General features: G+C 55.6%; 46 protein-coding genes and 1 tRNA gene (2 of these 47 running past the window's edge). 26 read left to right on the top strand and 21 right to left on the bottom strand.

Features of this window, described 5'->3' with window-relative positions:
• Positions 1–843, top strand: the final stretch of a protein-coding gene (locus ACOTXL_RS04890) for a ligand-gated channel protein (protein ID WP_045350243.1). Its footprint begins 1,143 nt before the window's first position; 843 of the gene's 1,986 nt are visible here — the last part of the coding sequence; the start codon falls outside the window, past its left edge; the stop codon is at positions 841–843.
• Between the two features lie 56 nt (positions 844–899).
• Here ACOTXL_RS04890 and ACOTXL_RS04885 read toward each other — a convergent pair whose 3' ends face one another.
• Complete coding sequence (locus tag ACOTXL_RS04885) at positions 900–2,366, bottom strand: amino acid permease (protein ID WP_045350242.1); 1,467 nt, start codon at positions 2,364–2,366, stop codon at positions 900–902.
• A gap of 170 nt (positions 2,367–2,536) precedes the next feature.
• Positions 2,537–3,403 (bottom strand): DNA-binding transcriptional regulator YeiE, encoded by an 867-nt coding sequence (yieE, locus tag ACOTXL_RS04880; RefSeq protein WP_003859337.1) that lies wholly within the window; start codon positions 3,401–3,403, stop codon positions 2,537–2,539.
• Positions 3,404–3,500: 97 nt separating this feature from the next.
• Here yieE and ACOTXL_RS04875 point away from each other — a divergent pair, with 97 nt between their 5' ends.
• Both ACOTXL_RS04875 and nfo read left to right on the top strand, forming a co-directional pair.
• Entirely contained in the window at positions 3,501–4,547 is a 1,047-nt protein-coding gene (locus tag ACOTXL_RS04875; RefSeq protein ID WP_003859339.1) for a YeiH family protein, read from the top strand.
• A gap of 64 nt (positions 4,548–4,611) precedes the next feature.
• Complete coding sequence (nfo, locus tag ACOTXL_RS04870; protein WP_003859342.1) at positions 4,612–5,469, top strand: deoxyribonuclease IV; 858 nt, start codon at positions 4,612–4,614, stop codon at positions 5,467–5,469.
• Positions 5,470–5,515: 46 nt separating this feature from the next.
• On the opposite strand, the gene fruA is transcribed toward nfo, so the two are convergent.
• From fruA to fruB, 3 genes are read right to left on the bottom strand one after another with little or no spacing between them, the layout of a single operon-like run.
• Positions 5,516–7,201 (bottom strand): PTS fructose transporter subunit IIBC, encoded by a 1,686-nt coding sequence (fruA, locus tag ACOTXL_RS04865; RefSeq protein ID WP_023314547.1) that lies wholly within the window; start codon positions 7,199–7,201, stop codon positions 5,516–5,518.
• Between the two features lie 16 nt (positions 7,202–7,217).
• A complete protein-coding gene (gene fruK / locus ACOTXL_RS04860; protein ID WP_006811313.1) occupies positions 7,218–8,156 on the bottom strand; it encodes a 1-phosphofructokinase in 939 nt (312 codons plus the stop codon).
• Entirely contained in the window at positions 8,156–9,286 is a 1,131-nt protein-coding gene (gene fruB / locus ACOTXL_RS04855; protein ID WP_003859349.1) for a fused PTS fructose transporter subunit IIA/HPr protein, read from the bottom strand. The genes fruK and fruB overlap by 1 nt, the downstream gene beginning before the upstream one ends.
• Positions 9,287–9,361: 75 nt before the next feature.
• On the opposite strand from fruB, the gene ACOTXL_RS04850 reads away from it, so the two are divergent.
• Together ACOTXL_RS04850 and setB are read left to right on the top strand one after the other, a co-directional pair.
• Complete coding sequence (locus ACOTXL_RS04850) at positions 9,362–9,541, top strand: hypothetical protein (protein WP_136129487.1); 180 nt, start codon at positions 9,362–9,364, stop codon at positions 9,539–9,541.
• Positions 9,542–9,644: 103 nt separating this feature from the next.
• Positions 9,645–10,826 carry a sugar efflux transporter SetB gene (gene setB, locus ACOTXL_RS04845; RefSeq protein WP_032609703.1) on the top strand — a complete coding sequence of 394 codons (1,182 nt, stop codon included), beginning with the start codon at positions 9,645–9,647 and terminating at the stop codon, positions 10,824–10,826.
• On the opposite strand, the gene ACOTXL_RS04840 is transcribed toward setB, so the two are convergent.
• On the bottom strand, positions 10,823–11,077 hold the full coding sequence (locus ACOTXL_RS04840) for a YkgJ family cysteine cluster protein (protein WP_003859353.1): 255 nt from the start codon (positions 11,075–11,077) through the stop codon (positions 10,823–10,825). The genes setB and ACOTXL_RS04840 overlap by 4 nt on opposite strands.
• A 164-nt stretch (positions 11,078–11,241) precedes the next feature.
• Between ACOTXL_RS04840 and yeiP the strand changes: the two genes are divergently transcribed.
• Positions 11,242–11,814 carry an elongation factor P-like protein YeiP gene (gene yeiP, locus ACOTXL_RS04835; RefSeq protein WP_003859355.1) on the top strand — a complete coding sequence of 191 codons (573 nt, stop codon included), beginning with the start codon at positions 11,242–11,244 and terminating at the stop codon, positions 11,812–11,814.
• 116 nt (positions 11,815–11,930) lie between these two features.
• Here yeiP and uxuA read toward each other — a convergent pair whose 3' ends face one another.
• On the bottom strand, positions 11,931–13,121 hold the full coding sequence (uxuA, locus tag ACOTXL_RS04830; RefSeq protein ID WP_003859357.1) for a mannonate dehydratase: 1,191 nt from the start codon (positions 13,119–13,121) through the stop codon (positions 11,931–11,933).
• A 205-nt stretch (positions 13,122–13,326) separates the two neighbouring features.
• Here uxuA and ACOTXL_RS04825 point away from each other — a divergent pair, with 205 nt between their 5' ends.
• From ACOTXL_RS04825 to yejF, 9 genes are all read left to right on the top strand, one after another.
• Positions 13,327–14,793, top strand: coding sequence for a mannitol dehydrogenase family protein (locus ACOTXL_RS04825; protein ID WP_045350241.1), 1,467 nt, complete (start codon positions 13,327–13,329; stop codon positions 14,791–14,793).
• Positions 14,794–14,916: 123 nt separating this feature from the next.
• Positions 14,917–15,903, top strand: coding sequence for a CobW family GTP-binding protein (locus tag ACOTXL_RS04820; RefSeq protein WP_003859361.1), 987 nt, complete (start codon positions 14,917–14,919; stop codon positions 15,901–15,903).
• Positions 15,904–15,936: 33 nt separating this feature from the next.
• Complete coding sequence (locus tag ACOTXL_RS04815) at positions 15,937–16,650, top strand: phosphatase PAP2 family protein (RefSeq protein WP_003859363.1); 714 nt, start codon at positions 15,937–15,939, stop codon at positions 16,648–16,650.
• Positions 16,651–17,065: 415 nt separating this feature from the next.
• Entirely contained in the window at positions 17,066–17,635 is a 570-nt protein-coding gene (gene mepS, locus ACOTXL_RS04810) for a bifunctional murein DD-endopeptidase/murein LD-carboxypeptidase (RefSeq protein WP_003859364.1), read from the top strand.
• A gap of 127 nt (positions 17,636–17,762) precedes the next feature.
• Positions 17,763–19,331 (top strand): cyclic di-GMP phosphodiesterase, encoded by a 1,569-nt coding sequence (locus ACOTXL_RS04805; RefSeq protein WP_045350240.1) that lies wholly within the window; start codon positions 17,763–17,765, stop codon positions 19,329–19,331.
• 75 nt (positions 19,332–19,406) lie between these two features.
• Positions 19,407–21,212 (top strand): extracellular solute-binding protein, encoded by a 1,806-nt coding sequence (locus tag ACOTXL_RS04800; RefSeq protein ID WP_045350239.1) that lies wholly within the window; start codon positions 19,407–19,409, stop codon positions 21,210–21,212.
• 9 nt (positions 21,213–21,221) lie between these two features.
• Complete coding sequence (locus ACOTXL_RS04795) at positions 21,222–22,316, top strand: microcin C ABC transporter permease YejB (protein WP_003859369.1); 1,095 nt, start codon at positions 21,222–21,224, stop codon at positions 22,314–22,316.
• Positions 22,316–23,341 carry an ABC transporter permease gene (locus ACOTXL_RS04790; RefSeq protein ID WP_023314555.1) on the top strand — a complete coding sequence of 342 codons (1,026 nt, stop codon included), beginning with the start codon at positions 22,316–22,318 and terminating at the stop codon, positions 23,339–23,341. The genes ACOTXL_RS04795 and ACOTXL_RS04790 overlap by 1 nt, the downstream gene beginning before the upstream one ends.
• A 1-nt stretch (position 23,342) precedes the next feature.
• On the top strand, positions 23,343–24,932 hold the full coding sequence (yejF, locus tag ACOTXL_RS04785; RefSeq protein WP_045350238.1) for a microcin C ABC transporter ATP-binding protein YejF: 1,590 nt from the start codon (positions 23,343–23,345) through the stop codon (positions 24,930–24,932).
• Between the two features lie 3 nt (positions 24,933–24,935).
• On the opposite strand, the gene ACOTXL_RS04780 is transcribed toward yejF, so the two are convergent.
• The 3 genes from ACOTXL_RS04780 to rsuA all read right to left on the bottom strand — a co-directional run bounded on the left by ACOTXL_RS04780 (position 24,936) and on the right by rsuA (position 27,479).
• The gene (locus ACOTXL_RS04780) at positions 24,936–25,280 is read right to left on the bottom strand and encodes a YejG family protein (RefSeq protein ID WP_003859372.1); all 345 of its coding nucleotides are present in this window, start codon (positions 25,278–25,280) and stop codon (positions 24,936–24,938) included.
• A gap of 276 nt (positions 25,281–25,556) precedes the next feature.
• Entirely contained in the window at positions 25,557–26,756 is a 1,200-nt protein-coding gene (locus ACOTXL_RS04775) for a Bcr/CflA family multidrug efflux MFS transporter (protein ID WP_003859373.1), read from the bottom strand.
• 15 nt (positions 26,757–26,771) lie between these two features.
• Positions 26,772–27,479: a 16S rRNA pseudouridine(516) synthase RsuA gene (gene rsuA / locus ACOTXL_RS04770; RefSeq protein ID WP_003859374.1), complete on the bottom strand. Its 708-nt coding sequence runs from the start codon at positions 27,477–27,479 to the stop codon at positions 26,772–26,774.
• A 151-nt stretch (positions 27,480–27,630) separates the two neighbouring features.
• On the opposite strand from rsuA, the gene ACOTXL_RS04765 reads away from it, so the two are divergent.
• On the top strand, positions 27,631–29,391 hold the full coding sequence (locus tag ACOTXL_RS04765) for a DEAD/DEAH box helicase (RefSeq protein WP_045350237.1): 1,761 nt from the start codon (positions 27,631–27,633) through the stop codon (positions 29,389–29,391).
• 125 nt (positions 29,392–29,516) lie between these two features.
• Complete coding sequence (gene rplY, locus ACOTXL_RS04760; RefSeq protein ID WP_003859376.1) at positions 29,517–29,801, top strand: 50S ribosomal protein L25; 285 nt, start codon at positions 29,517–29,519, stop codon at positions 29,799–29,801.
• A gap of 51 nt (positions 29,802–29,852) precedes the next feature.
• On the opposite strand, the gene yejK is transcribed toward rplY, so the two are convergent.
• Positions 29,853–30,860, bottom strand: coding sequence for a nucleoid-associated protein YejK (gene yejK, locus ACOTXL_RS04755; RefSeq protein ID WP_017383403.1), 1,008 nt, complete (start codon positions 30,858–30,860; stop codon positions 29,853–29,855).
• A gap of 134 nt (positions 30,861–30,994) precedes the next feature.
• Here yejK and ACOTXL_RS04750 point away from each other — a divergent pair, with 134 nt between their 5' ends.
• The 3 genes from ACOTXL_RS04750 (at position 30,995) to ACOTXL_RS04740 (ending at position 33,152) form a co-directional block, all read left to right on the top strand.
• The gene (locus ACOTXL_RS04750; protein ID WP_001135586.1) at positions 30,995–31,222 is read left to right on the top strand and encodes a YejL family protein; all 228 of its coding nucleotides are present in this window, start codon (positions 30,995–30,997) and stop codon (positions 31,220–31,222) included.
• 19 nt (positions 31,223–31,241) lie between these two features.
• The gene (yejM, locus tag ACOTXL_RS04745) at positions 31,242–33,002 is read left to right on the top strand and encodes an LPS biosynthesis-modulating metalloenzyme YejM (RefSeq protein WP_045350236.1); all 1,761 of its coding nucleotides are present in this window, start codon (positions 31,242–31,244) and stop codon (positions 33,000–33,002) included.
• Between the two features lie 73 nt (positions 33,003–33,075).
• Positions 33,076–33,152: transfer RNA gene (locus ACOTXL_RS04740), tRNA-Pro, on the top strand.
• 66 nt (positions 33,153–33,218) lie between these two features.
• Here the strand turns inward: ACOTXL_RS04740 and ACOTXL_RS04735 are convergent.
• Complete coding sequence (locus tag ACOTXL_RS04735; RefSeq protein ID WP_045350235.1) at positions 33,219–33,479, bottom strand: DUF2534 family protein; 261 nt, start codon at positions 33,477–33,479, stop codon at positions 33,219–33,221.
• Between the two features lie 202 nt (positions 33,480–33,681).
• Between ACOTXL_RS04735 and eco the strand changes: the two genes are divergently transcribed.
• Complete coding sequence (gene eco, locus ACOTXL_RS04730; RefSeq protein WP_045350234.1) at positions 33,682–34,191, top strand: serine protease inhibitor ecotin; 510 nt, start codon at positions 33,682–33,684, stop codon at positions 34,189–34,191.
• A 134-nt stretch (positions 34,192–34,325) separates the two neighbouring features.
• Here eco and mqo read toward each other — a convergent pair whose 3' ends face one another.
• Positions 34,326–35,975 (bottom strand): malate dehydrogenase (quinone), encoded by a 1,650-nt coding sequence (gene mqo, locus ACOTXL_RS04725; protein ID WP_032634212.1) that lies wholly within the window; start codon positions 35,973–35,975, stop codon positions 34,326–34,328.
• Positions 35,976–36,216: 241 nt separating this feature from the next.
• Between mqo and ACOTXL_RS04720 the strand changes: the two genes are divergently transcribed.
• Complete coding sequence (locus ACOTXL_RS04720) at positions 36,217–37,458, top strand: SulP family inorganic anion transporter (protein WP_045617163.1); 1,242 nt, start codon at positions 36,217–36,219, stop codon at positions 37,456–37,458.
• Here the strand turns inward: ACOTXL_RS04720 and mgtE are convergent.
• The 6 genes from mgtE to ACOTXL_RS04690 form a co-directional block, all read right to left on the bottom strand.
• Complete coding sequence (mgtE, locus tag ACOTXL_RS04715; protein WP_006811337.1) at positions 37,421–38,857, bottom strand: magnesium transporter; 1,437 nt, start codon at positions 38,855–38,857, stop codon at positions 37,421–37,423. The genes ACOTXL_RS04720 and mgtE overlap by 38 nt on opposite strands.
• Before the next feature lie 140 nt (positions 38,858–38,997).
• Entirely contained in the window at positions 38,998–40,641 is a 1,644-nt protein-coding gene (locus ACOTXL_RS04710; protein ID WP_003859392.1) for a multidrug ABC transporter permease/ATP-binding protein, read from the bottom strand.
• A 76-nt stretch (positions 40,642–40,717) separates the two neighbouring features.
• Positions 40,718–41,368, bottom strand: coding sequence for a DNA oxidative demethylase AlkB (gene alkB, locus ACOTXL_RS04705; RefSeq protein WP_032609716.1), 651 nt, complete (start codon positions 41,366–41,368; stop codon positions 40,718–40,720).
• The gene (gene ada / locus ACOTXL_RS04700; protein WP_032659603.1) at positions 41,368–42,426 is read right to left on the bottom strand and encodes a bifunctional DNA-binding transcriptional regulator/O6-methylguanine-DNA methyltransferase Ada; all 1,059 of its coding nucleotides are present in this window, start codon (positions 42,424–42,426) and stop codon (positions 41,368–41,370) included. Before ada ends, alkB begins: the two co-directional genes overlap by 1 nt.
• 72 nt (positions 42,427–42,498) lie before the next feature.
• Positions 42,499–43,554 (bottom strand): FAD:protein FMN transferase ApbE, encoded by a 1,056-nt coding sequence (apbE, locus tag ACOTXL_RS04695; RefSeq protein ID WP_023300605.1) that lies wholly within the window; start codon positions 43,552–43,554, stop codon positions 42,499–42,501.
• 114 nt (positions 43,555–43,668) lie between these two features.
• Positions 43,669–44,763 (bottom strand): porin OmpC, encoded by a 1,095-nt coding sequence (locus ACOTXL_RS04690; protein WP_003859401.1) that lies wholly within the window; start codon positions 44,761–44,763, stop codon positions 43,669–43,671.
• Between the two features lie 743 nt (positions 44,764–45,506).
• Between ACOTXL_RS04690 and rcsD the strand changes: the two genes are divergently transcribed.
• On the top strand, positions 45,507–48,179 hold the full coding sequence (gene rcsD / locus ACOTXL_RS04685) for a phosphotransferase RcsD (RefSeq protein WP_003859403.1): 2,673 nt from the start codon (positions 45,507–45,509) through the stop codon (positions 48,177–48,179).
• 16 nt (positions 48,180–48,195) lie between these two features.
• On the top strand, positions 48,196–48,846 hold the full coding sequence (rcsB, locus tag ACOTXL_RS04680) for a response regulator transcription factor RcsB (protein WP_003859405.1): 651 nt from the start codon (positions 48,196–48,198) through the stop codon (positions 48,844–48,846).
• A gap of 111 nt (positions 48,847–48,957) precedes the next feature.
• Here rcsB and rcsC read toward each other — a convergent pair whose 3' ends face one another.
• Both rcsC and gyrA read right to left on the bottom strand, forming a co-directional pair.
• Positions 48,958–51,804, bottom strand: coding sequence for a two-component system sensor histidine kinase RcsC (gene rcsC / locus ACOTXL_RS04675; RefSeq protein WP_045350232.1), 2,847 nt, complete (start codon positions 51,802–51,804; stop codon positions 48,958–48,960).
• 135 nt (positions 51,805–51,939) lie between these two features.
• Positions 51,940–54,576 (bottom strand): DNA topoisomerase (ATP-hydrolyzing) subunit A, encoded by a 2,637-nt coding sequence (gene gyrA, locus ACOTXL_RS04670; protein WP_045345847.1) that lies wholly within the window; start codon positions 54,574–54,576, stop codon positions 51,940–51,942.
• Positions 54,577–54,722: 146 nt separating this feature from the next.
• Here gyrA and ubiG point away from each other — a divergent pair, with 146 nt between their 5' ends.
• Together ubiG and nrdA are read left to right on the top strand one after the other, a co-directional pair.
• Positions 54,723–55,451 carry a bifunctional 2-polyprenyl-6-hydroxyphenol methylase/3-demethylubiquinol 3-O-methyltransferase UbiG gene (ubiG, locus tag ACOTXL_RS04665; RefSeq protein WP_003859413.1) on the top strand — a complete coding sequence of 243 codons (729 nt, stop codon included), beginning with the start codon at positions 54,723–54,725 and terminating at the stop codon, positions 55,449–55,451.
• Between the two features lie 348 nt (positions 55,452–55,799).
• Positions 55,800–57,671 carry the 5' portion of a class 1a ribonucleoside-diphosphate reductase subunit alpha gene (gene nrdA / locus ACOTXL_RS04660; RefSeq protein WP_003859415.1) on the top strand. 414 nt of this gene lie beyond the right edge of the window, so only the first 1,872 of its 2,286 coding nucleotides appear in the window; the start codon lies at positions 55,800–55,802; its stop codon lies off the right edge, out of view.

Genomic DNA, 57,671 nt, shown 5'->3' with positions numbered 1-57,671 from the left:
ACGTTGACCGGCGGCCTGCGTATGGACAAAGACCAAAACTACGGTACTAACTGGACGCCGCGCGGTTACGGCGTATGGCACCTGGCCGATCAGTGGACGTTGAAAGGCGGGGTTTCTGCTGGCTATCGTGCGCCGGATCTGCGTCAGTCGTCTGCCAGCTGGGGCCAGGTGACAGGTGGCGGCCGTCTTGACGGTATCATCGTCGGCAACCCGGATCTGAAACCAGAGAAGAGCCTGAGCGAAGAGCTCGCCCTGCTCTGGGATAACAACGATAACCTGAATGCCGGCGTAACGCTGTTTAATACCGACTTCAAGGACAAAATTACGGAAGTTCGCCGCTGTAACAGCAGCGCCGATCCCGCCTGTACGATTGGCGGTCACAGCTATGATTTCGTCAGCGATCGCGTCAACGTGGACAAAGCCAACATGCGCGGTGTGGAGTCCTCCTTCGGGTGGAAGATCACGCGTGATGTGAACTGGACTGCAAACTACACCTATACAGAGTCCGAGCAGAAGAGCGGCCAGTTCTCCGGCAAGCCGCTGAACAAAATGCCGAAACACATGTTCAACACCACCCTGGACTGGCAGGCGACGCCAGACGTCGGGTTCTGGAGCCGTCTGAACCTGCGCGGTAAAACGTCTGAGTACCTGAGCCGCACGTCAATGTCCCAGGGTACGCCGTCCTACACTCAGGTTGATGTCGGTATGCGCTACAACGCCAACAAAAACCTGCTGGTTACTGCCGGTGTGTATAACGTGCTCGATAAGCAGATTGATTACGATACGTATGACACCGTGCTGGATGGCCGCCGCTATACCGTTGGCATGACCTACAGCTTCTGATCTGCCATAAAAAAGCCCGCTCAACTGAGCGGGCTAAAAGAGAGGAAGTGCGGTTATTATTTAAATCGTTCCGGGAAATCCATTTCACTGTAGCGAACGAAGCGTGTTCCTTTCGTCAGTTTGTAGCCAAACCAGATGATCAGGAACAGCGGAATGCCAATATAGGTGGCCGTGACGGCGCCCCAGTCAATGGTGTCCGCAAGGAAGGCCTCATAGTTCTGACCCAGGGTAATAATCAGGCACAGAACGAAGGCGAAGATCGGCCCCAGCGGGAAGAATCCTGACCGGTACGGCAGGTTATTCAGATCATGCCCCTGCTTGACGTACCCGCGACGGAAACGGTAGTGGCTGATGGCAATGCCCAGCCAGGCAATGAAGCCCGTCATACCAGAGGTGTTCAGCAGCCACAGGTAGACCGTCTGGTTGCCGAACATGGAGGTCAGGAAACAGAGACCCGCAATCACCGTGGTCGCATACAGCGCGTTGCGTGGCACGCCACCGCGAGACAGTTTCGAGAAAATACGCGGTGCTTTACCGTCGCAGGCCAGGGTGTAGAGCATGCGGGTGGAGGCGTACATCCCGGAGTTACCCGCAGACAGTACCGCCGTCAGGATCACCGCGTTCATCACCGCCGCCGCTGAGAGCAGACCCGCGTGCTGGAAGACCAGCGTGAACGGGCTGACGCTGATGTCTTTTACGTCGTTACGCAGCAGGCTTGGGTCGGTATACGGAATGATCAGGCTGATAATCAGGATCGCGAACACATAGAACAGCAGGATACGCCAGAACACCTGACGCACCGCGCGCGGAATATTCTTCTCCGGGTTTTCGGATTCACCGGCCGCAATGCCAATCAACTCGGTACCCTGGAAGGAGAAGCCGACAATCATCGCCACGCCAATCATCGCCGAGAAGCCCCCGGCAAACGGCGCATCGCCTATTGTCCAGTTACTCCAGCCCGCCGGTTCACCCCCTTTGAAAATACCAACGATCATCGCCACACCGACGACGATAAAGATGATGACGGTTGCCACTTTAATCAAAGAGAACCAGTATTCCGCTTCGCCGAAACCGCGCACGGAGATGTAGTTCAGCAGGAAGATGACCGCCAGGAACAGGGCGCTCCAGATCCAGCCGGGCGTGTCCGGGAACCACCAGGTCATCACCAGCTGTGCCGCGACGAGGTCAACGGCGATGGTCACCGCCCAGTTGTACCAGTAGTTCCAGCCCAGCGCGAAGCCGAAGCCTTCCTCAACGTATTTTTGTCCGTAGGTCGAAAACGAACCAGACACCGGCATGTATGCCGCCAGTTCGCCCAGGCTGGTCATCAGGAAGTAGACCATCAGGCCAATCAGGATATAAGAGAATAATGCCCCACCCGGGCCGGCTGCCGAAATTGTTGCGCCAGAGGCAACGAAAAGACCCGTACCGATGGAGCCGCCAATGGCGATCATCGTCAGGTGACGCGCCTTAAGTGCGCGACGTAGCGCGGGCGCTTGTGTGGTTTTAGTTTCTGAAACCATGTGAAAATGCTGTCCATTCAATAAATGAGGCGCGATTGTAGCAGACGATCTGCGTTGCTTCCGGCAGAAATACTCAGTTATAAGAGAGCTTCATGACTCGGCCAGGATTATAAGTAAAGCATAATTTTTCCCTCTCCCCTTTGGGGAGAGGGCCAGGGTGAGGTGCGCTTTTACATCTCGCAGTAGCGCAGAAAACGCTGGAGCGAGCTGGAAAGGTGTTTCTGACGATGATGGATGCACCACAGCGTGCGCACCAGCTTCGGCAGCGGAACGGGGATCTCAACCAGTGAGCCGGTTTCCAGCTGTTCGGCAATCACCCGTCGGGAAAGACAGCTAATGCCCAGACCATGGCGTACGGCATGCTTAATGGCCTCGGAGTTACCTAATTCCATCCCTAACTGGAACTGCGGTAGATGGGACAGCAGCAGATAATCGACAATCTCACGCGTGCCGGAGCCCTGCTCTCGCAGGATCCACTGCGCTTGCGCCAGCCGCTCCAGCGTGACCTCGCCCTGGAGTAAAGAAGAGGCCGGGGAGGCAAACACCACCAGCTCATCCTCCAGCCAGGGCTCCGCAATGATATCCACGTTGTGGCACGGCCCTTCGATAAGCCCGATGTCCACGCGGAAATCAATCACCGCGTTGATCACGTCCTGGCTGTTGCCGACGCTCATCTCCAGCGGCAGGGTCGGAAAATCCCGGCGGTAGCGGGCAATCACTTCCGGCAGGATGTAGTTACCGATCGTGCTGCTGGCGTAGACGCGAATAGCGCCGTTGTCCTCGCGGAACAGCTGTTCGATCTCCGTCGCCTGCTCCAGTAAAGCCAGGGCACGCGGATACAGCAGGCGGCCATGTTCGTTCACCACCAGCCGCTTCCCTACCCTATCGAAAAGCTGGACGCCCAGTTGCCCTTCAAGATCGGTCAAGGCCGCGCTAACGGCGGACTGCGAGAGCGCCAGCATTTGTGACGCCTGGGTTGTCGAGCCGCTTTTCAGCACCTCGGCAAAAACTTCCAGCTGACGCAATGTAATGTGCATGGTTGCTTACCACTTATAAAGATTGATTATAAATATATAATCAATTTTATTTTTAAGCCAGAGCGCCGTAACCTTTAGCCAGACAAAGGAGAAGGTTATGTCAGAAATCACCTTACAACATCATCGTACAGTGTGGCACTTCGTGCCGGGTCTCGCGCTCAGCGCCGTGGTTACCGGCGTGGCCTTATGGGGCGGCAGTATACCGGCGGTTGCCGGTGCAGGGTTCAGCGCCCTGACGCTGGCCATTCTGCTCGGCATGGTGGTCGGGAACACCGTTTACCCGCACATCTGGAAATCCTGCGACGGCGGCGTGATTTTCGCCAAGCAGCATTTATTACGTCTCGGGATCATCCTTTATGGCTTCCGTCTCACCTTTTCGCAGATTGCGGATGTGGGTGTCAGCGGGATTGCCATTGACGTCCTGACCCTTTCGAGCACCTTTTTACTGGCGTGCTTTATCGGCCAGAAGATCTTTGGGCTGGACAAACAGACCAGCTGGCTGATCGGTGCGGGTAGCAGCATCTGCGGCGCGGCGGCGGTACTGGCAACAGAACCCGTCGTTAAAGCCGAAGCCAGTAAAGTCACGGTTGCCGTCGCGACGGTAGTTATCTTCGGTACGCTGGCGATCTTCCTGTATCCGGCCATGTATCCGCTGGTGGCGCACTGGTTTAGTCCGGAAACCTACGGCATTTATATCGGCTCAACCATGCACGAAGTGGCGCAGGTGGTGGCGGCAGGTCACGCCATTAACCCGGAAGCGGAAAACGCGGCGGTCATCGCCAAAATGCTGCGCGTGATGATGCTGGCCCCGTTCCTGATTTTCCTCGCGGCGCGGGTTAAACAGCTTGCTCCGGCAGGCGGCAGCGAGAAAAGCAAAATCACCATTCCGTGGTTTGCGATCCTGTTCATCGTGGTCGCTGTCTTCAACTCTTTCCACCTGCTGCCAAAAGCGATGGTGGATATGCTGGTCACGCTGGATACGGTCCTGCTGGCGATGGCAATGGCGGCGCTGGGCATCACCACGCACGTCAGCGCGCTGAAAAAAGCTGGGGCGAAACCGCTGCTGATGGCGCTGGTGCTGTTCATCTGGCTGATAGTTGGCGGCGGTGCGATTAACCTTGCGGTACACAGCCTGTTGGCATAAACCATCTCGTCCTTCTCCTGTTAACCCGTTATCATAGGCATTTCGGGTTAACAGGAGTCTTTTTATGAAATATGTTGGAGCGCACGTCAGCGCTGCTGGTGGCCTTGCGAATGCCGCCATTCGCGCCGCCGAAATCGAGGCGACCGCTTTCGCCCTGTTCACCAAAAACCAGCGCCAGTGGCGCGCAGCTCCCCTCACCGCGGAAGTGATTGATGACTTTAAAGCCGCCTGCGAGAAATACGGCTACGGGCCTGGCCAGATCCTTCCCCATGACAGCTACCTCATTAACCTCGGTCACCCGGTTGCCGAGGCGCTGGAAAAATCCCGCGAAGCGTTCCTGGATGAGGTTCAGCGCTGTGAGCAACTGGGGCTAACGCTGCTGAATTTCCATCCCGGCAGCCATCTGATGCAAATCGACGAAGACGCCTGTCTGGCGCGCATCGCCGAGTCAATTAACATGACGCTGGATAAAACCCAGGGCGTGACGGCAGTGATTGAGAATACCGCCGGTCAGGGCAGCAACCTCGGCTTTAAGTTTGAGCATCTGGCGGCGATCATCGACGGCGTGGAAGACAAATCCCGCGTGGGCGTGTGCATTGATACCTGCCACGCGTTTGCGGCCGGTTATGACCTGCGCACAACTGAGGCCACAAAAAATACCTTCGAGGAGTTCGAGCGTATTGTTGGTTTTAAATATCTTCGCGGTATGCACTTAAACGATGCGAAAAGCGCCTTTGGTAGTCGCGTTGACCGCCATCACAGCCTGGGCGAAGGCAACATCGGCCACGATGCGTTCCGCTTTATCATGCAGGACGCTCGCTTCGACGGTATTCCGATGGTGCTGGAAACCATCAATCCGGACATCTGGGCAGAAGAGATTGCCTGGCTGAAGGCACAGCAAACCGCTGAACAGGCGGCATAAAAAAAGCCGGGTTGCATTAGCACCCGGCTTTTTTATTGCTTACCGCTTACGCTGCTTTCGCCACAACTTCCGCTTCCGGACGTTTCAGCACCGCGTAAGAGAGGCCCGCCACCAGCGTACCGGCAACAATCGCCAGCAGATAACCCAGCACCGGCGTGATGGCGCCAGGGATCAGCAGGACAAACAGACCGCCGTGCGGCGCCATCAGTTTCGCACCTACGGCCATGGAGATAGCCCCCGTCACCGCACCACCCACGATACAGCACGGCAGAACACGCATTGGATCGCGCGCCGCAAACGGAATTGCGCCTTCGGTGATGAAGCACAGGCCCAGCACCAGCGCAGCTTTACCGCCTTCCTGCTGCGTTTTATCGAACTTACGACGGGCAATGATCGTCGCCAGGCCAAGCGCCAGCGGTGGCACCATACCTGCCGCCATGATCGCCGCCATCGGCGCGTAGGTCTGGGTACTCAGCAGGCCAACGCCAAACGCATATGCCGCTTTGTTCACCGGACCACCCATGTCGGTACACATCATACCGCCGAGGATTGCGCCCAGCAGCACCGCGTTCGCCGTCCCCATGGTTTGCAGCCAGTGGGTCAGACCTTCCAGAATGCCCGCGACCGGCTTACCGATCAGGTAAATCATCGCCAGACCGACCACCAGGCTGGAAATCAGCGGGATGATCAGGATAGGCTTCAGCGCTTCCATGCTCTGCGGCAGCTTCAGCTTCGAGCTGATCAGCTTCGCCACATAACCGGCGAGGAAACCGGCAATGATACCGCCGATAAAGCCAGAACCGGTGCTCACGGCCAGCATACCGCCGATAAGACCCGGCGTCAGACCCGGACGGTCAGCAATGGAGAAGGCGATAAAGCCCGCCAGCACTGGCACCATCAGCGCAAACGCGGAGCCGCCGCCAATCTGCATCAACGCGGCCGCCAGCGTGCCCGGCTCTTTAAACGCCTCGATACCAAAGGCGAAGGAGAGCGCAATACACAGGCCGCCCGCCACCACCATCGGCAGCATGTAGGACACGCCGGTCAGCAGGTGACGATACGCACCCGCAGACTCTTTTTTCCCTTCAGTCGCAGTTTTAGCCGCACCGGTTGCCTGATACGGTTTGGCTTCTGCCAGCGCCTTATCAAACTCCTGCGCGGTCTTCTTCAGCGCCAGGCCGGTAGAGGTACGGTACATCGGCTTGCCGGCAAACTTCGCCAGATCCACTTCGATATCCGCCGCCACAATCACCAGATCGGCTTCCGCCACCTCTTCAGGCGTGATGGCATTGCCCGCGCCAACAGAGCCGCGAGTTTCAACCTTCACCCACCAGCCACGTTTTTTCGCTTCGGTTTCAATGGCTTCAGCCGCCATAAAGGTGTGCGCCACACCTGTCGGGCAGGCCGTTACCGCAACAATGCGTTTCGGCCCAACGGCGGCAACCGGCGCCGCCTCAACAGGTGCGCTGTAAACCGTCGCATGACCTTTTGCTTCGCTCAGAAACAGTTCAGGATGTGCCACCGCGCGATTAATATCACCCAGCCACACTTTTTTGCCGTTCAGGGCGCTGTCAGCGGGGATTTTGTCGCCCAGAACAATCGCCATTTCAGCATCACCCGGGTTATCAATGATATCCAGGTGCGCTTTTTGTGCCGCCGCGCCCAGCAGGGTCTTCGCCATATAGGCACGAGCCTGTCCGAGACCGGAGTCAATGATCAGCAGCGTTTTCATTATTCCTCTCCTGCTGTTAGTTAAAAGGTTTTAAGTCAACGCGCGCCATCATCGCGGCTAACTGGGTACGATCGGTAATACCGACATTGCTCTGGCTCACGGCCAGGGCCGCAACGGCGGTAGCAAGACGTAAGGTATGTTCACTGGATTCGCGCATCAGCAGACCGTAGATCAGACCGCCAACCATCGAATCCCCGGCACCCACGGTGCTGACCACCTCCATTGAAGGCGGTTTGGCAATCCATTCCCCGGAGGCGTTAACCCACAGGGCACCTTCTGCACCCAGCGAAATCACCACGTGAGCGATACCCTGCTCGCGCAGCGCATGGGCAGCGTCAATCACATCCTTTAATTCTGGCAGCTTACGGCCCGCCCAGATCTCCAGTTCGCGGCGATTAGGCTTAACCAGCCACGGAGAGGCTTTCAGACCGGCGACCAGCGCGTCGCGGCTGCTGTCGAAAATAATGCACGGGCACTGGCTGCGCAGGCGCGTCATCCAGTCGGTGAACGCTTCCGGGCTGACGCCGGAGGGCAGACTGCCGCTGACGCACACCATGTCAAACTGGCCCAGCCAGCTCAGGGAATCGGCAACAAAGCGCTCCCAGTCAGCCGGGGTCACTTCGAAGCCGGAGAAGTTCAGATCGGTCACTTCACCGTCTTTCTCGGTCAGCTTAACGTTAATGCGGGTACGGCCCTGCACAACCTGAAAACGGTTGGCGATGCCCAACTCGCTGAACAGCTGCTGAAAACCGTCCTGGTTGTCTTTACCGAGGAAGCCGCCAACGGTGACGTCGATGCCGAGATCTTTCAGCACTTTCGCCACGTTAATGCCTTTCCCTGCGGCATGCAGGCCGGTCGTCCGCACCAGGTTAACTTCGCCACGCTCAATTTCCGGGCAGAACCCCACCAGATCGTAAGCCGGGTTCAGCGTAATGGTCGCAACACGTCTGCTCATTATGCGCCCTCCCCCAGACCAGCCGCGATGGCGTCGCCAATCGCTTTCAGCGCCTGTTCAGCATCCGCACCCTGCGCGGTAAAGCGCAGACGATGGCCTTTCTTCACGCCCAGCGCGACAACTTTCATCAGGCTACGCCCGTTGGCTGGTTTACCCGAACCGTCCAGATTGGTCACGGTGATCTCACTTTCAAATTGTTTAATGGTATTCACCAGCATGGTGCCCGGACGGGCATGCAGGCCATGTTCGTTACGCACCACGTACTCTGCGCTCAGCAGGTCATCCGTCAGCGCATCGTCGCTGGTCAGCAGAGCCAGCACCGTCGCCGCGTCTGCGTTCAGCAGTTTTTCAGCTTTATTGTTCAGCAGCAGATCGCCCAGACGCTTCAGCACGGAAACCGGCTGATCGTCAGTCATGGCAACCGTTACCAGCATCGCGGCGCGTTCGCCGTCGGTCTCAAAGGCAACCGCAGCACGGCTGACCGCGATAGCGCTGCGCAGGTTACCTTCAGCGCTGTCGTTCAGCCAGATGCCCTGCCCCAGGTTTAATGGCTTATCATTGATTGCGCGCGTCACAAAAGCGGTATCCGCCGCACCGACCTCTTTCAGGCGAGCCGCATTCAGCGCCTGGAGCGTTACCAGATCGGACGCAACGACGTCCAGCGTCAGGGTTTCATTATCCAGCTTCAGCGCTTCGCTCTGTTTTTCGCCCATCAGTAGGGCACGCAGTTCTTCAGCAGTGGTGGCGGATTTAAGCTGTTCCGCGACGGCATCATCACTCAGCACGTGCGTCAGCTGACGCAGCAGGCCCAGGTGTTCGTCACCGCTGGCCGCGATGCCGATCGCCACATAAGCCACCTGACCCTCGCCCCACAGCACGCCCTGCGGGAACTGGAAGACCTGCACACCGGTTTTCAGCACCTGATCGCGGGTGTCCGTGGTGCCGTGCGGAATTGCAATACCGTTACCGAGGAAGGTGGAGGTCTGCTGTTCACGCGCCAGCATGCCGTTGACGTAGCCGTCAGCCACGTTGCCAGCCTGCACGAGCGCAGCGGCGACCTGGCGAATAGCCTCTTCTTTATTCCCGGCCTGTTCGCCCGGGTGAATATCCTGAACAGATAACTGGAACATGATTCTCCTCTCCTGCTGAAATTGAATCGTTTCAGCTTAACTGAGAAAATAGGCGCTAACCTGCTTCTTCAGGACATGCAAGATAGCGCTGAAACGTTTCAAGAAGTCTTGTCTTTTCTACAAAAGGTTGCAAGAAAAGTTACATTTCTTGTTGCAGAATTTAGAAGTGCAGCACATTTCTTCTTCAGTTCAGGGGATTTTGTTGATGTTCAGCAAACAGGTTCAGCACGCTTCAGCGAGGCGGCGCGAAAGTGAAATGCCATTTTGATTTTTTGTAGCAATCTTGACTTTACCCTCTGTTTATTTAATGACGGGCGGCGTAAACTCCGCCTCTCTCTGTTACTCGCAAAGACTGAACATGCATAACACCCCCGCTGCCGCCTCACCAAAGCCCTTTGATTTGACGTCAACGGCGTTTTTGATCGTTGCTTTCCTCACCGGTATTGCCGGTGCGTTACAAACGCCTACGCTGAGCCTCTTTCTGACCAACGAAGTCCACGCCCGCCCGGCGATGGTTGGCTTCTTCTTTACCGGGAGCGCCATCATTGGCATTTTTGTCAGCCAGTTTCTTGCCGGTCGTTCAGACCGCAAAGGCGATCGCAAAAGCCTGATCGTTTTTTGCTGCCTGCTCGGGGTATTTGCCTGCCTGCTGTTTGCCTGGAACCGTAACTACTTCATTCTGCTGTTCGTGGGCGTCTTCCTGAGCAGCTTCGGCTCGACCGCCAACCCGCAGATGTTCGCCCTTGCCCGCGAGCATGCCGACCACACCGGGCGGGAAGCGGTGATGTTCAGCTCGATACTGCGCGCGCAGGTGTCGCTGGCGTGGGTGATTGGCCCCCCGCTTGCCTACGCGCTGGCGATGGGTTTTGGCTTTACGGTGATGTACCTCAGCGCAGCCGTGGCCTTCGTGGTATGCGGCGCGATGGTCTGGTTCTTCCTGCCCTCCATGCGTAAAGAGCCGAAAGTGGCGACTGGTACGCTGGAAGCTCCGCGACGCAACCGCCGCGACGCGCTGCTGTTATTCATTATCTGTACGCTGATGTGGGGAACGAACAGCCTCTATATCATTAATATGCCGCTGTTTATTATTGATGAGCTGCATCTGCCGGAGAAGCTGGCCGGGATCATGATGGGAACCGCCGCGGGGCTTGAGATCCCCACCATGCTGATTGCGGGCTATTACGCGAAGCGCTTCGGCAAGCGCTTTTTGATGCGCGTCGCCGCCGTAGCCGGGCTGCTGTTTTATGTCGGTATGCTGACGGTTCATACGCCAGCCCTGCTTCTGGCTTTACAGCTGCTGAACGCCATTTACATCGGTATTCTGGCCGGTATCGGCATGCTCTACTTTCAGGACCTGATGCCGGGTCAGGCAGGCTCTGCCACCACCCTTTATACGAATACCACCCGCGTGGGCTGGATTATTGCAGGCTCACTGGCGGGCGTTGTGGCTGAAATCTGGAACTATCATACGGTGTTCTGGATTGCGCTGGTGATGTGCGTCATGACGCTGAGCTGCCTGACGCGGATCAAAGACGTTTAAGGCGCGGTGAGCGCTTCCAGCTCAAGCAGATAAGTGATGGCCTGCTGCCGCGTACTGCCGCACATTTCGGCGGTTGGCTGGAGCCCGGAGCACACCTTCGGGCGCAGGGGCGAGCCAAAGATCATGCACAGGTTAGTGTCAGAGAGCTGAACGCAGCGGGTATTGGCAGGCTTGCCCTCCGGCATGCCTGGAATGGGGCTTGAGATGGACGGTGCGGTACAGCACGCGCCACAGTCGGAACGACAATCCATACATGCTCTCTTTTGGTGGCAGATGCCCGCGCAGTCGGGCATTGCGCGCACAGTAACACCTTTTATGTATTGATAGCAAAACCCACGAATTCCGCTTGCCTGAAAGGCCGCGCGCGAGTAATTTGGCGCGATATTTTTTACCTCCCGTAAACAGGATTACTGCAATGCCAAGAGCGAACGAAATTAAGAAAGGTATGGTACTGAATTACAACGGCAAACTGCTGATTGTGAAAGATATCGACATTCAGGCACCCAGCGCCCGTGGCGCAGCAACGCTGTACAAAATGCGTTTCTCCGATGTCCGCACCGGCCTGAAAGTGGAAGAACGTTTTAAAGGCGACGATATCGTCGATACCGTAACCCTGACCCGTCGCTACGTTGATTTTTCCTACATTGACGGCAACGAATACGTGTTCATGGATAAAGAAGATTACACCCCGTATATCTTCACCAAAGATCAGATCGAAGAAGAGCTGCTGTTTATTCCTGAAGGTGGAATGCCGGACATGCAGGTGCTGACCTGGGATGGCGTGCTGCTGGCGCTGGAGCTGCCGCAGACAGTTGATCTGGAAATCGTTGAAACGGCACCGGGCATCAAAGGCGCGTCTGCAAGTGCGCGTAACAAACCGGCTACCCTGACTACCGGTCTGGTCGTACAGGTGCCAGAGTACCTGTCGGCGGGCGAGAAAATCCGTATCCATATCGAAGAAAAACGCTATATGGGTCGTGCTGACTGATTGTGGCATTTGCCGGGTGGCGGCTACGCCTTACCCGGCCTACAAAAACACAAAAACCGGCCTCAGAGCCGGTTTTTCGTAGGCCCGGTAAGCGTAGCGCCACCGGGCAATGAGACTTAAAGAAGTTCAGGATACTTCGTCATTTTCAGCGCCAGCTCTATACCGCGCACTTCCGCCATCCCTTTCAGACGGCCAATCGCCGAATACCCTGGATTCGTTTTCTTGCGCAGATCGTCCAGCATCTGGTGCCCGTGATCCGGACGGAACGGGATAGGACGAACATCTCCCGCCTGCTTACGACGAACCTCTTCAGAGAGAATGGCATCCACCACCGCAACCATGTTCACGTCGCCGCCAAGATGGGCTGCTTCGTGGAAGGTTTTTGGATTCTCTTCACGGCAGGTTGCACGCAGGTGGGTGAAATGAATGCGATCGCCGAAGGTTTCGATCATCCGCACCAGATCGTTATCCGCCCGCACCCCATACGAGCCCGTACACATGGTAAAGCCGTTGTAGATGCTATCCACCGTCTCTTTCAGCCACTGCATATCTTCAATCGTAGACACAATACGCGGCAGGCCGAGGATAGGACGCGGTGGATCGTCCGGATGAACCGCCAGCCGCAAGCCGACTTCTTCTGCCACCGGCACGATAGCGCGCAGGAAGTGCGCCATGTTTTCACGCAGCTGGTTTTTATCGATATCGCCATATTCCGCCAGGCGCGCGCGGAACTGATCGAGGGTATAGCCCTCTTCCGCCCCCGGCAGGCCCGCGATGATATTGCGAACCAGCTTCTCAATGTCCGCTTCACTGGCGGCATTGAACCACGCCAGCGCCTGCTGCTGCTCTTCGGCGGTGTAGTCTGCTTCCGCACCCGGACGCTTCAGAATGTGCAGCTCGAAAGCCGCAAAAGCGATTTGATCGAAACGCAGCGCCTTCGAACCATCGGCCATTACATATTCCAGGTCGGTACGCGTCCAGTCCAGAATCGGCATAAAGTTGTAGCAGACGGTATCAATACCGCAGGCTGCCAGGTTACGAATGCTCTGCTGATAATTCGCAATCCAGGTATCACACTCACCGGAGTGGGTTTTGATATCTTCGTGAACCGGAATACTTTCCACAACAGACCAGGTTAACCCCTTCTCTGCCAGTTGAGCCTGACGCTTTTGGATTTCCTCCACCGGCCACACCTGACCGTTCGGAATATGATGCAGCGCCGTGACCACACCCGTTGCGCCAGCCTGACGCACATCATCAAGAGAAACCGGATCGTTCGGCCCGTACCAACGCCAGGTTTGTTCCATTGCCCCACCCTCTCAAGTTGTTATACCAATATGTGTTACCTCAATGACGACTACCATACATGTTTAATCGAAGTGGTCAATACAGCGCGTGACATTGATTGATCAAACTCACATAACAGGGATATTTACGGCTTACCAATTTAATTTGTTGTCATATAACTTTACACTGGCATTGTTAATTAATGGTTAATCAGGTGTGTACTACATGAAGACTATTGCCTCCACCGCGCTTCCTGCTCATGTCCAGCAGCCCCGCTACGATCGCGAGCAGTTACGCTCCCGCATCGTCCATTTCGGTTTTGGCGCGTTCCACCGGGCGCATCAGGCGTTGTTAACAAACCGGGTACTGAATGCCAGAGGAGGCGACTGGGGAATTTGTGAGATTAGCCTCTTTAGCGGCGATGTCCTTATGGGCCAGCTCCGGGCGCAGGATCATCTGTTTACCGTGCTGGAGAAAGGTGCCGAAGGCAATCAGCCCATTATTATCGGTGCGGTAAAAGAGTGCCTTAACGCCAAACTCGACTCGCTGGCAGCCATTATTGAGAAATTCTGCGAACCGCAGGTGGCAATTGTCTCCCTCACCATTACCGAAAAAGGCTACTGCATCGATCCGGCGACGGGAAAACTGGATATGCAGAACAGCCGTATCCTGCACGATCTCGAGCATCCGTCTGAACCACATTCCGCACCGGGTATTCTGGTCGAAGCGCTTCATCGCCGCCGCGAGCGTGGCCTGCCGGCGTTTACCGTGCTCTCCTGCGACAATATTCCCGACAACGGCCACGTGGTGAAAAATGCCGTTCTCGGCATGGCCGGAAAGCGTTCCGCAGAGCTGGCCGCATGGATCGAGGCGCACGTGAGCTTCCCTGGTACCATGGTCGACCGAATCGTGCCCGCCGCCACCGACGCCTCACTCGCGGAAATCACCCAGGAACTTGGCGTTGAAGATCCCTGCGCCATCAGCTGTGAACCGTTCATTCAGTGGGTAGTGGAAGATAACTTTGTCGCCGGGCGTCCGGAATGGGAGGTTGCAGGCGTACAGATGGTTGAGGATGTCCTGCCCTGGGAGCAGATGAAGCTGCGGATGCTGAACGGCAGCCACTCCTTCCTGGCGTATCTGGGCTACCTTGCCGGCTACGCGCACATAAATGAATGTATGCAGGACGACAGCTTCCGCGAGGCTGCCCGCAGGCTGATGCTGAATGAGCAGGCCCCTACGCTGCGCATCACCAACGTTGATCTGACAGCCTATGCTGACAGCCTGCTTGACCGCTTCGCCAATCCGGCCCTACAGCATCGTACATGGCAAATCGCCATGGACGGCAGCCAGAAGCTGCCTCAGCGCATGCTGGATGGGATCCGCATGCATCTTGAGCGTAACACCGCCTGGCCATTACTGGCGCTGGGGGTGGCGGGCTGGATGCGCTACGTCAGCGGTACGGACGAACAGGGCAACGCCATTGACGTCCGCGATCCGCTGAGCGACAAGTTTCAGGCCATTGTCGCCACCAGCAGCGACGCAGAACGCGTTAGCGCCCTGCTGACGTTAAATGAAATCTTTGGCGACAACCTGCCGCAAAACCCTGTCTTTGTCGAGGCAATTACCGGCGCGTACCAGCGCCTCGTCCGGCTCGGCGCGCACCAGGCCGTTATCGAAACGTTAAAAATTTAGCGATTATTGCGTTTAAGGCGAACGGTTTTACGCTCCGTTCGCCCTCCCTCTTCTCAATGCCCGATTTTTTCGTCAGGATGATAGGTAGTTGTTACTACATCACAATTATTTATCGGAGCGCACGTGACCAAAACCAACCTGATCACCGGTTTTCTCGGCAGCGGTAAAACTACGTCCATTCTGCATTTGCTGGCCAATAAAGATCCGGCGGAAAAGTGGGCCGTGCTGGTCAACGAATTTGGCGAAGTCGGCATCGACGGCGCGTTGCTCGCCGACAGCGGCGCGATGGTGAAAGAGATCCCGGGCGGGTGTATGTGCTGCGTGAATGGTCTGCCGATGCAGGTCGGGCTGAATACGCTGCTGCGTCAGGGCAAGCCGGACCGGTTGCTGATTGAGCCTACCGGGCTGGGTCATCCTAAGCAAATCCTTGATTTACTGACCGCCCCGGTCTACGAGCCGTGGCTTGAGCTGCGTGCGACGCTTTGCCTGCTCGACCCCCGCCAGCTGCTGGATGAAAAAACGATCAACAACGACAATTTCCGCGACCAGCTCGCCTCGGCAGATATTATCGTGGCGAATAAATCCGATCGCGCGACGGCTGAGAGTCAGGCCGCGTTCGAGTCCTGGTGGCAGCAGGCTGGCGGTGGACGTCAATACGTGCAGACCACCCAGGGCAACATTGATGGCGCCCTGCTCGATCTTCCCCGCCTCAACCAGACGCAACTGCCTGCCAGCGCAGAGCATTCGCATAGCCACGGCGCGAAGCAAGGCCTGGCTGCACTGAGCCTGCCGGAACATCAGCGCTGGCGTCGAAATTTGAACAGCGGTCAGGGGCACCAGGCCTGCGGGTGGATCTTCGATGCCGATACGGTTTTCGACACCATTGGTATACTGGAATGGGCGAGACTGGCGCCGGTTGAGCGGGTAAAAGGGATCATGCGCACTCCGGATGGTCTGGTGCGCATTAACCGTCAGGGCGAGGATTTCTTTATTGAAACCCAGAATGTCGCGCCACCCGACAGCCGGATAGAGTTAATTAGTGCGGTTAATACCGACTGGAATGCTCTCCAGTCAAGCCTGTTGAAGCTTCGTTTAAGTTTGGGCGGCTAACGTTGCCCCTGATTTCACACATTGCTGAAGACTATGACGACTCGACTTCCTGCTATTTTATTGCTCAACGCTGCCGGTCTGGCGCTCTTTTTCTCCTGGTATATCCCGGCGGATCACGGTTTCTGGTTCCCGCTGGATTCCGGGCTGTTCCACTTCTTTAACCAGGCGCTGGCGAAGAGTGAAGCCTTCCTGTGGCTGGTGGCGATCACCAACAACCGCGCGTTTGACGGCTGTTCGCTGCTGGCAATGGGCTGTCTGATGCTCTCCTTCTGGCTGAAGGAAGACAAAACGGGTCGTCGCCGTATTCTGATTATCGGCCTGGTGATGCTGCTGACGGCCGTGATTATCAACCAGCTGGCGCAGCATCTGATGCCGGTTAAACGCGCCAGTCCGTCGCTCTTTTTCCCGAATATTAACCGCGTCAGCGAGCTGCTTCATATTCCAACCAAAGATGCCTCGAAGGACAGTTTCCCGGGCGACCACGGTATGATGCTGCTGATTTTTGCAGGCTTCATGCTGCGCTATTTTGGTAAAAAAGCCTTCGCCATCGCCCTGGTTATTGTGGTGGTATTTGCATTCCCGCGGGTGATGATTGGTGCTCACTGGCTGACAGATATCGCCGTAGGCTCCCTCACAGCGGTGTTAATTGGTTTACCGTGGGTGCTGATGACCCCACTGAGCGATCGCGTAATAGGTATTTTTGATCGCTATCTTCCCGGTAAATTTAAACAAGTCAGAAACAAATAAATAACGCAAATTAACACCATTCATCAGGGATCGTTTTCGGTCCCTGAGTCTCTTCTTTCGGGCGTCATTCAACGCTGTCATCATCCTGTCATACAATTCGTGATAAAAATGAAGCAATTGCAGGGATTATCTGTATGAATGGCGGCATTTTGAGCAATTCCGCGCTGTAACTTTGTGTATCACATTTTCTTATAAAAAATCGGACTTTTTTGCTCGCAATACCCCGTGCAATCGGTTAACCTCAAACTCGTTTTGCCCCACTGAGATAATTATTATCATGGTGAATAATTTTGTGCGTTGAGCCACAGTTTTCACCATAAAGAATTGTCTCATTGTGAACAGATAATTAGTCTCGTCACGGTTGGCATTTTTATAACGATATTTTCGTTAAGGACTTCAAGGGAAAACAAACAAAATGGTCAAATCTCAACCAATCTTGAGATATATCTTGCGGGGGATCCCGGCGATTGCAGTGGCGGTTCTGCTTTCGGCATGTAGTACGACGAATACCGCGAAGAATATGCATCCTGAGACGCGTGTTGTGGGAATGGAAGATTCCTCTTCACTGCAAGCCTCTCAGGATGAATTTGAAAATATGGTACGTAATCTCGACGTTAAGTCGCGTATTATGGATCAGTATGCTGACTGGAAAGGCGTGCGTTACCGTCTGGGCGGCAGCACCAAGAAAGGCATCGATTGTTCCGCTTTCGTACAGCGTACGTTCCGTGAGCAGTTTGGGTTAGATCTTCCGCGTTCTACCTATGAACAGCAGGAGATGGGCAAATCCATTTCGCGCACTAAACTACGCACGGGCGATTTAGTCCTGTTCAGAGCAGGTTCAACCGGTCGACACGTTGGCATCTATATCGGTAACGATCAGTTTGTCCATGCTTCCACCAGCAGTGGTGTGACGATTTCCAGCATGAACGAACCTTACTGGAAGAAACGCTACAACGAAGCTCGCCGCGTTCTGAGCCGTAGTTAATATTGTTGTCGTATCGTTGGTTATCCCTTGGCTGGCGATACGATAAAAAAAGCACTGCTCCGGCAGTGTTTTTTTTTGCCCGTTACACTGATAACTATCCAGCGGCATTTCAGGAATCACGACATCTATGTTTACCCGCTACTTCTCCAGCAACCGCAAGATACTGTTTATCAGTTTCCTGACGGGGTTATTCACTGCCCTGCTTCTGGGAGCATTACAGTTTTACTGGAGTTATCACAAGCGAGAAGTCAGATTCGATACTCTCATTACCGATTTAAGCGTCTACATGGAGAGCTATTTCGATGAGCTCAAAATGTCGATTGATACGCTCCAGCCACTCACGCTGAACAGCTGCGAGGAAGTGAGTGCCGCCCTGACATCCCGGGCGGCCTTTAGCATCAACGTGCGCGCCTTTTTGCTGGTCAGGGATAAACAGGCCTTCTGCTCCTCGGCAACAGGCCCGATGAATACCCCGATGGAAAAGCTTATCCCTCAGCTACATATCAGCAAACCTGTTGATATCGCGCTCCTGCCGGGCACGCCAATGCTGCCGGATAAGCCCGCGATCGCCATCTGGTATCGCAATCCGCTGGTGAAAGACGGCGGCGTGTTTACGTCCGTCAACCTCAACCTGTCGCCTTATCTTCTCTATACGTCACGTCAGGATGAATTTGCCGGGATATCGATCGTCATTGGCGATTCCGCGTTATCTACACAGTCCGGAATGCTGATCCAGGCGCGGGATTTGCCTGACGTCCCTGCCCGTAGCGCCACGCTGAAAAATATTCCATTGACCGTTAACGTTTATGCGCAAGCCTGGACAACCGATGAACTGCTCTACGCGGTGTTTTTCGGCCTGGTCTGCGGTATCGCGGCGGGCCTGTTGAATTTCTATATTCTTACTATCCGTCTCAATCCGGGAAAAGAGATCCTCACGGCCATCAAGCACGACCAGTTTTACGTGGTCTATCAACCCGTCGTGGATGCGCAGTCGCTCAGAATGACCGGGCTGGAAGTCCTGATGCGCTGGAAGCATCCGGTGATGGGCGAAATTCCACCGGATGCCTTTATTAACTTCGCTGAAGCGCAGAAGCTGATTGTCCCGCTGACGCTGCATCTTTTTGACCTGATTATCCGCGATGCCCCTGTTCTGCAAACGGTGCTCCCGCCTGGGGCCAAGTTTGGGATCAACATCGCGCCCGGGCATCTGCATGCGGGGCATCTGCATGCGGAAAGCTTTAAAGGTGATATGCGCGCGTTTCTCGCCGCCCTTCCGCCCGATCACTTCCAGATTGTGCTGGAAATAACCGAGCGCGACATGATTAACCACCGCGAGGCAAATCAGCTGTTCGAATGGCTGCACAATGAAGGTTTTGAAATCGCTATCGATGATTTTGGCACTGGCCACAGCGCGCTGATCTATCTGGAACGCTTCACGATGGATTACCTGAAAATTGACCGTGGCTTCGTGAATGCCATCGGGACTGAAACCGTCACCTCGCCAGTGCTTGACGCGGTGCTGACGCTGGCAGAACGTCTGAATATGATAACCGTCGCCGAGGGTGTTGAAACGCCCGAGCAGGCGGCGTGGCTGCGCGAGCATGGCGTAAACTATCTTCAGGGCTACTGGATTGGCCGCCCGATGCCGCTGGAGCAGTTCAGGACGTGGCAACCCGATATCACGCTCGGGGAATAATTTCACAATCACGGCGCTGTCCCTTATTATTCTGTTCAACCGAGCCTGTCTGTGAACAAAGGGATCCGCCGCACTATGATTATGCGCGTTGTGTTGACGCTGTTGGCGCTGGTGAGCCTGTCGAGCCAGGCGCAGACCATCAAAGAGAGCACGGCCTTTGCCGTCATTGGCGAGCCGAAGTACGCAGTTAACTTTAACCACTACGATTATGTCAACCCAGCCGCCCCGAAAGGCGGAAACGTGACGCTTTCCGCCACGGGAACATTTGACAACTTTAACCGCTTTGCCCTGCGCGGCGTAGCGGCAGCGCGTACCGAATCCCTCTATGACACGCTGTTCGTCACCTCCGACGACGAGCCCGGCAGCTATTATCCCCTGGTCGCTGAGAACGTACGTTACGCCGAAGATTTCAGCTGGGCAGAAATCGCGATTAATCCGCGGGCGCGTTTTCACGACGGTACGCCGGTTAGCGCCCGCGACGTGGCGTTCACCTTTCATAAATTTATGACCGAAGGCGTGCCACAGTTTCGTCTGGTGTACAAGGGCACCACGGTGAAAGCCATCGCCCCGCTGACCGTGCGAATCGAACTCCCTGAGGCGAACAAAGAGAATATGCTGAGCCTGTTCTCCCTGCCCGTCATGCCCGAATCCTTCTGGAAAAACCATAAGCTGAGCGATCCCCTCTCTACCCCGCCGCTGGCCGGAGGGCCGTATCGCATTACCGACTGGCGAATGGGCCAGTATGTGATCTATTCCCGTGTGAAAGATTACTGGGCAGCCACGCTGCCGGTAAACCGGGGCCGCTGGAACTTCGATACAATCCGCTACGACTACTACCTGGATGATAACGTGGCCTTCGAGGCATTTAAGGCAGGCGCATTTGATTTACGTGTCGAGAACAGCGCCAAAAACTGGGCGACCCGCTATATCGGAAAAAATTTCGCGAAAGGCTATATCGTTAAAGACGAACACAAAAACGAATCTGCGCAGGACACGCGCTGGCTGGCGTTTAATATTCAGCGCCCGGTTTTTTCCGATCGTCGGGTGCGTGAAGCCATTACCCTGGCGTTTGATTTCGAATGGATGAACAAAGCGCTGTTTTACGGAGCCTACAGCCGGGCGAACAGCTATTTCCAGAATACTGAATATGCCGCCCGTGATTATCCCCACGCGGACGAGCTGGTTTTGCTGGCGCCAATGAAAGCGGAGCTACCGCCGGAGGTGTTCACCCGCATATTTGAACCGCCCAAATCCGACGGAAACGGGTTCGACCGGGACAACCTGCTGAAAGCCAGCAACCTGCTGGATGACGCTGGCTGGGTGCTGAAAAATCGGCAACGGGTTAATGCGCAAACCGGTAAACCGCTCAGCTTCGAACTGCTGATTGCCTCTGGCGCAAACGATCAGTGGGTGCTGCCGTTTAAGAAGAACCTTGCCCGGCTTGGCGTCACTATGAATATCCGCCAGGTCGATATGGCCCAGTTGACTAACCGCAAGCGCAGTCGCGATTACGATATGATGCAGACCCTGTGGGCCGCCCAGCCGTGGCCGAGTTCAGATCTGCAAATCTCCTGGGCATCGGGGTATATCGACTCCTCCTACAACGCCCCGGGCGTAAAGAGCCCGGTGATTGATGCGCTGATTGCAAAAATTGTGGCCGCTCAGGGCGATAAGAACAAGCTTCTGCCGCTTGGCCGCGCGCTCGATCGGGTATTAACCTGGAACTATTACATGCTGCCGATGTGGTATATGGGCGAAGATCGCGTGGCCCGCTGGGATAAATTCTCCCTGCCTGCCGTTCGCCCGGTTTACACCCTCGGCTTTGACACCTGGTGGTATGACGTGAATAAAGCCGTAAAATTGCCCGCAGAGCGGCGTTAAGGAGTGACGATGGGCGCTTATCTTATCCGCCGGCTGCTGTTAGTGATCCCGACGCTGTGGGCCATCATTACCATTAACTTTTTTATCGTCCAGATCGCCCCCGGCGGTCCGGTGGACCAGGCGATTGCGGCAATAGAATTTGGTCACGCTGGCGGCATGCCGGGCGGCGGCGGCGAAGGAATGGGGGCCAGCCATGCCCGGACGGGCGTGGGCAACATCAGCGAAAGCCACTACCGGGGCGGTCGGGGTCTGGATCCGGAGGTGATCGCCGAGATCACCCATCGCTATGGTTTTGACAAGCCGCTGCACGAGCGCTATTTCAGGATGCTATGGGATTATGTCCGTTTCGATTTTGGCGACAGCCTGTTTCGCAGCGCCTCGGTGTTAACCCTGATCAAACAAAGCCTGCCGGTTTCCATCACGCTCGGACTGTGGGGGACGCTGATTATTTATCTGGTCTCCATTCCGCTGGGGATAAGGAAAGCGGTCTACAACGGTAGCCGTTTCGATATCTGGAGCAGTACGTTTATTATCATCGGCTACGCTATTCCGGCGTTTCTGTTTGCCGTGCTGTTGATTGTGTTTTTCGCAGGCGGCAGTTATTTCGACCTCTTCCCGCTGCGCGGGCTGGTCTCCGCGGATTTCAGCACGCTGCCGTGGTATCAGAAAATCACCGATTACTTCTGGCACATCACGCTGCCGGTGCTGGCGACGGTCATCGGCGGTTTTGCGGCGCTTACGATGCTGACCAAAAACGCCTTTCTTGATGAGATCCGCAAACAGTACGTCGTCACCGCGCGCGCCAAAGGCGTCGGTGAAAAGCAGATCATGTGGAAGCACGTTTTTCGTAACGCCATGCTGCTGGTGATTGCAGGTTTCCCCGCCACGTTCATCAGTATGTTTTTTACCGGCTCGTTGCTGATAGAAGTGATGTTCTCGCTCAACGGATTAGGGCTGCTGGGCTATGAGGCCACCGTCTCCCGTGATTATCCGGTGATGTTTGGCACACTCTACATTTTCACCCTGATCGGCCTGTTGCTGAACATCATCAGCGATATCAGCTATACGCTGGTCGATCCCCGTATCGATTTTGAGGGCCGCTGATGTCGCGTTTAAGCCCCGTCAATCAGGCCCGCTGGGCGCGCTTTCGCCACAACCGTCGCGGCTACTGGTCGCTGTGGATCTTCGCCGTCCTGTTCGCCTTAAGTATGTGTTCGGAACTGATTGCCAACGATAAACCCCTGCTGGTGCATTTCAAAGACCGCTGGTACGTGCCGGTGCTTACTACCTATAGCGAAAGCGATTTTGGCGGCCCGTTTGCGACGCCAGCCGAGTACCAGGATCCCTGGTTACGTGAGCAGATAGCGCAGCACGGCTGGGCTATCTGGGCACCGATTCGTTTTGGCGCGAACAGTATTAACTTCGCCACGTCTACCCCCTTCCCTTCGCCGCCTTCCGCGCAAAACTGGCTGGGAACGGACGCCAACGGCGGCGATGTGCTGGCGCGCATCCTCTATGGCACCCGCATCTCGCTCCTGTTTGGGCTGATGCTGACGCTCTTTAGCAGCGTAATGGGCGTTGTGGCGGGCGCCGTGCAAGGCTATTACGGGGGTAAAATAGATTTATGGGGACAGCGCGTGATTGAAGTCTGGTCCGGTATGCCAACGCTGTTTCTGATTATCCTGCTGTCCAGTGTGGTACAGCCTGGCTTCTGGTGGCTGCTCGGGATCACCGTCCTGTTCGGCTGGATGGCGCTGGTCGGCGTGGTGCGCGCGGAGTTTCTGCGCACGCGGAATTACGACTATATTCGCGCCGCGCAAGCGTTAGGCGTGAGCGATCGCGCAATCATCTTCCGCCACATGCTTCCCAATGCGGTGGTGGCGACCCTCACCTTCCTGCCGTTTATTTTGTGCAGCTCCATTACCACCCTGACGTCGCTTGATTTTCTTGGTTTCGGTTTGCCACTGGGCTCACCGTCCCTTGGCGAACTGCTGTTGCAGGGCAAAAACAATCTCCAGGCCCCCTGGCTGGGCATCACCGCATTCCTCTCCGTGGCGGTGCTGCTTTCCCTGCTGATTTTTATTGGCGAAGCCGTGCGCGATGCCTTCGATCCCAACAAGGCGGTATGACATGACCCGGCCTCTTCTGAGCATAGAAAACCTGTCGATTGCGTTTTCAAAGCAGGGCGAATCACGCACGGTAGTGACGGATTTATCGTTGCAGATCCAGCGCGGAGAGACGCTGGCGCTGGTCGGGGAATCCGGTTCCGGTAAAAGCGTCTCGGCACTTTCGGTGCTGCGCCTGCTCCCCTCCCCGCCGGTCAGCTATCCGCAGGGGGATATTCTGTTCCATGGACAATCGCTGCTGAACGCTGACGAGCAAACCCTGCGCGGCATTCGTGGCAATAACATCGCCATGATTTTTCAGGAGCCGATGGTGTCGCTCAACCCTCTGCATACGCTGGAAAAACAGCTCTATGAAGTGCTGTCCCTTCATCGGGGAATGCGTAAAGAGGCAGCGCGGGGTGAAATTCTGGACTGCCTTGAACGCACCGGTATTCGTCATGCGGCGAAACGGCTGAACGATTTCCCGCACCAGCTTTCCGGCGGCGAGCGCCAGCGCGTGATGATCGCAATGGCCCTGCTCACACGCCCCGAACTGCTGATTGCCGATGAACCCACCACCGCGCTGGACGTCACGGTGCAGGCGCAAATTCTGCAACTGCTGCGCGAGCTTCGCGACGAGCTGAACATGAGCCTGTTGTTCATTACGCACAACCTGAGCATCGTGAAAAAGCTTGCTGACACGGTGGCCGTGATGCAAAACGGCCGCTGCGTGGAACAGAACCGGGCATCCGCCCTGCTGAGCGCGCCTCAGCACCCGTATACACAGCGCCTGCTCGATAGCGAACCCGCTGGCGACCCGGTTCCGCTTAACGCTGACTGCGCGCCGTTGCTGAGCGTTGAGGGGCTGTCGGTGTCATTCCCGATCCGCAAAGGCATTCTCCGTCGCGTGGTCGATCACAATCATGTCCTGAAAGACATGAGTTTCGCTCTGCGTCCGGGCGAGTCGCTTGGGCTTGTGGGCGAATCCGGCTCGGGCAAAAGCACCACCGGTCTGGCGCTGCTGCGCCTGATCGCCTCTCAGGGAAGCATTGTCTTTGACGGCATGCCGCTGCAAAACCTGAATCGCCGGATGATGCTTCCTGTCCGCCCGCGGATGCAGGTGGTATTTCAGGATCCAAACTCTTCGCTTAACCCGCGCCTGAGCGTATTACAGATTATTGAAGAGGGCCTGCGCGTCCACCAGCCGACAATGACGGCGCAACAGCGTGAAATCGACGTGAAGCGGGTGATGGCGGAAGTGGGTTTAGATCCCGAGACCCGGCACCGGTATCCGGCTGAGTTTTCTGGCGGACAGCGCCAGCGTATAGCGATTGCCCGCGCGCTGATCCTTAAACCGGAGCTGATCGTGCTGGACGAGCCAACCTCTTCCCTGGACCGCACCGTGCAGGCGCAAATTCTGGCGCTGCTGAAGGGGCTACAGGAAAAGCATCGGCTGGCCTATATCTTTATCAGCCACGATTTACAGGTGGTGCGTGCGCTTTGCCATCAGGTGGTGGTATTGCGGCAGGGAGAAGTCGTTGAGCAGGGAGAGTGCCAGCGCGTATTCACCGCGCCGACGCAGGATTACACGCGCCAGCTATTGTCCGCTGACTAGCACTCAGAAAGGGTATTGACCGGAGAACGGCTCGGCAATGGCCACGCCGAAGTTTTTCAGACGACAGGTGGCGGCAAACTCATCCTGGCTATTAACAAACAGGCACGGCTCACCTTCGCATTCCAGCACGGAGCTGTCCACTTCGATGTCCGTCAGCGCCTGGCTGAGACGTTCCATAACCGGCCACGCATTTTCATCGCTCGGGCTGAGCAGTTTGAGCGCCACCAGGCAATTATCCTCCCCGGCAACGCTTTGCGGAATCGGTTCAACTTTCGAACCTGCAAAACCCGTCGACCAGCGATAGCTCTGGGGCAAGCGATGGACAATGGAGAGTTGTAATGTATTCACGTTCAGATCCCCGGAAGCAAATTTACTTCACAATTTATTTACATTTATAGTAACACATCATCGACAACCTGCACTGTTTAGCGGATTTTATAGGCGTTGCAGGCTCGCGTCGGCGCTATATGTACCCGTTTCTGCGATCTAACTCAACCTTTTTAAATACAATGATGTGACTTTTTACATAAATAGATTTTACATAAAAGAAACAAACACAGGGTAAACGAACGTAGGGTTGGTTGATATGGGTCAACAAAAAGGCCCGTATCGGGCCTTAAGTGGTCATTTATGCGCCGTCTTTCGCGGCCGGCTGGCGTAAAGATAAAAAAGAATGGAGCAGGTCGCGCAGAGGGCAATCGCCCACAGCATCGGCCAGGCGGTATTAAACGTCGCCGTCGAGAGCAGCGCCCCGACTATCGCGCCAATCCCGAAACGGAACGTTCCTGCCAGCGACGAGGCGGTACCCGCCATATGCGGGAATTCGTCGAGGATCACCGCCATCGCGTTGGATGAAACCATCGACACGCAGCCGACAAACGCCGCCACGCCCACCACCAGCGCCCAGAAACCGACGCCCAGCAACGCGCTCAATACCAGCCAGATAGCCATCACGAACTGGATCCACAGCCCGGCGCGGAACATATTCAGCGCCCCAACCCGCCGGACAAAGCGGCTGTTGATAATGGTCATCACAAACAGGAACACAATATTCAGCGCGAAGTAGTAACCAAAATGCTGGGGTGACACATGGTTCAGTTCGATGTACACAAACGGCCCCGCACTCAGGAACGAGAACATTCCGGCAAAACTGAAGCCGCTGGCAAGCATATAACTGAGCACACGCTTATGGCGAAACAGCGAGGCAAAGTTGCCAAGCGTGGTGCGAACGTGGAACTTCTGACGTCGCTCGACCGGCAGCGTTTCATCGATAAAGACGAAGATCATCACCGAGGCCAGCAGCGCGGCAATCGCCAGGATCCAGAAAATCGCATGCCAGCTGAACCAAACCAGCACCGCCCCGCCCACCATGGGGGCGACCAGCGGCGCAATTGTCGTGACCAGCATGACGAACGACATCATGCGTGAGAACTCTTCCTTCGGGTAGACGTCGCGCATCAGCGCGTTAATTACCACGCTTGCCGCAGCCGCCGCCAGGCCATGGAAGAAACGCATCACAATCAGCTGATCGATACTCTGCGCCAGCGCGCAGGCCACCGCCGCCGCGGCAAATATCAATGTCCCCCCCAGAATAACTGGTTTACGCCCCAGGCTGTCGGCCATTGGGCCATAAAAGAGCTGACCGAGGGCAAAACCAAGAATGTAGGTGCTGAGCGTCATCTGCGCGCTGCCTGCCGGTACGCCAAACTGCGCGGAAATCACCGGCAGCGCGGGCAGATACATATCGATAGACAGCGGCATCAGCATGGCCAGCAGGCCAAGGATAAATACAATTTTAAACGACGAGTGTGGCCTGGTGGTCACTGAGTTCTCCTGAATTTAGCGTGAAGGCAGCCCGACGCTGGCAATCTCTTCTTCCGTCAGCGGGCGATATTCCCCTGGCGCCAGGTCTGGATCGAGTTCAATCGCGCCGATACGTTCACGATGCAGCCCCACAACGTGGTTGCCCACGGCGGCAAACATCCGTTTCACCTGGTGATAGCGGCCTTCACTGATGGTCAGGCGCACGTCAGTTGGAGTGATGATTTCCAGCACCGCCGGTTTGGTCAGATCTTTTTCATTATGCAGCTGAACGCCTTTTGCGAACTGCTCTGCCGTGTCATCCGAGACCGGAGACTCAAGCGTCACCCGATAGGTTTTCTCACAGTGATGGCGCGGGGAGGTGATGCGATGCGACCACTGGCCGTCATCGGTCATCAGCACCAGGCCGGTGGTATCAATATCCAGTCGCCCTGCCGCATGCAGCTTGTGCGCCACAGGTTCGTCGAGGAAGTAGAGCACCGTCGGGTGATCCGGATCGTCCGTTGAACAGACGTAACCTTCCGGTTTGTTGAGCATGAAGTAGCGCGGGCCATTCTGCTGGGTCAGCGGGTTGCCGTCATACTCCACCTGGTGCTCAGGCTGGAGTTTAAAAGCGCTGTCTTTCACAATGTCGCCGTCCACGGTTACGCGGCTGGCGCGAATTTCACGCCCGGCAATAGCGCGGCTTACGCCGAGTTGCTGAGCGATAAACTTATCAAGTCGCATGAAATCTTTTTAGCCTTAATGGTGCTGGAAGTCGGACTACGCGTCCGAAAAAGAAGCAGTCAGAAACAGTTCAGTATAATGGTCTGGTTGCGCCACTCAAGGGAAAAAGTTTCGTGGCATACTATATGCGAGTTAACTGAATAGAGAAGCCATGACGTTCACATTACGCCCCTATCAGCAGGAAGCCGTTGATGCCACCCTCGCCTGGTTTCGCAAGCATCGGGAGCCCGCCGCCATCGTACTCCCGACCGGAGCCGGCAAAAGCCTGGTGATTGCCGAACTGGCGCGCCTGGCCCGCGGACGCGTGCTGGTGCTGGCGCATGTCAAAGAGCTGGTGGCGCAAAACCACGCCAAATATTGCGCGCTCGGCCTGGAGGCCGACATTTTTGCCGCCGGACTGAAGCGCAAAGAGAGCCACGGAAAAGTGGTGTTTGGCAGCGTACAATCCGTTGCGCGCAACCTGGAACTGTTTCGCAGCGAGTTTTCCCTGCTGATTGTCGATGAGTGTCACCGCATCAGCGATGACGACGACAGCCAGTATCAGCAAATCCTCACTCATCTGAAAAAGGTGAATCCTCACCTCCGTCTGCTTGGCCTCACCGCCACGCCGTTTCGTCTGGGCAAGGGCTGGATTTATCAGTTTCATTATCACGGCATGGTGCGTGGCGATGAAAAGGCCCTGTTCCGCGACTGTATCTATGAGCTTCCGCTGCGCTACATGATCAAGCACGGCTACCTGACGCCGCCGGAGCGGCTGGATATGCCCGTCGTGCAGTACGATTTCAGCCGCTTACAGGCGCAGAGCAACGGGCTGTTCAGCGAGGCAGATCTTAACCATGAGCTGAAAAAACAGAAGCGGATCACGCCGCATATCATCAGCCAGATTGAAGAGTTTGCACAAACGCGCAAAGGGGTGATGATTTTTGCTGCCACTGTCGAACACGCGCGTGAAATTACGGGGCTGCTGCCCGCCGACGACGCGGCGTTAATTACCGGTGAAACCCCCGGCCCGGAGCGCGACAGCCTGATTGAGGACTTCAAAGCTCAGCGGTTCCGCTATCTGGTGAATGTCTCCGTACTAACCACCGGCTTTGACGCCCCGCACGTCGACCTGATTGCGATTCTTCGCCCGACGGAATCCGTCAGCCTGTATCAGCAGATTGTCGGCCGCGGGCTGCGCCTGGCGCCGGGCAAAACCGACTGTCTGATCCTTGATTACGCCGGTAACCCGCACGATCTCTATTCGCCGGAAGTCGGCACGCCAAAAGGCAAGAGCGACAACGTGCCCGTTCAGGTTTTTTGCCCTGCCTGCGGGTTTGCCAACACCTTCTGGGGGAAAACCACCGCCGACGGCACGCTGATCGAACATTTTGGCCGCCGCTGTCAGGGCTGGTTTGAAGACGATGAAGGCCATCGCGAACAGTGTGATTTCCGCTTCCGCTTCAAAAACTGCCCGCAGTGCAATGCCGAAAACGACATTGCCGCCCGCCGCTGCCGGGAGTGCGACACGGTCCTGGTCGACCCGGACGACATGCTGAAAGCAGCGCTGAAGCTGAAAGATGCGCTGGTGCTACGCTGTTCCGGCATGGTTTTACAGCCGGGCGCGGATGAAAAAGGCGAGTGGCTAAAAATCACCTATTACGACGAGGATGGCGCAGACGTCAGCGAGCGGTTCCGGGTCCAGACGTCCGCCCAGCGCACCGCGTTCGAGCAGCTCTTTATCCGCCCGCATACCCGCACGCCTGGCGTACCGCTGCGCTGGCTAACCGTTGCCGATATCGTGCGCCAGCAGGCGTTGCTGCGGCATCCTGATTTTGTTGTCGCCCGCAAAAAAGGGCAGTTCTGGCAGGTACGTGAGAAGGTCTTTGACTATGAAGGACGCTTTCGCCGGGCAAACGAATTGCGCGGTTAACGGGACTTTTCGTTGATGCGCGAGCCATTTGAGTATAAAATGCCGCCCGCTTCACATCCGTGAGGCAGAACACTCACCTGCTGCTGGGTCGCCTGTAGTAGGGTTTTAAATACAGAGAGAAATCAATGTTCACTATCGAAGCAGAAGTACGTAACGTGCAGGGTAAGGGTGCGAGCCGCCGCCTGCGTACCGCAAACAAGTTCCCGGCTATCGTTTACGGTGGCGAAGCTGCTCCAGTTGCTATTGAACTGGATCACGACAAAGTATGGAACATGCAGACCAAAGCTGAGTTTTACAGCGAAGTTCTGACCATCGTTGTTGGCGGTAAAGAAGAAAAAGTGAAAGTTCAGGCTGTTCAGCGTCACGCGTTCAAGCCAAAACTGACTCACATCGACTTCGTTCGCGCGTAATCGCAAACCTGTCGAGAAAAACCCCGCGTTTGCGGGGTTTTTTTATGGCTGTTACTTACCGCCTGAGGTGCGACGCTGAAGCTGGTCGCGCAGATTCGGCGGCGTGCCTTTAATGGTCAGCGTGTCGGTGGCCGGGTCCCAGAAGATACGTTCCCCGAGCAGCATGGCATCAAAGTTAATGGTTAACCCACCGCCGCTACCGGCAAATTTCGTCAGCTGACGCAGCGTACTGCGATCCGCCGGGAAGCTCTCTTCCAGCTCATAGCCTTTTTCCGCGGTAAATTCCTGGAAGCTGACTTCGCTGACGCCTGCCAGCTCTTTGGACAGCGACTCCAGCTCAATCTCTTCCCCGGCCTGTAACTGCTCGTTGCAGTAGCTGTAAACCTGCTGACGCACGTTTTGACGCTCAGATTTATCAAGCTGCGCCTCAGCCGTAAAGTCATCCACCGCCTGGAGGAGACCTTTGTTCTGCGCTTTGGCATTCAGCCCTTCGCTGGCGCCGAGGAAGTCCATAAAGAAATCGGCCACTTTGCGGCCCACGCGACCTTTAAGGAAGGTCAGGTAGCGCGTCGATTCCGGGTTGGTTTCCCATTCGGTTAAATCGATACGCGCCACAATATCCGCATGGTTGATATCCAGGTAGTGCGTTGAGCTGATATCCAGCTGCTCGTTCACGCGCATACTGCTTAAGTTATTCAGCACGGTGACCAGCAGATACTCTACCGCCAGATAGCGGTAGTGGCAGAACAGGACGATACCGCCATCGGCGAAGGGATATTTCGCCAGCTCGTCACGCAGACGGCCAGTAGCAGCGCGGCTGAATGCCAGGAAATCCTCTTCGCCCTGACGTTGCAGGCGCAGGCTATCCGCCAGTTCGCTCTCTTCGCTGAACAAGCCATAGGCTTTATTTTTCGCGCTGTAGACGCGATGCAACTCCGCCATCATCTCGACAACGGTAGGCGTTGGTTCCAGTAACGAATCGCGCAGCACCACTTCAAGGGTTTGCTCATCACGCTTGATAAGCTGGTGCAAGGCAATCTGGTTGATTTCCAGACTCATGATAAACTCTCCTTTTAGACCGGGCGGTATTCAACCACCACCAACGCATGTGTGCAACAGAAGATAAAAAAGGGGAAAAAAAGCTGTTGCTACGGTAATATGTCGCCCTTCTCTCAACAAACTGATTTTGATTTATGCCACAACATTCCCGCTACAGTGACGAACACGTTGAACAACTGCTCAGTGAGCTGGTCAACGTACTGGAAAAACATAAAACGCCAACCGATCTCTCCCTGATGGTTTTGGGAAATATGGTTACCAACCTGATCAATACCAGCGTTGCTCCGGCTCAGCGTCAGGCGATCGCCAAATCTTTCGCCCAGGCTTTGCAGTCCTCCGTTAGCGACGACCAGGCACACTAAGGGAAACAAACAACAGTTTATGGTGACGAATCGTCAGCGCTACCGTGAAAAAGTCTCCCAGATGGTCAGCTGGGGGCACTGGTTTGCCCTGTTCAACATTCTGTTGGCGATGGTGCTCGGCTGCCGTTATCTGTTTGTGGCGGACTGGCCAACCACATTAACCGGGCGCGTCTACACGTGGATGAGCCTTGTGGGTCACTTTAGCTTTCTGGTCTTCGCCACCTATCTGCTGATCCTGTTCCCACTGACGTTTATCGTCATGTCGCAGCGGCTGATGCGCTTCCTGTCTGCCATTCTTGCAACGGCGGGCATGACGCTGTTGCTGATCGACAGCGAAGTCTTTACCCGATTCCACCTGCACCTGAATCCTGTCGTCTGGGAGCTGGTGATTAACCCGGATCAGAACGAGACCGCGCGCGACTGGCAGCTGATGTTTATCAGCGTGCCGATTATCCTGCTGATCGAAATGCTGTTCGCCACGTGGAGCTGGCAAAAACTCCGCAGTCTGACCCGACGCCGCCATTATGCGAAGCCCGTCGCGGCGCTCTTTTTCGCCTCATTTATCGGTTCGCACCTGATGTATATCTGGGCAGATGCGAACTTCTACCGCCCGATTACCATGCAGCGCGCAAACCTGCCGCTCTCCTATCCGATGACGGCGCGTCGTTTCCTCGAAAAACACGGCCTGCTGGACGCGCAGGAGTATCAGCGTCGTCTGGTCGAACAGGGTAATCCGGAAGCGGTCAGCGTGCAGTATCCCCTGAGCGATCTGAAATATCGCGACATGGGGCGCGGTCAGAACGTGCTGCTGATTTCCGTCGATGGCCTGAACTATTCTCGCTATGAGAAGCAGATGCCAGCGCTGGCTGAATTCGCTGAGAACAACATCGTATTCACTCAGCATATGAGCTCAGGTAATTCGACCGACGCGGGTATTTTCGGTCTGTTCTACGGTATTTCACCGAGCTATATGGACGGCGTGCTGTCGGCCCGTATTCCGGCTGCATTGATTACCGGGCTTAATCAGCAGGGCTACCAGCTGGGGCTGTTCGCCTCTGATGGTTTCAACAGCTCGCTGTACCGCCAGGCACTGCTGTCTGATTTCTCACTGCCCGCCGCGCAGAGCCAGTCTGACGATCGGACCGCTGACCAGTGGATAGACTGGCTGAAGCGCTATGCGCAGGAAGATAACCGCTGGTTCTCCTGGGTTGCGTTTAACGGCACAACGCTTGATGACAGCAATCAGAAAGGCTTCGCGCGCCGCTATAGCCGTGCGGCGGGCGATGTTGATGCGCAGATCGGCCGCGTGCTGACCGCCCTGCGCGACGCGGGCAAGCTGGACAATACGGTCGTTATTATCACGGCGGGGCATGGCGTGCCGCTCGGCGACGAGGCGAAGGGCATGGAGTGGTCGCGTCCGAACCTGCATGTTCCCCTGGTGATCCACTGGCCGGGCACTCCCGCGCAGCGCATCAACATGCTGACCGACCATAAAGACGTCATGACCACGTTAATGCAGCGGCTGCTGCACGTCAGCACACCGGCAATTGAGTACTCGCAGGGCCAAGACCTCTTTAGCGCCACGCGGCGTCATAACTGGGTCACGGCTGCTGGCGGAAACACGCTGGTGGTGACCACACCGACGTTGTCCCTGGTGTTGAACAGCAACGGCAATTACCAGACGTATAGCCTCGAAGGTGAGAAGCTGAAAGACCAGAAACCGCAGCTCAGTTTGCTGTTGCAGGTGCTGACAGACGAGAAGCGCTTTATCGCTAACTGATTATTTATGAATCAGTTAGCGTTGCTTGCCCCTTGCATTCAAAAAGGAATAGAGTAGTATTCCTTTTATGCGTCGGCACGTAGCGCAGCCTGGTAGCGCACCGTCATGGGGTGTCGGGGGTCGGAGGTTCAAATCCTCTCGTGCCGACCAAAACTACACAAAAAAACCAGCCGCTTATGGCTGGTTTTTTATTGCCTGTCTCCGCATGCGCAATGCTTAGTGTTTTTCACGCCCACCGAGAAAGAAAATCCCCAGCGGAATCGCCAGCAGCACGGTGAACACCAGGCTGTAAACAAAGATCATCGCCGATTGCAGGACAAACATGCTGGTTGTCCAGGCAGAGAGCGGGATGTTGTACTGCTCAATCACACCGACAATGGTTGCTCGCCCCACGCATGCAGCAGCAATCGTAAACACAACCAGTAACGCCAGCAGGAACTTGCGGCCTTCAGATGTCTTCAGTTTTTCCCGTACCATCTCTCCTCCCTTTACAGATAAATAACAATAATTAACGCGTAAAATAACACGATCGCCGCACCGACTCCACTACAGCATTAAACACCAATAAAAGAACACAAAAGCAGTGCATTACTCCGTTTAAAATGAAAATGTGAGTAAATTACGCCAACCATTCACGTATATTATGTTAGTCTTTCCAGGATCGTTTTAACAAAAAGGAATGACAGTGAAAAACGCACCTAAATTTGCCATCGCCCTCATCGCCGCTGCGTGCGCCAGCAGCAGTGCTTTCGCCAGCGAAACCCAGAAAGAGCAGCCGCTGGAAAAAGTTGCTCCGTATCCGCAAGCGGACAAAGGGATGAAGCGCCAGGTTATTCAGCTCCCGGCTCAGCAGGATGAAGCAAATTTCAAAGTTGAGCTGTTAATCGGCCAGACGCTGGAAGTGGACTGCAACCAGCATCGTCTGGGCGGCCAACTGGAAAGCAAAACGCTGGAAGGCTGGGGCTATGACTACTATGTCTTCGACAAAGTAACCTCGCCAGTCTCCATCATGATGGCGTGCCCGGACGGCAAGAAAGAGAAGAAATTTATTACCGCGTATCTGGGTGATAACAGTCTGCTGCGCTATAACAGCAAGCTGCCGATCGTCGTATATACGCCGGAAAACGTGGATGTGAAATATCGCGTATGGAAGGCGGATGAGACGGTAGGACAAGCGGTAGTTCGTTAAAAATAAGTCGGGTGGCGCTCACGCTTACCCGACCTGGAAAGGGTGCGTTCTGGCGCCCTCACCCCAACCCTCTCCCACAGGGAGAGGGAGAAAACACTAGAAACGGTAACGGATGTTACCGTTTTGCGTTTATCTTACAGCGCGATATCCGCTACCGGCTTGCTTTCCGCCTGAGGCTTCAGCTCTGCCTTTGGCGCAGCATCCGCAGCCTGCGGTTTGACGTATTGCAGTTGCAGAACGCGGCTGGTGTATTCCAGCTCTTGTTCCGTGGCCTCAACGTTACCGTTCAGCTTCGTACCGTAGGATGGAATAATGGTTTTCAGCTTCGCCTGCCATTCCGGGCTGGATACTTTGTCCTTAAACACTTTTTCCATCAGGTGCAGCATGATTGGCGCAGCGGTAGACGCCCCCGGAGATGCCCCCAGCAGCGCGGCAATGGTGCCATCCTTATCGCTTACCACTTCGGTACCCAGACGCAACACGCCGCCCTCTTTCGGATCGCGTTTGATGATCTGCACACGCTGACCTGCCTGCCACAGACGCCAGTCTTCTTTCTTCGCCTGCGGATAGTACTCTTTCAGCGCCTCGAAGCGTTCTTCATCAGAGAGCATCACCTGGCTAATCAGGTATTTCACCAGATCGAAGTTATCCAGCCCCACGTCCATCATTGGCTTGACGTTTGACGTTGTGGTCGCGCTCAACAGATCCCACAGGGAACCGTTTTTCAGGAACTTGGTGGAGAATGTGGCGAACGGCCCGAACAGCACTACACGCTTACCGTCCAGCATGCGGGTGTCGATATGCGGAACGGACATCGGTGGTGCGCCCACAGAGGCCTGACCGTACACTTTTGCCAGATGACGGTTAACCACTTCCGGGTTTTCCGACACCAGGAACTGGCCGCCAACCGGGAAGCCGGCGTAGTCGTCCGCTTCCGGAATACCGGACTCCTGCAACAGTTTCAGCGCCGCGCCGCCCGCACCGATAAACACGAACTTCGCCTTAATGACATGCTCGGCTTCGTTGTTTTTCAGATCGGCAACGGTCACGCTCCAGCTGTTATCCGCATTGCGCTTGAAACCACGCACTTCGGAGCTGAGTTGCAGGTTAAAGTTCTCTTTTTTCTTCAGAGAGGACACCAGCTGACGGGTGATTTCACCGTAGTTAACGTCAGTACCAATTTCAGTGCGGGTCGCCGCCACTTTCTGGTTCGGATCGCGGCCTTCCATGACCAGCGGCGCCCACTCTTTGATTTGAGCGTGATCTTCAGAGTATTTCATCCCGCGGAAAAGCGTGCTCTGTTGTAGGGCAGCGTAGCGCGCGCGCAGGAAGTTGACGTTTTGATCGCCCCACACAAAGCTCATGTGCGGTACGGTGTTGATGAAGGAGTGCGGATTGTGCAACACACCGCTGTTCACCTGGTGAGACCAGAACTGACGTGAGATCTGGAACGCTTCGTTGATCTCTACCGCCTTCTCGATACTAATGGAACCGTCCTTTTTCTGCGGCGTATAGTTCAGTTCCATGAGTGCCGAGTGCCCCGTCCCGGCGTTGTTCCAGCCGTTAGAGCTTTCCTGTGCCACGCCATCAAGGCGCTCGACCATGGTCATGGACCAGTTCGGCTCTAATTCCTGAAGATACGTTCCCAGCGTGGCGCTCATGATGCCGCCACCAATTAAAAGGACATCCGTTTCCTGCTCTTTTGGTGCGTCAGCCTTCGCCGCCAGCGAGACGGCGTTCAGCCCCACGGCCAGAGAAAAGAGCACGGCAGTCATTTTTTTCATCATTTATGCCTTAGTTGAATAGTGCTTGATGCGTGGAAATTACAGGTGAAACACGCTGCGGTGGCACGGTAGCAACTTTTAAATATTGTTTAAAGGTTACGAAATTATTGTAATTGTGAAATTTAATGATGGATTGTTTGTAGGGTTTTGGCAGACAGGCTGGCACCCGACGATTTTCCTGGCTATGATGCTGCACTTTGTGATCGCGCGCACGGAAGCCTGCCCCTAACAGCGAATTGTTATGTCATTACCCCACTCGTCTGTACCTCAAGAAGGCCATGTCGCCACTGTTTTACGTTCGCCTCACCGTCTGATGCGCGAAACCCTGGCCGGTGTGATTACCGCGCTGGCGCTGATCCCGGAAGTGATTTCGTTTTCCGTGGTCGCGGGCGTGGATCCGAAAGTGAGTCTTATCGCCTCCGTGGTGCTCTGTTTCGCCCTTTCCCTGCTCGGCGGGCGTCCGGCCATGGTGACGGCGGCGGCAGGTTCCGTCGCGCTGGTGATTGGCCCGATGGTCCATCAACACGGCGTACAGTACATTCTGCCCGCGGTGGTGATGGCAGGCATGATTCAGATCCTGTTCGGCGCGCTGGGTATGGCGCGGCTGATGCGCTTTATTCCCCAGTCGGTGATGACCGGGTTTGTTAACGCCCTTGGCATTTTGATTTTCTTTGCCCAGGTGCCCCATTTCTGGAGCCGAAGCCCGGTGATTGTGGGCCTGTTCGTGCTGACGCTGCTGATTGTGCTGTGGGTGCCACGCTATATCAAAAGCGTGCCCTCCCCGCTGATTGCCATTGTGCTGCTGACTTTGTTCACCGTCACCAGCGGGCAAATTCTGCCGACGGTAGGGGATGAAGGCTCCATGAGCGGCGGTTTGCCGGGCTTTATGCAACTGCTGGTGCCGCTCAATCTGGAAACCCTGAGCATTATCTGGCCGTGCGCGCTAAGTATCGCTTTCGTTGGCCTGCTGGAATCCTTGCTGACGGCAAAACTGGTGGATGAACTGACCGCTACCCCCTCCAGTAAGCGTCGCGAGAGCATCGGTCTGGGCGTGGGGAATATTATGGCCGGGTTCTACGGTGGCATTGCGGGCTGCGCGATGATTGGGCAGACCATCGTAAACGTGGAGATGGGGAAAGGCAGAAGCCGTATCTCCACCCTTGCGGCGGGTATCGTACTGCTGGTGCTGGTTACGGCGCTCAGCGAGGTGATGGCCAAAATCCCGATGGCGGTACTGGCGGGTATTATGGCCATTGTGGCCGTCAAGACCTTTAGCTGGCATAGCGTTCAGCCCGGAACGCTGAAAAACGCGCCGGTGGCTGAAACCGTCGTGATGCTGGTGACGGTTGTGGCAACGGTTTACACCGGCAACCTGGCGATTGGCGTGCTGGGCGGGATTGTGATGATGTTCATCCTCCCTGCCCGACTTAAGCAAAAAGCACTGGCTACAGAAGAAAAATCGTCGCCAGTCCAAGAAAAATAAAGAAACCGCCGGTATCGGTAATGGCGGTGATCATCACGCTCGACCCCACCGCGGGGTCGCGCCCCAGCCGGGTCATCGTCAATGGGATAATCACGCCCATCATCGCCGCCACCAGCAGGTTCAGCACCATCGCCAGCATCATGACCCCGCCCAGCGCCATATCATCGTACAGCCACCAGGTAATGCCGCCCATGATGCCGCCCCAGACCAGGCCGTTAATCAGCGCGACGCCCATCTCCCTGAAAATCAGCCACGAAAAATTACCCGGCTGAATGTTTTCCAGCGCCAGGGCGCGAACGATCATGGTGATAGTCTGGTTGCCGGTGTTCCCGCCGATCCCCGCCACAATCGGCATCAGCGACGCCAGGGCCACCAGCTGGGAAATGGTATGTTCGAAGCCGTCAATAACGCGGGACGCCACGAACGCGGTGCATAAATTGATGGCGAGCCACGCCCAGCGGGTTTTGACGGCCTTGCCGACGGAGGCATGAACATCGTCTTCGGCACTGATCCCGCCAAGGGCACGCAGGTCGTTATCGGTCTCTTCATAGACCACGTCAACGATCTCATCGATGGTCAGACGCCCCATCAGCTTGCCCACCGAATCCACCACCGCCGCGCTCACCAGGTCATCACGTTCGAAAGTACGCGCCGCTTTTTCGGCATCGTCTTCCGGCGAGAAGACCATCGGCTCGGTTTCCATGACCTCACTCACCCGCTGCTGGGTGCTGTTCAGCAGGATCGTTTTCAGCTCCAGCTCCCCGAGCAGGGTTTTATCCCGCGAGGTGACGAACAGTTTATCGGTGTTGTCCGGCATACTGCCCAGGCGACGAAGATAGCGCTGCACCGTACCCAGGGTGACGTCCGGACGCACGGTGATGACGCCAAACTCCATGATCGCGCCGACGCTGTTTTTCTCGTAGTGCATCACCTGACGCACGCGCGCCCGCTCTTCGGCAGGCAGGGAAGCCAGCAGGCGTCCGGTCAGGTTGCGCGGAAGATGCTGAACGAGGTAAATCTGCTCATCGATATCCAGCGTTTGCAGTGCGTCAAGAATGTCCCGGTCGCTCATCTCATCGATAAGGTCATCCCAGACGTTTTCCGAGGCTTCCAGCAGCACCTGACCGCGCTCGTGATCCTGCACCAGCCGCCACAGGGCGTGGCGCTCCTCGGAAGGCAATGCCTCCAGGGTGTCCGCCAGATCCGGAGGTGGTAAATGTGCAACCAGCGCACCTACCTCAGCAATATCGTCGGCCAGCGTGCCGACATCATATTGCTCAGCCAGGGTTAGCTTACCCAATAACGTTGACGTGACCGCTTTATCGGTCGTCAGGAGCCAGATGAGCCGCGCACGCTCCTGGTCACGCTGCCTGGCGCTGTTTTTCTTTAATACCGACATCAATCATAAATCCATTAAATGAGTTGGCGTTAAGCATAGCGCGGGGATATGTAAATAAGAATAAACGGCGGGTCGGGATGGAGAAAAAAACGGCATATATGAAAAATTAGTGTGCCGGGGTTCACCCGGCACAATTGCAATCAGGCCGTACGCGCCACCGCGTCCCGTGACGCCGCATCGCGCTCATCGCCGGTCAGCTCGCTCAGCTTGCCGTCGCGCATCTCCAGCAGACGGTCGGCGTGAATGAAGTAGTGATCGTCATGGCTGATGGCAAAAATGGTTTTTCCCATCGCCTGCATCAGCGGCAGCAGGACCTGATAAAACTCGCGACGGAAGTGCGGGTCCTGATCGGCGGCCCATTCATCCAGAAGGATGATGTCGCGCTCTTCGGCCAGCGCCAGCAGCAGCGCCACGCGCTTCTTCTGCCCTTTCGACAGCTTGAGATTCAGGATTTTGCCATCCTGAAGCTCCAGCTTGTGCGACATTTGCAGGTGCGCAAGCCACTTCTCCACCAGCGCCGGATCCGCCTGCTGCCCTTCCGGTCCCAGCAGCCGGTCGAACAGCCAGACGTCGGTAAATACCGCCGAGAAGAGCTTGCGGTAGTCCTCCGGTTTCTCCGCGCTCAGCGCTTTACCATCCAGCAAAATTTCACCCGACTGCGGCTGGTAGAGGCCCGTCAGCAGCATCGCCAGCGTGGATTTGCCGCTGCCGTTACCGCCGATCAGGAACAGCAGTTCGCCGCGGTGAATGGTCAGGTTGATCGGCCCCACTGAGAAGGCGTTATCCTGATAGCGGAAGGTAACGTTACGCAGCTCCAGCGTTTGCCAGTTCGGGAAGGCCTGCGGGCGCGGGAACTCAGCCTTAAACGGCGCAAGGTCGAACTTCTTCAGCTTGTTGAAGGCCACCTGTGCGCTCAGCAGCGTCGGCAGTGCGCCAACGGCCGACAGCAGCGGCGTGCGTAAAAACAGCAGCGTCAGGGAGTAGGTTGCCGCCACGTTGGTATCCGCCCACCCCAGGCTGTTCGCCATCCAGAACACCAGGCCAATCGCGCCCAGCATCATGATGTTGGACCAGTTCACGGCGCTCAGGTGGAACGTATCGGCGCGAATAATGTGATGACGATATTCGTGCGCATCCGGGATATAGAGATGGTTGAAGATATGTTCGGCGCGCTCGCGGTTCAGCGTCAGCTCTTTACGCCCTTCCAGCACCGTCTGGTAATCGTTATAGAGCTTGTCTTCCGTTTCGCGCAGCACCGCCATGTGCTTATAGACGCGTGATACCAGCAGGAACCCGCCCCAGATGGTAATAACAATCCACAGCGCCGTTACCGCCAGCATTTTGCTGGAGAGCCAGGCGAGATAGGCTGCCGAGCCAAAGGTCAGGATGATCCCCTGCACCAGCTCCGGCAGGCGCACAAAGGCGATGGTAATGGCGCGCACATCGCTGGTCAGCCCCGCCAGCAGAGAAGCACTTCCCAGCTGTTCGATGCGTTCCACTTGAGTATCAAGGATCCGTTTGATGAACTCACTGCGCAGACGGAAAACGAAGTGGTGGCCGAGCGCGGTCAGCGCCAGCTGTGACCCGAGCGTGACTGCCATCAGCAGCAGCAGTAAACCCAGAAATTCCGGCAGGACGGAGAGTGACGTGTCGACCATTTCGATCAAACGCACGTTAATGAAGGCAATCAGGCCGATCCCCAGCGCCGCGCTGGCAAGGCTTAACGCCATCACCGCGATAAAAGGCCAGCGATACTGCCGCCAGACAAGAAGAAGTAGTTGCATGCAGAGCAATCCGGACAAGAAAAATCAGCCAGCAGTGTAAACTGCCTTTCACACACATCAAGAATAATTCTTATTTTTATTCTCTGTACGCTGCCTGGCGGAACGTGAGGTTGTAGCGAAACGCCCCCGCCACCGGGTGATCGCCTGGTTTAAGCGGCTGAATACCGTGATAAAAAAGCCGTGATTCACCGCCCCAGACAACCACATCGCCATGCTCCAGCATCAGCCGTTTGAGCGGGTCGTTGCGCCGCAGGCCGCCAAACTGAAAGACAGCGGGAAGCCCAAGGGATACCGAGACAATCGGCGCGCGCAGGTCCGGCTCGTCCTTATCCTGATGCAAGGAGAGCTTTGCCCCAACGGCATAGCGGTTAATAAGACAGGCATCGGGTCGAAAATCAGGATAGCCGGCCGCCACGGCGGCATCATGACACAGCGCCTGAAACGCCTCCGGCATCGGCGGCCACGGCTGATCCGTCAGCGGATCGTACGCGGCATATACATAGCCCCGCTCATTCGTCGCCCATCCCAGTTCGCCGCAGTTGGTCATCGCCACGGACATGGTATACCCGCCCGGCGTAACCATATGGCGAAACGGCGAACGGGCGGTGACGGCTTTAATGCCGTCGAACAGCGCCGCCGCGCGGGAAAGCGCGAAGCGTCTCAGGATCGTCGCCCCCGGCGCGAGCGACTCCTGCCAGGGTTCAGCATCAGCAAAAAGATCGAGCATTATTCCTCCGGGTTGTTCGCCTCACGTTTCAACAATAGCACCTTACGCGCTGCGCCCCAGCGATAACCCGACAGCGCGCCGTCGTTACGCACCACGCGGTGACAGGGGATGACTATCGCCAGTTTGTTGGCACCGCAGGCCCCCGCCACGGCACGTACGGCATTGGGTTTACCAATGGCCTTTGCCACCTGCTGATAGCTTGCCGTTTCTCCGCAGGGGATAGTCCGCAGCGCCTGCCAGACCTGCTGCTGGAAGGCGGTACCCCGGATATCCAGCGGCAGCGTCAGCGGCGTCGCGCGGCTGTCGACAGAGGCAATCACCTGACGTACACGCCCGGCAAATGCGCCTTCCATCGGTTCACGGACGGCAAGCGGAAACAGTGACAGCAGCTCAGCCGTCAGCCCGGCGTCGTCATCACCCAGCAGTATTGCGCAGATCCCGCGCTCGCTTTCCGCCACCAGACAGCGGCCCAGCGAGCAGTCACTGATGGCATAGCGGACCGCAGCCTCTCCGTTGCGGTACTGTTTTGCCGTCATGCCCAGCGCGCCGTTGGCTTTACGGTAGTAACTGCTGCCGTCCGGAAAGCCAGCGGCCAGTACGGCGTCGGTGATTTTACCGCCCTGTGCAAGCAGGGTGCGCAGGCGTTGTTCACGCGCGGCCTGCTGCCATGCTTTCGGCGTCATGCCGGTGACGGATTTAAACAAGCGGTGGAAATGGAACGGACTCATGGCAACCTGCTGCGCCAGTGCCTCCAGGTTCAGCGCGGCATCCTGTTCAAGCAGTCGACAGGCCAGCGCAATGTTGGCCTTTTTCTGCGCCATAGGGTCGACCTGGTCCGGCCTACAGCGCTTACAGGGGCGGAAACCCGCCTGCGCGGCCTGGTGAGCATCAGGATAAAAGCAGACATTTTTACGCAGCGCGTGGCGGGCGCGACAGGACGGACGACAATAAATGCCGGTCGTCTGCACGGCAAAGACAAACTGGTTATCCGCACGCGGATCGCGGGCCAGTACGGCCTGCCAGCGATCCTCATCGGTAAGATAGGTTGTGTTTTTCATTATCGGCTCCTCTTACAAGCATACGCTCAGCTTGCCTGAACGCCACCGAACAAAAACCCGCAACCTTGCTTTTTAATTTTTTTCGCTCACCAGGAAGCTATTGAACTGCGGCGAACTCCAGGTTTTAAACCCGTCAGCCTCTTTAGTGATCATATAGACGGCCAGCCCTTCCTGACGCACTACCTCTTTGGCCTTCTCCGTGCCGAGCACCATCAATCCGGTATCCCAGGCATCCGCCTCCAGCGCGGTTGGGGCTATCACCGTCACGGACACCAGGTTATGGGTAATCGGGCGTCCGGTTTGCGGATCAATCACGTGCGAGATACGTTTTCCATCCAGCTCGTAATAGTTGCGGTAGCTTCCGGAGGTGCTGATACCATGCCCGTTGATGTCGACAATCGCCTGCACCGCGTTCTGCTGATCGGTTGGTTTTTGGATGGCCACTCGCCACGGCCTGCCGCTGGCGTTCATGCCCCGGCTGACGAGCGCGCCCCCGACGGAAACCAGATAACGGGGAATGCCTTCCTGCGCCATCAGGGCCGCGAGATGATCCGCAGCATACCCCTCGCCTACCGTGGAGAGATCCACAAACAGGTCGGGAATATCTTTTTGCAGGTATTGCTGACCATACTGGGAGATCACCGCCAGATGCTGTAACCCTGTACGCGCGCGGGCGTCGTCGATGGCGGCTTGATCGGGTGTAGTCACCGGCTGCTTGTTGGGGCCAAATCCCCACAGGTTCACCAGCGGCCCCACGGTCACATCCATTGCGCCGTTGGTTTTGTAGCCCACGCGCATGGCTTCCGTGACGATATCGGCCATTGCTTCGCTCACCGGCCACAGCGAGGTGCTGCTGGAGCGATTGAAACGCATCAGCGCTGAGTCATTTTTATAGGTAGAGAGTAGCTGATCGTCGGCATCCAGCTGCGCCTGAATTTTACCGCGTAATTCTTCAGCGCGGGATTTATCAATATCCATCACGCTGACGCGCCAGAAGGTCCCCATGGTTTTCCCTTCCAGCACCGTCGCGGCGGGTGCGTCGATTTTTGCGGGCTGTGTGGAAGAGTCACACGCGGTCAGGAGTAAAAAAGTCGCCAGAACGCTGGCGCGTAAAAAAGTCATATCCATTGGTTATTATCCTCATGCCAGGGCGGCAAGAGTACACTAAAACAGCGTATTTGTAAGACCCTAAAAAAGCATGAAAAAAGGGGCCTAATGGCCCCTTTGTCGCTGTATGAGCAATTAGAACTGGTAAACCAGACCCAGCGCGACGATATCGTCAGTACCGATACCTGCTGCGCGAGTGAAGTCGTTCTCATCAACCAGGTTGATTTTGTAATCAACGTAGGTGGACATGTTTTTGTTGAAGTAGTAAGTCGCGCCAACATCAACATATTTCAGCAGATCCTGGTCGCCGTAGCCGTTTTCCAGGTCCTTACCTTTAGATTGCAGGTACGCCACGGATGGACGCAGACCGAAGTCGAACTGATACTGCGCAACCACTTCGAAGTTCTGCGCTTTGTTAGCCCAGCCCAGGTCGCCCGCACGGGTCGCGTTGTAAGTCTGAGTATACTGTGCAGCCAGGTAGATGTTGTTCGCGTCATATTTCAGACCACCGGTGTAGGTCTCTGCGCGATCGCCTTCACCGTAGTAGCCCGCAGCGTTCTGGTCAGCAGTACGTTTAGAACTGGTGACTGCCGTACCGATAGCGAAGCCTTCGCCCAGATCATAGGTCAGAGAGCCGCCGTAGCCATCACCGTTCTGACGCAGTGCCTCACGACCGTTGTTGGTCTGGCCTTCGCCGCTTGCGCTGCCGTTTTTACCCTGGTACTGCAACGCGAAGTTCAGACCATCAACCAGACCGAAGAAGTCCTGGTTACGGTAGGTCGCGAAGCCGTTACCACGCTGCTGCATGAAGTTGTCAGAACCGTAGGTATCGCCGCCGAATTCCGGCAGAACGTCGGTCCAGGAAGTTACATCGTAAACAACGCCGTAGTTACGACCATAGTCGAATGAACCCGCATCAGCGAATTTCAGACCTGCGAACGCTACACGCGTCCATGAGTTGTTTTCGTTCTCACCAGAGTTACCCTGGATCTGGTATTCCCACTGGCCGTAACCGGTCAGCTGGTCGTTAACCTGAGTTTCGCCTTTGAAGCCCAGACGCATGTAGGTCTGGTCGCCGTCTGCACTGTCGTCATCAGAGAAATAGTGCAGGCCATCCACTTTACCGTACAGATCTAATTTGTTGCCGTCTTTGTTATAAATTTCAGCCGCATTTGCTGCGCCTGCCACCAGCAGAGCTGGTACCAGGAGGGACAGTACTTTAACTTTCATTTTATTAACCCTCTGTTATATGCCTTATTATTTACCACTGCTTACTGGTCAACCCTCTTAACCAGTCGGCAAGTTCATTCTCCTCAAAAATGCAGAATAATCCAACAGGAATATGATACGAAAACTTTGAAGATGTTTCACTTTGCCATCAAGATGTTTCAATTTGTAAATTTGGAGGAACTTTTACAGAGCATTAATAGTTTAAAAATATAGCACGGATAATCAAAACAAAAATATATCGCATTAAATTCAGCAAATTGCCGTAAAAAACAGTACAGCACTGAATGACAAAAAAATTCCCTTCAATACCACTAAAATAACCCTCGCTATCATCATTAACTTTATTTATTACCGTCATTCAGTTCTGAATGTCTGTTTATCCCTAATTGAACCGGATGCTTCGCATTCGGTTTTTTTTTACCTTTCTTTACGTCAACCTACATTTAATGTGCTACCGCTTGGTAATGATAACGACTATTAACTAAATCCCGAATACGGCTTGCACTTAATTGTTTTTATGCTATAGAAATTAATTTCTTGTTTATTCGTGCTATTTTTCTGCCGGTGCGACGGCGTATTTATACATTTCATGTGGTTTTGTACACCTTTCACCCGGGGACGTTGAAGCCGGTTACCCGGATAAAAAGTCAAGGTTATACCGATAACGACGCTGGAAATTCAGTTATTACCCTTTATACTGCCCTATCCCATTACCGCGCGGCCATTACGGGTTAAACACATCGATGAGTCAGACTGAAACTACCGCCCCGAGCAAATTCTCCCTTCTACCGGGCAGCATCACCCGTTTCTTTCTTCTGTTGATCGTTGTGCTGTTAGTCACAATGGGAGTGATGATCCAGAGCGCCGTTAACACCTGGCTTAAAGATAAAAGCTATCAAATCGTCGATATCACCCATGCGGTGCATAAGCGCATTGATACGTGGCGCTATGCGACCTGGCAAATCTACGACAATATCGCTGCCGCGCCCGCCACCTCATCAGGCGAAGGGTTGCAGGAAACGCGCCTTAAGCAGGATGTGTATTACCTTGAAAAACCGCAGCGTAAGACGGAAGCCCTGATTTTCGGCTCGCACGACAGCGCAACGCTTGAGATGACGCAGCGGATCTCCTCCTATCTGGACACCCTGTGGGGCGCCGAGACCGTACCGTGGTCCATGTATTACCTGAACGGTCAGGACAACAGCATGATCCTGATCTCGACCCTGCCGCTTAAGGATCTCTCGTCGGGCTTTAAAGAGACCACCGTTGGCAGTATTGTCGATTCCCGTCGGGCAGAAATGCTGCAACAGGCCAACGCGCTGGACGAGCGCGAAAGTTTCTCGTCATTACGCCGTCTTGCCTGGCAGAATGGTCACTACTTTACGCTGCGAACCACCTTTAACCAGCCGGGCCATCTGGCGACCGTGGTTGCCTTCGACCTGCCGATTAACGATCTCATCCCACCGGATATGCCGCTGGACAGCTTCCGTCTGGAGCCAGACAACAGCACCCAAAATATGCGCTCGCCGTCGGATAAAGAAGGCGCGGACAGCGTAGCCATCTCATTTAATGGCTCAAAGATTGAGATTGCCTCATCGCTCAACTCAACCGGTATGCGTCTGGTGTGGCAGGTGCCTTTTGGCACCCTGATGCTTGATACTCTGCAAAACATTCTGCTGCCGCTGCTGCTGAATATCGGCCTGCTGGCGCTGGCGCTGTTTGGTTACAGCACCTTCCGTTTCCAGTCGGGCCGCCAGAGCGACTCGACATCGGTATCAGCCGGGACCAGCAACGAGCTGCGCATTCTTCGTGCCCTGAATGAAGAGATTATTTCCGTGCTGCCGCTTGGGGTGCTCGTTCACGATCAGGAGGCAAACCGCACGGTAATGAGCAATAAAATTGCCGATCACCTTCTGCCGCATCTTAACCTGCAAAATATTACGGCCATGGCGGACCAGCATCAGGGCGTCATCCAGGCCACCATTAATAATGAACTGTATGAGATCCGTCAGTTCCGCAGTCAGGTCGCGTCGCGCACGCAAATCTTCATCATTCGCGATCAGGATCGCGAAGTGCTGGTGAATAAAAAGCTCAAGCAGGCGCAAAGGCTGTACGAGAAAAACCAGCATGGCCGCGCCGCGTTTATGCAAAATATTGGCGATGCCTTTAAACAGCCGTTGAAGTCACTCGCCACGCAGATTGCTGATCTGAGCACGCCAGAAAGCCGACAGCTAAGCAGCCAGGCCGATTCACTGGTTCGTCTGGTGGACGAAATCCAGCTTGCGAACATGCTGGAGAATGACATCTGGAAGGGCACCCCTACGCTCTTCTCCATCCAGGACCTGATTGATGAGGTGGTGCCGGAAGTCCTGCCGGTGATCAAGCGCAAGGGACTCCAGCTGCTGATCAACAACCATTTACCGGCCAACGACGAACGTCATGGCGATCGCGATGCCCTGCGTCGCATCCTGATGATGTTGATTCAGTATGCCGTCACCACGACGCAGATCGGCAAGATCACCCTTGAAGTCAGCACCGATGAGTCCACCGACGATCGTCTGACGTTCCGCATCCTTGATACGGGTGAAGGCGTGACCGTGAGCGAAATTGATAACCTGCACTTCCCGTTCCTGAACGATACCCAGCGCGACCACTACGGTAAGGCGAATGCCCTCACCTTCTGGCTTTGCGATCAGCTGGCGCGTAAGCTGGGCGGTCATCTGAACATTAAGGCGCGCGAATCCCTCGGCACCCGCTACTCTTTACACGTTAAAATGGCGGCGAATCCACAGGAAGAGGATGAAGAGCGTCTGCTGGACGATGTGGTGGTGATGGTGGATGTGACCTCCAGTGAGATCCGAAATATCGTCGTACGTCAGCTGGAAAACTGGGGTGCGTCCTGCATTACCCCGGACGAAAGGCTCGCGAGTCAAGAATTTGATCTATTTTTAACTGATAATCCGTCTAATCTTACTGCCTCAGGCTTGCTTTTAAGCGATGATGAGCCAGGCGTGCGGAAAATCGGCCCTGGGCAGCTGCGCGTCAACTTTAATATGAGCAATGCAATGCAGGAAGCTGTATTACAACTGATTGAAGAGAATCTGGCGCAGGAAGAGATCCTGGAGTCACCGTTAGGCGGCGATGAAAATGCCGAACTCCATGCCAGCGGATATTATTCGCTCTTCGTTGATACAGTACCAGATGATGTTAAGCGGTTGTATACTGAGTCCGCTGCGCAGGATTTTGCAGCGCTGGCACAGACAGCACACCGGCTTAAAGGGGTGTTTGCCATGCTTAATCTGGTTCCCGGCAAGCAGTTATGTGAAACGCTGGAACATCTAATTCGTGAGAAAGATGCCTCTGGCATTGAAAAATACATCAGCGACATTGACGCTTACGTCAAGAGCTTGCTGTAGCAAGGTAGCCTTATACATGAACAATATGAACGTAATTATTGCCGATGACCATCCGATTGTACTGTTCGGTATTCGCAAATCACTTGAACAGATCGAGTGGGTGAATGTAGTCGGTGAATTTGAAGATTCCACAGCCCTCATTAACAACCTGCCTAAACTTGATGCGCACGTGCTCATTACCGATCTCTCCATGCCTGGAGATAAATACGGTGATGGGATCACGCTCATCAAATACATTAAACGCCACTTCCCGGACATTTCGATCATTGTTCTGACCATGAACAATAACCCGGCGATCCTGAGCGCCGTTCTGGATCTCGATATTGAAGGGATTGTGCTGAAACAAGGCGCACCTACCGATCTTCCAAAAGCGCTGGCGGCGCTACAGAAAGGGAAGAAATTCACTCCTGAGAGCGTCTCACGCCTGCTTGAAAAAATCAGCGCGGGTGGTTATGGCGACAAGCGTCTCTCGCCTAAAGAGAGTGAAGTTCTGCGTCTGTTCGCTGAAGGTTTCCTGGTCACTGAAATCGCCAAGAAGCTGAACCGCAGTATTAAAACCATCAGTAGCCAGAAAAAATCCGCGATGATGAAGCTGGGTGTGGATAACGATATCGCCCTGCTGAACTATCTCTCTTCCGTGACGCTGAGCGCAACGGACAAAGACTGATCTTCGCTGTCTATGCCGGGTGGCGCTCGCGCTTACCCGGCCTACAAACCCCGCAGGCCCGCGCAAGCGCAGCGCCGCCGGGCACATAAAAAAGGCCCTTTCGGGCCTTTTTTATTGTCTCGCTTTTCGTACCCGCTCCGCATAGACGGATAGCGTCTGCTTCAGTACATCCAGCGTGACCGGCTTCGACAGGCAGCTGTCCATTCCCGACTCCAGACAGCGCTGCTTCTCCTCCGCCAGCGCGTTGGCTGTCACCCCCACCACCGGCAGCGTCAGCCCCAGCTGTCGGATACGCTGCGTCAGACGGTAGCCGTCCATGTTAGGCATGTTCACATCGCTGAGCACAATATCAATATGGTTCTTACTTAAGACATTCAGGGCATCCACGCCATCATTGGCCGTTTTACACTGATAGCCCAGAGAGCCAAGCTGGTCTGCGAGCAGACGACGGTTAATCGGATGATCGTCGACGACCAGAATCATCATATCGTCATTCACCGACGCCAGCTCATCAGGGGAAGCCAGCACGGTGGCGCCGTCGCTGTCTTCAAGCTGCACGCTGTAAATGCGCGCCAGCAAGCCCAGCAGCTCGTGCGGTGTCGCCACGCTGTGCACCCATACTCCAGGCGAACGCTCAAGCGGAATACCGATATGACGGCGGCAGAACATCACCACGCCGCGCCCCGCCCACGCCTGTTCCGGCTCAACGTCGGTGATCAGCATGTCATCCGCGCCCGGCGTCTGGCCTTCGTAGCGCGAAACCCGCACGCCGCTGCTGGTCAGCATTGAGGTCAGGAAATCATGTAAGGAGGCGTTGTGCACCGCCAGCCAGAAGTGCTTATCGCTCAGGCCGTCGACCGTGGTTTTCGCCGGATAATGCGCCGAATAGAGCGGAATACGAATGGTGAACTGGCTGCCCATACCCGGCTCAGTATCGACAGAGATATCCCCGTCCATCATGCTGATAAGCTTCTCGCAAATAGCCAGACCAAGCCCGGTCCCCTGGAAATTACGCTGGACGCCGGTTCCTACCTGGAAGAACGGATCGAACAGGCGAACAACTTCTTTCGCCGGAATCCCCACCCCCGTGTCGCGCACGCGAATGGTCAGGTACTCCCCTGCCCGACAGACGTGCAGCACAATACAGCCGATATCGGTGAATTTGATGGCGTTGCTCAGCAGGTTTGAGATGACCTGTTGCAGACGCATCGGATCGCCATGCAGCGTCAGGGGCACATCCGGCTCGATAAAGCAGTACAGCCCAAGCTGTTTACGCACCACCAGCGGCAGATAGTTAGCGCAGATATGGTTCATCACCTCGCGCGGGGAGAACTCGCGCGGCTCTATTTTCAACTGCTCGGATTCAATTTTAGAGAAGTCGAGAATATCGCTGATGATTTTCAGCAGCAGGCTGGACGAGTTGTTCATGGCCGTCACCAGCCGGTCGACCCCTTTCGGCAGCTCTTTGGTCTGGAGCAGATCGAGGTTACCGATAATACCGTACAGCGGCGTACGCAGCTCATGACTGACGGTCGCGAGGAACATCGATTTCGACTGACTGGCCTGCTCCGCCGCCTGCGCCATATCCTGCAACGACTCTTCCATTTTCACGCGCGCAGAGACGTCCACCAGCACGCAAATCGCCACGTTTTCATTACGGTAGCGCGAATGGACAAAGCTGATTTGCAGGTTGGTGTGGGTGCTGGTCAGCACATCCACAAAGTTAACCTGCTGACCGCAGATGATCTGCGTTAACCGCTGGCGGTCTTCATGCGTTAGCATGTTCAGGTAGTTATGGGCAAGCTCGTTACTGAGGATATTTGTCCCGTCCTGAGTACGCAGGATGCAGATCCCCACCGGTGCCGAGGCGACAATTTTACGGTTAAACTGCTCGTGCTCCTCCAGACGCTGAGCATCCGCCTCCGCCGGAATAAAGATCCGCCGCTCATACATTCTCGCCAGCATAAACAGCGCGACACCTACCGCGATGTTCAACAAAATGGCGTTAAGGATCAGGATGCGAATGCGCTCCAGCACCTTATCCACCGGCAGCGAGTAGACAATGCTCAGCGACGATGGCGGTAAACTTTTCTTGAGCACCAGCTCGCGGAACCCGGAGGTATAGCCAAACCATGACCGCTCCTGCATCCAGCTGGGTTCCACCTTCAGGCGGTTTTCAGGCCCGGTAAGGGAGATGAGCGGATGGCCGTTTTCATCCAGAATGGTCACGCCCATCGGCAGACTGCCCGGCGTGAAGAAGTTTTCCATGCGGATGGTTTGTTCAATCCCCAGCAGCGCTTGCAGGCGGTTTCCGAGGTAAACCGGAGTCAGGGCATAGAAATAGCCGACCCCCATGCGCGGCCCCTGGCTTATCCAGAAGATGTTGTTCCCGCGCTCTTCCTGAGGCGCATTGCGATATTTCACTATGCGCTCATGCAGACTTTTCAGCGCGTCTTCACGTTCGACGGGCATATCCCGCAGGCCGAAATCTGCCATGCAGAGATTTTCGTTGCTAATCAGATAGACGCGGTTCAGATCGTAAGCGGCCGAGAAGTTATCGCGCCAGTAGCGCATAAACCATGACAGGGACTCCAGTGAACCACGCCAGGCTTTGCCCATGGCGGAACAATCGGAATCCGGGAAGAGCGGTTCGAAATCAGGCACTTCGGTTTTTTCATCCCGACCGCGGATGGCAAGAATGCCGTTCTCCGCCGTCAGTCGATTCTCAGCAATATACTTAAGCTCTTTCATCACGTCAGACGTACGCTGGATATAGCGCTGAGCCTGATCCGAGCTCAAATTAAACTCCTGGCGGATCTCCGCTTCTTTCTGGTGTAACGCGTTAACGATGTAAAACACCGAGAGCAGTGCCACCAGCAACCATAGCAGTAGCGCAAGCGCCCGAAACAGATAGCGGGAGACTTTTAACGTGGTACGAAAGGAGACGAGGTATTTCAAAGGGGCGAGGCTCCGCCGTCGGGGTCAAAAAGAATGTGGTTAAGGTAGCGGTAAACGCGGCTTGTCGCAACGTTCACTTGTCTGCTTGCGCAAAACAAAAGGGCCGGAAACCGGCCCTTTATGCGTCAGGAGACGTTACTCGTCAGCGTCATCCGCTGCTTCATCATCGATGTCCGCTTCCGGGGCGATTTCATCATCCCCTTCCGCGACGCTGCCGTCGATAGAGTCGAGCTCTTCGTCATCCACCGGCTCAGCAACGCGTTGCAGACCGACGACGTTTTCATCTTCCGCAGTGCGGATGAGGATAACGCCCTGGGTGTTACGACCTACCACGCTGATCTCTGACACGCGGGTACGCACCAGCGTACCGGCATCGGTGATCATCATGATCTGGTCCGCGTCGTCCACCTGCACCGCGCCAACAACGGAACCGTTGCGCTCGGTCACTTTGATGGAGATAACGCCCTGCGTGCCGCGTGACTTGGTTGGGTATTCACTTTCCGCCGTACGTTTACCGTAGCCGTTCTGGGTGACGGTCAGGATTGCGCCTTCGCCACGAGGAACGATCAGGGAAACAACGGAGTCTTCACCCGCCAGCTTGATACCACGCACGCCGGTCGCCGTACGACCCATTGCGCGCACGGCGTTCTCTTTAAAGCGCACCACTTTACCGGCGGCAGAGAAGAGCATCACTTCATCAGAACCGGACGTCAGATCCACGCCGATCAGTTCGTCGCCTTCGTTCAGGTTCACCGCGATAATCCCGGCAGAACGTGGACGGCTGAACTCGGTCAGTGCGGTTTTCTTCACGGTACCGCTCGCGGTCGCCATAAAGACGTTCACGCCCTCTTCGTACTCGCGTACCGGCAGTATGGCGGTGATACGTTCGTTCGCTTCCAGCGGCAGCAGGTTGACGATTGGACGTCCACGCGCGCCACGGCTTGCTTCCGGCAGCTGATAGACTTTCATCCAGTACAGACGGCCCCGGCTGGAGAAGCAGAGGATCGTGTCATGGGTGTTCGCCACCAGCAGACGATCAATGAAGTCTTCTTCTTTAATACGCGCCGCAGATTTGCCTTTACCGCCCCGACGCTGAGCTTCGTAGTCGGTCAACGGCTGATACTTCACGTAGCCCTGGTGAGACAGCGTCACTACCACGTCTTCGCGGTTGATCAGATCTTCAATGTTGATATCAGAGCTGTTGGCCGTGATTTCGGTGCGACGCTCATCGCCGAACTGATCGCGAACCAGCTCCAGCTCTTCACGGATCACTTCCATCAGGCGCTCTGCGCTACCCAGGATATGCAGCAGCTCGGCAATCTGCTCCAGCAGCTCTTTGTACTCGTCGAGCAGTTTTTCATGCTCAAGGCCGGTCAGTTTCTGCAAACGCAGATCCAGAATCGCCTGGGCCTGCTGTTCAGTCAGGTAGTACTGACCGTCACGCACGCCGAATTCCGGCTCCAGCCACTCAGGACGCGCAGCGTCATCGCCGGCACGTTCCAGCATCGCCGCCACGTTGCCCAGATCCCATGAACGCGCAACCAGCGACGCCTTCGCTTCTGCTGGCGTCGGCGCACGGCGGATCAGCTCGATGATCGGGTCGATGTTCGCCAGCGCAACGGCCAGTGCTTCAAGGATATGGGCACGGTCGCGCGCTTTGCGCAGTTCGAAGATGGTACGGCGAGTCACCACTTCACGGCGGTGACGCACGAACGCGCTCAGGATCTCTTTCAGGTTCATGATCTTCGGCTGGCCATGGTGCAGCGCAACCATGTTGATACCGAAGGAGACCTGAAGCTGAGTCTGGGAGTAAAGGTTGTTCAACACAACTTCACCCACCGCGTCGCGCTTGATTTCAATCACGATGCGCATACCGTCTTTGTCAGACTCGTCACGCAGCGCGCTGATGCCTTCAACGCGTTTTTCTTTTACCAGCTCGGCGATTTTTTCAATCAGTCGCGCTTTGTTCACCTGATACGGGATCTCGTGAACAATAATGGTTTCACGGCCGGTTTTGGCGTCCGCTTCCACTTCGGCGCGGGCACGGATGTAAATCTTGCCGCGACCGGTACGGTACGCTTCTTCAATACCGCGACGGCCATTGATGATTGCCGCCGTCGGGAAGTCCGGGCCCGGGATGTGTTCCATCAGCCCTTCAATGCTGATGTCTTCATCGTCAATGTAGGCCAGGCAGCCGTTGATCACTTCCGTGATATTGTGCGGCGGAATGTTGGTTGCCATACCGACGGCGATACCGGACGAACCGTTCACCAGCAGGTTTGGGATCTTCGTTGGCATGACGTCAGGAATTTTTTCCGTGCCGTCGTAGTTATCAACGAAATCAACCGTCTCTTTTTCCAGGTCAGCCATCAGCTCATGGGCAATCTTCGCCAGACGGATTTCCGTATAACGCATTGCCGCGGCGGAGTCGCCGTCGATAGAACCAAAGTTACCCTGACCATCTACCAGCATGTAACGCAGCGAGAAGGGCTGCGCCATACGGACAATGGTGGCGTACACCGCGAAATCACCATGAGGATGGTATTTACCGATTACGTCACCAACGACACGGGCAGATTTTTTGTAGGCTTTATTCCAGTCATTGCCCAATACGTTCATGGCGTATAGTACGCGACGGTGTACCGGCTTCAGGCCATCGCGGACGTCCGGCAGCGCACGGCCAACAATGACCGACATCGCATAGTCCAGATAGGAGCTTTTCAGCTCTTCCTCGATGTTAACCGGTGTAATTTCTCTCGCAAGGTCGCTCATCTAACCGCTATCCCTCTACTGTATCCCGGATTCAAAGGTCGCAAATTATAACACAGCCGCGGTGATACAGGTAAACCTATACGCTTTATTCACAGGGATTGCCTGATATACTCATTTGTCTTGCTAAATAAGGAGTAAAAGCGCCCATGAATGCCGAAAAATCCCCGGTGGCTCACAACGTTGACCACGAAGAGATTGCCAAATTTGAAGCGGTGGCGTCCCGCTGGTGGGATCTCGAAGGTGAGTTCAAACCTCTGCATCGTATTAACCCGCTGCGTCTGGGCTATATCGCGGAGCGTTCCGGCGGTCTGTTCGGTAAGAAAGTGCTCGACGTCGGCTGCGGCGGCGGCATCCTGGCGGAAAGTATGGCGCGTGAAGGGGCCACCGTCACCGGTCTGGACATGGGCTTCGAACCTCTACAGGTTGCGCGTCTTCATGCGCTGGAGTCCGGCATACAGGTAGAATACGTTCAGGAAACCGTGGAAGAGCACGCGGCAAAACATGCGCACCAGTATGACGTGGTGACCTGCATGGAGATGCTGGAGCACGTTCCCGATCCGCAGTCGGTCGTCAGCGCCTGTGCAAACCTGGTTAAACCGGGTGGACAGGTCTTCTTCTCGACCATCAACCGCAACGGCAAAGCCTGGCTGATGGCCGTGGTAGGCGCGGAATATGTGCTGCGCATGGTGCCGAAAGGGACGCACGACGTGAAGAAGTTCATCAAGCCTGCCGAACTGCTGGGCTGGGTTGACCAGACATGGCTTAAGGAGCAGCACATGACGGGCCTGCACTACAACCCGTTGACCGATAAATTCAAACTTGCCCCGGGCGTGGATGTTAACTATATGTTGCACACAACCGCCAAAAACGACTAACGTCATTCGTTATTCTTATAAAGATTGCGCGACATCATGTTGCGCAATTCTGACCTCCCGTTGAAGAAATCAGCACTCGATCAAATTTTGAATTTTTTTTCTTAATTATTGACATCTCTTCCAGGCCTTACGGCACGAGGACTTAGCCTTTTTTACCCTTTCACAACCTCAATTTAACGTCAAAATCAACCCTTGTACTGAAAAGAATCCTTACTAGAATACTCACCATATAGCGTTCTTCTTATCGCAAAACCCCTATATGTAGTATTTATCCACAGAGTTAGTCACAAGACGGGTCTGTGGATAAGCGGGGGATATTTTTTATTTCACGGACAGGTAAAAACCCACATGAATCAGAGTCTGCTGGTGACAAAGCGCGACGGTACCACCGAGCGTATCAATCTGGACAAAATCCATCGAGTTCTCGACTGGGCAGCAGAAGGACTGAACAACGTATCTATCTCCCAGGTTGAACTGCGTTCTCACATTCAGTTCTACGACGGCATCAAAACGTCTGATATCCACGAAACCATTATCAAAGCAGCGGCAGATCTGATCTCCCGCGACGCACCGGATTATCAGTACCTCGCTGCGCGTCTGGCGATTTTCCACCTGCGTAAAAAAGCCTACGGTCAGTTCGAGCCGCCGAAGCTTTACGATCACGTAGTGAAAATGGTTGAGCTGGGCAAATACGACACGCATCTGCTGGAAGACTATACGGAAGAAGAGTTCGAGCAGATGAACGGGTTTATCGATCACTGGCGCGACATGAACTTCTCCTACGCGGCGGTGAAGCAGCTCGAAGGCAAATACCTGGTTCAGAACCGTGTAACCGGTGAGATCTACGAAAGCGCCCAGTTCCTCTATATTCTGGTGGCCGCCTGCCTGTTCTCTAATTATCCACGCGAAACCCGTCTGGACTACGTGAAGCGTTTCTACGATGCGGTCTCTACGTTCAAGATTTCTCTGCCTACGCCAATCATGTCTGGCGTGCGCACCCCTACCCGTCAGTTCAGCTCCTGCGTTCTGATCGAGTGCGGTGACAGCCTGGATTCCATCAACGCGACCTCCAGCGCCATCGTGAAATACGTTTCCCAGCGTGCCGGTATCGGCATCAACGCCGGTCGTATCCGTGCGCTTGGCAGCCCGATCCGCGGCGGTGAAGCGTTCCACACCGGCTGTATCCCGTTCTACAAGCACTTCCAGACGGCAGTAAAATCCTGCTCTCAGGGCGGCGTGCGCGGTGGCGCTGCGACCCTGTTCTACCCGATGTGGCACCTGGAAGTGGAAAGCCTGCTGGTTCTGAAGAACAACCGCGGCGTGGAAGGCAACCGCGTGCGTCACATGGACTACGGCGTGCAGATCAACAAGCTGATGTACACCCGCCTGCTGAAAGGGGAAGACATCACCCTGTTCAGCCCGTCCGACGTCCCGGGCCTGTATGACGCGTTCTTCGCCGATCAGGATGAGTTCGAGCGTCTGTACACCAAATATGAAAAAGACGACAGCATCCGTAAGCAGCGCGTGAAGGCGGTCGATCTGTTCTCCCTGATGATGCAGGAACGTGCTTCTACCGGCCGTATCTACATCCAGAACGTTGACCACTGCAACACCCACAGCCCGTTCGATCCGGTGGTTGCGCCAGTGCGCCAGTCCAACCTGTGCCTGGAGATCGCCCTGCCGACCAAACCGCTGGACGATGTGAACGACGAAAACGGCGAAATCGCGCTGTGTACGCTCTCTGCGTTCAACCTGGGTGCGATTAAGAGCCTGGACGAGCTGGAAGAGCTGGCGGTGCTGGCTGTTCGTGCCCTCGACGCCCTGCTGGACTACCAGGATTACCCAATCCCGGCGGCAAAACGCGGCGCAATGGGTCGTCGCACTTTAGGTATCGGCGTAATCAACTTCGCCTACTGGCTGGCGAAAAACGGCAAGCGTTACTCCGACGGCAGCGCCAACAATCTGACGCACCAGACGTTCGAAGCGATCCAGTACTACCTGATGAAAGCCTCTAACGAGCTGGCGAAAGAGCAAGGCGCGTGCCCGTGGTTCAACGAAACCACTTACGCGAAAGGCATTCTGCCGATCGACACCTATAAAAAAGACCTGGATGCGATCGTCAGCGAGCCGCTGCACCTCGACTGGGAAGGCCTGCGCGAGTCCATTAAAACTCACGGCCTGCGTAACTCCACGCTCTCTGCCCTGATGCCGTCCGAGACC

It is taken from the genome of Enterobacter cloacae complex sp. IR5402 (genome assembly GCF_049238125.1).
GTDB lineage: Bacteria > Pseudomonadota > Gammaproteobacteria > Enterobacterales > Enterobacteriaceae > Enterobacter > Enterobacter hormaechei_C.
Note: the sequence above shows the minus strand (reverse complement) of the source record. Positions and strands in the feature narration are given on the sequence as shown.

Bases quoted from the DNA above. Each gene is read 5' to 3' on its own strand.
- ACOTXL_RS04885 (WP_045350242.1), bottom strand. From the start codon at position 2,366: ATGGTTTCAGAAACTAAAACCACACAAGCGCCCGCGCTACGTCGCGCA.
- yieE (WP_003859337.1), bottom strand. From the start codon at position 3,403: ATGCACATTACATTGCGTCAGCTGGAAGTTTTTGCCGAGGTGCTGAAA.
- ACOTXL_RS04875 (WP_003859339.1), top strand. From the start codon at position 3,501: ATGTCAGAAATCACCTTACAACATCATCGTACAGTGTGGCACTTCGTG.
- nfo (WP_003859342.1), top strand. From the start codon at position 4,612: ATGAAATATGTTGGAGCGCACGTCAGCGCTGCTGGTGGCCTTGCGAAT.
- fruA (WP_023314547.1), bottom strand. From the start codon at position 7,201: ATGAAAACGCTGCTGATCATTGACTCCGGTCTCGGACAGGCTCGTGCC.
- fruK (WP_006811313.1), bottom strand. From the start codon at position 8,156: ATGAGCAGACGTGTTGCGACCATTACGCTGAACCCGGCTTACGATCTG.
- fruB (WP_003859349.1), bottom strand. From the start codon at position 9,286: ATGTTCCAGTTATCTGTTCAGGATATTCACCCGGGCGAACAGGCCGGG.
- ACOTXL_RS04850 (WP_136129487.1), top strand. From the start codon at position 9,362: ATGCAAGATAGCGCTGAAACGTTTCAAGAAGTCTTGTCTTTTCTACAA.
- setB (WP_032609703.1), top strand. From the start codon at position 9,645: ATGCATAACACCCCCGCTGCCGCCTCACCAAAGCCCTTTGATTTGACG.
- ACOTXL_RS04840 (WP_003859353.1), bottom strand. From the start codon at position 11,077: ATGGATTGTCGTTCCGACTGTGGCGCGTGCTGTACCGCACCGTCCATC.
- yeiP (WP_003859355.1), top strand. From the start codon at position 11,242: ATGCCAAGAGCGAACGAAATTAAGAAAGGTATGGTACTGAATTACAAC.
- uxuA (WP_003859357.1), bottom strand. From the start codon at position 13,121: ATGGAACAAACCTGGCGTTGGTACGGGCCGAACGATCCGGTTTCTCTT.
- ACOTXL_RS04825 (WP_045350241.1), top strand. From the start codon at position 13,327: ATGAAGACTATTGCCTCCACCGCGCTTCCTGCTCATGTCCAGCAGCCC.
- ACOTXL_RS04815 (WP_003859363.1), top strand. From the start codon at position 15,937: ATGACGACTCGACTTCCTGCTATTTTATTGCTCAACGCTGCCGGTCTG.
- mepS (WP_003859364.1), top strand. From the start codon at position 17,066: ATGGTCAAATCTCAACCAATCTTGAGATATATCTTGCGGGGGATCCCG.
- ACOTXL_RS04805 (WP_045350240.1), top strand. From the start codon at position 17,763: ATGTTTACCCGCTACTTCTCCAGCAACCGCAAGATACTGTTTATCAGT.
- ACOTXL_RS04800 (WP_045350239.1), top strand. From the start codon at position 19,407: ATGATTATGCGCGTTGTGTTGACGCTGTTGGCGCTGGTGAGCCTGTCG.
- ACOTXL_RS04795 (WP_003859369.1), top strand. From the start codon at position 21,222: ATGGGCGCTTATCTTATCCGCCGGCTGCTGTTAGTGATCCCGACGCTG.
- ACOTXL_RS04790 (WP_023314555.1), top strand. From the start codon at position 22,316: ATGTCGCGTTTAAGCCCCGTCAATCAGGCCCGCTGGGCGCGCTTTCGC.
- yejF (WP_045350238.1), top strand. From the start codon at position 23,343: ATGACCCGGCCTCTTCTGAGCATAGAAAACCTGTCGATTGCGTTTTCA.
- rsuA (WP_003859374.1), bottom strand. From the start codon at position 27,479: ATGCGACTTGATAAGTTTATCGCTCAGCAACTCGGCGTAAGCCGCGCT.
- ACOTXL_RS04765 (WP_045350237.1), top strand. From the start codon at position 27,631: ATGACGTTCACATTACGCCCCTATCAGCAGGAAGCCGTTGATGCCACC.
- rplY (WP_003859376.1), top strand. From the start codon at position 29,517: ATGTTCACTATCGAAGCAGAAGTACGTAACGTGCAGGGTAAGGGTGCG.
- yejK (WP_017383403.1), bottom strand. From the start codon at position 30,860: ATGAGTCTGGAAATCAACCAGATTGCCTTGCACCAGCTTATCAAGCGT.
- ACOTXL_RS04750 (WP_001135586.1), top strand. From the start codon at position 30,995: ATGCCACAACATTCCCGCTACAGTGACGAACACGTTGAACAACTGCTC.
- yejM (WP_045350236.1), top strand. From the start codon at position 31,242: ATGGTGACGAATCGTCAGCGCTACCGTGAAAAAGTCTCCCAGATGGTC.
- ACOTXL_RS04735 (WP_045350235.1), bottom strand. From the start codon at position 33,479: ATGGTACGGGAAAAACTGAAGACATCTGAAGGCCGCAAGTTCCTGCTG.
- eco (WP_045350234.1), top strand. From the start codon at position 33,682: ATGACAGTGAAAAACGCACCTAAATTTGCCATCGCCCTCATCGCCGCT.
- mqo (WP_032634212.1), bottom strand. From the start codon at position 35,975: ATGAAAAAAATGACTGCCGTGCTCTTTTCTCTGGCCGTGGGGCTGAAC.
- ACOTXL_RS04720 (WP_045617163.1), top strand. From the start codon at position 36,217: ATGTCATTACCCCACTCGTCTGTACCTCAAGAAGGCCATGTCGCCACT.
- mgtE (WP_006811337.1), bottom strand. From the start codon at position 38,857: ATGTCGGTATTAAAGAAAAACAGCGCCAGGCAGCGTGACCAGGAGCGT.
- ACOTXL_RS04710 (WP_003859392.1), bottom strand. From the start codon at position 40,641: ATGCAACTACTTCTTCTTGTCTGGCGGCAGTATCGCTGGCCTTTTATC.
- alkB (WP_032609716.1), bottom strand. From the start codon at position 41,368: ATGCTCGATCTTTTTGCTGATGCTGAACCCTGGCAGGAGTCGCTCGCG.
- ada (WP_032659603.1), bottom strand. From the start codon at position 42,426: ATGAAAAACACAACCTATCTTACCGATGAGGATCGCTGGCAGGCCGTA.
- apbE (WP_023300605.1), bottom strand. From the start codon at position 43,554: ATGGATATGACTTTTTTACGCGCCAGCGTTCTGGCGACTTTTTTACTC.
- ACOTXL_RS04690 (WP_003859401.1), bottom strand. From the start codon at position 44,763: ATGAAAGTTAAAGTACTGTCCCTCCTGGTACCAGCTCTGCTGGTGGCA.
- rcsD (WP_003859403.1), top strand. From the start codon at position 45,507: ATGAGTCAGACTGAAACTACCGCCCCGAGCAAATTCTCCCTTCTACCG.
- rcsB (WP_003859405.1), top strand. From the start codon at position 48,196: ATGAACAATATGAACGTAATTATTGCCGATGACCATCCGATTGTACTG.
- gyrA (WP_045345847.1), bottom strand. From the start codon at position 54,576: ATGAGCGACCTTGCGAGAGAAATTACACCGGTTAACATCGAGGAAGAG.
- ubiG (WP_003859413.1), top strand. From the start codon at position 54,723: ATGAATGCCGAAAAATCCCCGGTGGCTCACAACGTTGACCACGAAGAG.